At 26.7% G+C, this 57,671-nt stretch carries 55 protein-coding genes, 3 tRNA genes and 1 rRNA gene (1 of these 59 running past the window's edge); 12 read left to right on the top strand and 47 right to left on the bottom strand.

The window, feature by feature from the left end:
• From ACYUET_RS16785 to ACYUET_RS16660, 26 genes are all read right to left on the bottom strand, one after another.
• Positions 1–45 carry the start of a S41 family peptidase gene (locus ACYUET_RS16785; RefSeq protein WP_460281598.1) on the bottom strand. It extends 1,188 nt beyond the left edge of the window, so the window shows 45 of its 1,233 coding nt (coding positions 1–45); it begins with the start codon at positions 43–45; its stop codon lies beyond the left edge, outside the window.
• Between the two features lie 231 nt (positions 46–276).
• Entirely contained in the window at positions 277–1,167 is an 891-nt protein-coding gene (gene ftsX, locus ACYUET_RS16780) for a permease-like cell division protein FtsX (protein WP_460281533.1), read from the bottom strand.
• Positions 1,157–1,843 carry a cell division ATP-binding protein FtsE gene (ftsE, locus tag ACYUET_RS16775; protein WP_460281531.1) on the bottom strand — a complete coding sequence of 229 codons (687 nt, stop codon included), beginning with the start codon at positions 1,841–1,843 and terminating at the stop codon, positions 1,157–1,159. Before ftsE ends, ftsX begins: the two co-directional genes overlap by 11 nt.
• Positions 1,844–1,960: 117 nt before the next feature.
• Positions 1,961–2,809, bottom strand: a complete 849-nt coding sequence (locus ACYUET_RS16770) for a YitT family protein (RefSeq protein ID WP_460281529.1) — start codon at positions 2,807–2,809, stop codon at positions 1,961–1,963.
• 317 nt (positions 2,810–3,126) lie between these two features.
• On the bottom strand, positions 3,127–4,071 hold the full coding sequence (locus ACYUET_RS16765) for a transketolase family protein (RefSeq protein WP_460281527.1): 945 nt from the start codon (positions 4,069–4,071) through the stop codon (positions 3,127–3,129).
• Positions 4,071–4,895 (bottom strand): transketolase, encoded by an 825-nt coding sequence (locus ACYUET_RS16760; RefSeq protein WP_460281526.1) that lies wholly within the window; start codon positions 4,893–4,895, stop codon positions 4,071–4,073. The genes ACYUET_RS16765 and ACYUET_RS16760 overlap by 1 nt, the downstream gene beginning before the upstream one ends.
• 632 nt (positions 4,896–5,527) lie before the next feature.
• The gene (locus ACYUET_RS16755) at positions 5,528–6,385 is read right to left on the bottom strand and encodes a PTS system mannose/fructose/sorbose family transporter subunit IID (RefSeq protein WP_460281524.1); all 858 of its coding nucleotides are present in this window, start codon (positions 6,383–6,385) and stop codon (positions 5,528–5,530) included.
• A gap of 26 nt (positions 6,386–6,411) precedes the next feature.
• Positions 6,412–7,170 (bottom strand): PTS mannose/fructose/sorbose/N-acetylgalactosamine transporter subunit IIC, encoded by a 759-nt coding sequence (locus ACYUET_RS16750; protein ID WP_460281522.1) that lies wholly within the window; start codon positions 7,168–7,170, stop codon positions 6,412–6,414.
• Between the two features lie 105 nt (positions 7,171–7,275).
• Entirely contained in the window at positions 7,276–7,746 is a 471-nt protein-coding gene (locus tag ACYUET_RS16745) for a PTS system mannose/fructose/N-acetylgalactosamine-transporter subunit IIB (RefSeq protein WP_460281521.1), read from the bottom strand.
• A gap of 16 nt (positions 7,747–7,762) precedes the next feature.
• The gene (locus ACYUET_RS16740) at positions 7,763–8,188 is read right to left on the bottom strand and encodes a PTS sugar transporter subunit IIA (protein WP_460281519.1); all 426 of its coding nucleotides are present in this window, start codon (positions 8,186–8,188) and stop codon (positions 7,763–7,765) included.
• A gap of 437 nt (positions 8,189–8,625) precedes the next feature.
• Positions 8,626–11,298 carry a sigma-54-dependent transcriptional regulator gene (locus ACYUET_RS16735; protein WP_460281517.1) on the bottom strand — a complete coding sequence of 891 codons (2,673 nt, stop codon included), beginning with the start codon at positions 11,296–11,298 and terminating at the stop codon, positions 8,626–8,628.
• Positions 11,299–11,513: 215 nt separating this feature from the next.
• Entirely contained in the window at positions 11,514–11,867 is a 354-nt protein-coding gene (locus tag ACYUET_RS16730; protein WP_308462465.1) for a type II toxin-antitoxin system PemK/MazF family toxin, read from the bottom strand.
• 8 nt (positions 11,868–11,875) lie between these two features.
• Positions 11,876–12,118 carry a hypothetical protein gene (locus tag ACYUET_RS16725; protein ID WP_460281515.1) on the bottom strand — a complete coding sequence of 81 codons (243 nt, stop codon included), beginning with the start codon at positions 12,116–12,118 and terminating at the stop codon, positions 11,876–11,878.
• Positions 12,119–12,797: 679 nt separating this feature from the next.
• A complete protein-coding gene (locus ACYUET_RS16720; RefSeq protein WP_460281514.1) occupies positions 12,798–13,427 on the bottom strand; it encodes a germination lipoprotein GerS-related protein in 630 nt (209 codons plus the stop codon).
• 62 nt (positions 13,428–13,489) lie between these two features.
• Entirely contained in the window at positions 13,490–14,986 is a 1,497-nt protein-coding gene (locus ACYUET_RS16715; RefSeq protein WP_460281512.1) for an NAD(P)H-hydrate dehydratase, read from the bottom strand.
• Position 14,987: 1 nt separating this feature from the next.
• Entirely contained in the window at positions 14,988–15,359 is a 372-nt protein-coding gene (gene acpS, locus ACYUET_RS16710) for a holo-ACP synthase (protein WP_460281510.1), read from the bottom strand.
• A 276-nt stretch (positions 15,360–15,635) separates the two neighbouring features.
• Positions 15,636–15,959: a DUF6514 family protein gene (locus tag ACYUET_RS16705; protein ID WP_460281508.1), complete on the bottom strand. Its 324-nt coding sequence runs from the start codon at positions 15,957–15,959 to the stop codon at positions 15,636–15,638.
• 938 nt (positions 15,960–16,897) lie between these two features.
• Positions 16,898–17,254 (bottom strand): single-stranded DNA-binding protein, encoded by a 357-nt coding sequence (locus ACYUET_RS16700; RefSeq protein ID WP_460281506.1) that lies wholly within the window; start codon positions 17,252–17,254, stop codon positions 16,898–16,900.
• 72 nt (positions 17,255–17,326) lie between these two features.
• On the bottom strand, positions 17,327–18,178 hold the full coding sequence (locus ACYUET_RS16695; RefSeq protein WP_460281504.1) for a YihY/virulence factor BrkB family protein: 852 nt from the start codon (positions 18,176–18,178) through the stop codon (positions 17,327–17,329).
• A gap of 459 nt (positions 18,179–18,637) precedes the next feature.
• Entirely contained in the window at positions 18,638–19,786 is a 1,149-nt protein-coding gene (gene dltB / locus ACYUET_RS16690) for a D-alanyl-lipoteichoic acid biosynthesis protein DltB (protein ID WP_460281502.1), read from the bottom strand.
• 75 nt (positions 19,787–19,861) lie between these two features.
• The gene (dltD, locus tag ACYUET_RS16685; RefSeq protein ID WP_460281500.1) at positions 19,862–21,049 is read right to left on the bottom strand and encodes a D-alanyl-lipoteichoic acid biosynthesis protein DltD; all 1,188 of its coding nucleotides are present in this window, start codon (positions 21,047–21,049) and stop codon (positions 19,862–19,864) included.
• A 579-nt stretch (positions 21,050–21,628) separates the two neighbouring features.
• Positions 21,629–21,769, bottom strand: a complete 141-nt coding sequence (locus tag ACYUET_RS16680; RefSeq protein ID WP_460281498.1) for a hypothetical protein — start codon at positions 21,767–21,769, stop codon at positions 21,629–21,631.
• Positions 21,770–21,883: 114 nt separating this feature from the next.
• Positions 21,884–23,200, bottom strand: coding sequence for a nucleotide sugar dehydrogenase (locus tag ACYUET_RS16675; RefSeq protein WP_460281496.1), 1,317 nt, complete (start codon positions 23,198–23,200; stop codon positions 21,884–21,886).
• Entirely contained in the window at positions 23,188–23,787 is a 600-nt protein-coding gene (locus ACYUET_RS16670; RefSeq protein ID WP_460281495.1) for an acyltransferase, read from the bottom strand. The genes ACYUET_RS16675 and ACYUET_RS16670 overlap by 13 nt, the downstream gene beginning before the upstream one ends.
• 18 nt (positions 23,788–23,805) lie before the next feature.
• A complete protein-coding gene (locus ACYUET_RS16665) occupies positions 23,806–24,990 on the bottom strand; it encodes a DegT/DnrJ/EryC1/StrS family aminotransferase (RefSeq protein WP_460281493.1) in 1,185 nt (394 codons plus the stop codon).
• Positions 24,991–25,312: 322 nt separating this feature from the next.
• The gene (locus ACYUET_RS16660; RefSeq protein ID WP_460281491.1) at positions 25,313–25,903 is read right to left on the bottom strand and encodes a DUF1836 domain-containing protein; all 591 of its coding nucleotides are present in this window, start codon (positions 25,901–25,903) and stop codon (positions 25,313–25,315) included.
• A gap of 616 nt (positions 25,904–26,519) precedes the next feature.
• On the opposite strand from ACYUET_RS16660, the gene ACYUET_RS16655 reads away from it, so the two are divergent.
• Entirely contained in the window at positions 26,520–26,765 is a 246-nt protein-coding gene (locus ACYUET_RS16655; RefSeq protein WP_003369321.1) for an AbrB/MazE/SpoVT family DNA-binding domain-containing protein, read from the top strand.
• 57 nt (positions 26,766–26,822) lie between these two features.
• Here the strand turns inward: ACYUET_RS16655 and rsmI are convergent, their stop codons facing one another.
• The 3 genes from rsmI to ACYUET_RS16640 form a co-directional block, all read right to left on the bottom strand.
• Entirely contained in the window at positions 26,823–27,668 is an 846-nt protein-coding gene (rsmI, locus tag ACYUET_RS16650; protein WP_460281488.1) for a 16S rRNA (cytidine(1402)-2'-O)-methyltransferase, read from the bottom strand.
• Position 27,669: 1 nt separating this feature from the next.
• Positions 27,670–28,422 (bottom strand): tRNA1(Val) (adenine(37)-N6)-methyltransferase, encoded by a 753-nt coding sequence (locus ACYUET_RS16645; protein ID WP_460281486.1) that lies wholly within the window; start codon positions 28,420–28,422, stop codon positions 27,670–27,672.
• Between the two features lie 463 nt (positions 28,423–28,885).
• The gene (locus tag ACYUET_RS16640) at positions 28,886–30,154 is read right to left on the bottom strand and encodes a C40 family peptidase (protein ID WP_460281484.1); all 1,269 of its coding nucleotides are present in this window, start codon (positions 30,152–30,154) and stop codon (positions 28,886–28,888) included.
• A 553-nt stretch (positions 30,155–30,707) separates the two neighbouring features.
• On the opposite strand from ACYUET_RS16640, the gene ACYUET_RS16635 reads away from it, so the two are divergent.
• A tRNA-Pro gene (locus ACYUET_RS16635) sits at positions 30,708–30,783 on the top strand.
• A gap of 156 nt (positions 30,784–30,939) precedes the next feature.
• Positions 30,940–31,584: an HAD family hydrolase gene (locus ACYUET_RS16630; RefSeq protein ID WP_460281482.1), complete on the top strand. Its 645-nt coding sequence runs from the start codon at positions 30,940–30,942 to the stop codon at positions 31,582–31,584.
• 80 nt (positions 31,585–31,664) lie between these two features.
• Here ACYUET_RS16630 and ACYUET_RS16625 read toward each other — a convergent pair whose 3' ends face one another.
• A complete protein-coding gene (locus tag ACYUET_RS16625; RefSeq protein WP_460281481.1) occupies positions 31,665–32,408 on the bottom strand; it encodes a peptidylprolyl isomerase in 744 nt (247 codons plus the stop codon).
• Between the two features lie 375 nt (positions 32,409–32,783).
• Between ACYUET_RS16625 and ACYUET_RS16620 the strand changes: the two genes are divergently transcribed.
• Positions 32,784–33,461 (top strand): uracil-DNA glycosylase, encoded by a 678-nt coding sequence (locus tag ACYUET_RS16620; protein ID WP_460281479.1) that lies wholly within the window; start codon positions 32,784–32,786, stop codon positions 33,459–33,461.
• Positions 33,462–33,626: 165 nt separating this feature from the next.
• Here ACYUET_RS16620 and ACYUET_RS16615 read toward each other — a convergent pair whose 3' ends face one another.
• Positions 33,627–33,842 carry a hypothetical protein gene (locus ACYUET_RS16615; RefSeq protein WP_460281477.1) on the bottom strand — a complete coding sequence of 72 codons (216 nt, stop codon included), beginning with the start codon at positions 33,840–33,842 and terminating at the stop codon, positions 33,627–33,629.
• Positions 33,843–34,318: 476 nt separating this feature from the next.
• On the opposite strand from ACYUET_RS16615, the gene ACYUET_RS16610 reads away from it, so the two are divergent.
• On the top strand, positions 34,319–34,738 hold the full coding sequence (locus ACYUET_RS16610) for a DUF3785 family protein (RefSeq protein ID WP_219780934.1): 420 nt from the start codon (positions 34,319–34,321) through the stop codon (positions 34,736–34,738).
• Positions 34,739–34,928: 190 nt separating this feature from the next.
• Here the strand turns inward: ACYUET_RS16610 and ACYUET_RS16605 are convergent.
• Positions 34,929–35,004, bottom strand: a tRNA-Phe gene (locus ACYUET_RS16605).
• A 5-nt stretch (positions 35,005–35,009) separates the two neighbouring features.
• Positions 35,010–35,126, bottom strand: a 5S ribosomal RNA gene (rrf, locus tag ACYUET_RS16600).
• 395 nt (positions 35,127–35,521) lie between these two features.
• Here rrf and ACYUET_RS16595 point away from each other — a divergent pair.
• Complete coding sequence (locus tag ACYUET_RS16595; protein WP_460281475.1) at positions 35,522–36,229, top strand: DUF554 domain-containing protein; 708 nt, start codon at positions 35,522–35,524, stop codon at positions 36,227–36,229.
• A gap of 267 nt (positions 36,230–36,496) precedes the next feature.
• On the opposite strand, the gene ACYUET_RS16590 is transcribed toward ACYUET_RS16595, so the two are convergent.
• From ACYUET_RS16590 to ACYUET_RS16575, 4 genes are all read right to left on the bottom strand, one after another.
• Positions 36,497–36,883: a VOC family protein gene (locus ACYUET_RS16590; protein WP_460281474.1), complete on the bottom strand. Its 387-nt coding sequence runs from the start codon at positions 36,881–36,883 to the stop codon at positions 36,497–36,499.
• Between the two features lie 15 nt (positions 36,884–36,898).
• Positions 36,899–37,858 carry a carbohydrate kinase family protein gene (locus ACYUET_RS16585; RefSeq protein ID WP_460281472.1) on the bottom strand — a complete coding sequence of 320 codons (960 nt, stop codon included), beginning with the start codon at positions 37,856–37,858 and terminating at the stop codon, positions 36,899–36,901.
• Positions 37,859–37,969: 111 nt separating this feature from the next.
• Positions 37,970–39,328: a GntP family permease gene (locus tag ACYUET_RS16580; RefSeq protein WP_460281470.1), complete on the bottom strand. Its 1,359-nt coding sequence runs from the start codon at positions 39,326–39,328 to the stop codon at positions 37,970–37,972.
• 17 nt (positions 39,329–39,345) lie between these two features.
• Positions 39,346–40,371 carry a zinc-dependent alcohol dehydrogenase family protein gene (locus ACYUET_RS16575; RefSeq protein WP_460281468.1) on the bottom strand — a complete coding sequence of 342 codons (1,026 nt, stop codon included), beginning with the start codon at positions 40,369–40,371 and terminating at the stop codon, positions 39,346–39,348.
• 298 nt (positions 40,372–40,669) lie between these two features.
• On the opposite strand from ACYUET_RS16575, the gene ACYUET_RS16570 reads away from it, so the two are divergent.
• Positions 40,670–41,776, top strand: coding sequence for an ROK family transcriptional regulator (locus tag ACYUET_RS16570; protein ID WP_460281467.1), 1,107 nt, complete (start codon positions 40,670–40,672; stop codon positions 41,774–41,776).
• A 74-nt stretch (positions 41,777–41,850) separates the two neighbouring features.
• The gene (locus tag ACYUET_RS16565; RefSeq protein ID WP_460281465.1) at positions 41,851–42,579 is read left to right on the top strand and encodes an NAD-dependent protein deacylase; all 729 of its coding nucleotides are present in this window, start codon (positions 41,851–41,853) and stop codon (positions 42,577–42,579) included.
• A gap of 93 nt (positions 42,580–42,672) precedes the next feature.
• Here ACYUET_RS16565 and ACYUET_RS16560 read toward each other — a convergent pair whose 3' ends face one another.
• Complete coding sequence (locus tag ACYUET_RS16560) at positions 42,673–42,843, bottom strand: (2Fe-2S)-binding protein (protein WP_460281464.1); 171 nt, start codon at positions 42,841–42,843, stop codon at positions 42,673–42,675.
• A gap of 309 nt (positions 42,844–43,152) precedes the next feature.
• On the opposite strand from ACYUET_RS16560, the gene ACYUET_RS16555 reads away from it, so the two are divergent.
• Complete coding sequence (locus ACYUET_RS16555; protein WP_460281463.1) at positions 43,153–43,596, top strand: hypothetical protein; 444 nt, start codon at positions 43,153–43,155, stop codon at positions 43,594–43,596.
• A 144-nt stretch (positions 43,597–43,740) separates the two neighbouring features.
• Here ACYUET_RS16555 and ACYUET_RS16550 read toward each other — a convergent pair whose 3' ends face one another.
• The 6 genes from ACYUET_RS16550 to fusA form a co-directional block, all read right to left on the bottom strand.
• Entirely contained in the window at positions 43,741–44,766 is a 1,026-nt protein-coding gene (locus ACYUET_RS16550; RefSeq protein ID WP_460281461.1) for a lysostaphin resistance A-like protein, read from the bottom strand.
• 366 nt (positions 44,767–45,132) lie between these two features.
• Entirely contained in the window at positions 45,133–46,368 is a 1,236-nt protein-coding gene (locus tag ACYUET_RS16545) for a competence/damage-inducible protein A (protein WP_460281459.1), read from the bottom strand.
• Positions 46,369–46,458: 90 nt separating this feature from the next.
• Positions 46,459–47,067 (bottom strand): histidine phosphatase family protein, encoded by a 609-nt coding sequence (locus ACYUET_RS16540; protein WP_460281457.1) that lies wholly within the window; start codon positions 47,065–47,067, stop codon positions 46,459–46,461.
• Between the two features lie 361 nt (positions 47,068–47,428).
• Positions 47,429–48,382 (bottom strand): ROK family protein, encoded by a 954-nt coding sequence (locus ACYUET_RS16535; protein ID WP_460281456.1) that lies wholly within the window; start codon positions 48,380–48,382, stop codon positions 47,429–47,431.
• 113 nt (positions 48,383–48,495) lie between these two features.
• Positions 48,496–48,732 carry a hypothetical protein gene (locus ACYUET_RS16530; protein ID WP_219780943.1) on the bottom strand — a complete coding sequence of 79 codons (237 nt, stop codon included), beginning with the start codon at positions 48,730–48,732 and terminating at the stop codon, positions 48,496–48,498.
• A gap of 429 nt (positions 48,733–49,161) precedes the next feature.
• On the bottom strand, positions 49,162–51,243 hold the full coding sequence (gene fusA, locus ACYUET_RS16525) for an elongation factor G (RefSeq protein ID WP_460281455.1): 2,082 nt from the start codon (positions 51,241–51,243) through the stop codon (positions 49,162–49,164).
• A gap of 503 nt (positions 51,244–51,746) precedes the next feature.
• Between fusA and wsfD the strand changes: the two genes are divergently transcribed.
• Entirely contained in the window at positions 51,747–53,258 is a 1,512-nt protein-coding gene (wsfD, locus tag ACYUET_RS16520; RefSeq protein ID WP_460281453.1) for a glycan biosynthesis hexose transferase WsfD, read from the top strand.
• Positions 53,259–53,520: 262 nt separating this feature from the next.
• Positions 53,521–55,380, top strand: coding sequence for an LTA synthase family protein (locus ACYUET_RS16515; RefSeq protein WP_460281452.1), 1,860 nt, complete (start codon positions 53,521–53,523; stop codon positions 55,378–55,380).
• Positions 55,381–55,599: 219 nt separating this feature from the next.
• Here ACYUET_RS16515 and ACYUET_RS16510 read toward each other — a convergent pair whose 3' ends face one another.
• On the bottom strand, positions 55,600–56,043 hold the full coding sequence (locus ACYUET_RS16510) for a VanZ family protein (protein ID WP_460281450.1): 444 nt from the start codon (positions 56,041–56,043) through the stop codon (positions 55,600–55,602).
• A 244-nt stretch (positions 56,044–56,287) separates the two neighbouring features.
• On the bottom strand, positions 56,288–56,725 hold the full coding sequence (locus ACYUET_RS16505; protein WP_460281448.1) for a hypothetical protein: 438 nt from the start codon (positions 56,723–56,725) through the stop codon (positions 56,288–56,290).
• 374 nt (positions 56,726–57,099) lie between these two features.
• On the opposite strand from ACYUET_RS16505, the gene ACYUET_RS16500 reads away from it, so the two are divergent.
• On the top strand, positions 57,100–57,495 hold the full coding sequence (locus ACYUET_RS16500) for a hypothetical protein (RefSeq protein WP_460281446.1): 396 nt from the start codon (positions 57,100–57,102) through the stop codon (positions 57,493–57,495).
• A 29-nt stretch (positions 57,496–57,524) separates the two neighbouring features.
• Here the strand turns inward: ACYUET_RS16500 and ACYUET_RS16495 are convergent.
• Positions 57,525–57,600, bottom strand: a tRNA-Ala gene (locus ACYUET_RS16495).
• Positions 57,601–57,671 lie beyond the last annotated feature (71 nt).

Raw genomic sequence — 57,671 nt, 5'->3', positions numbered from 1 at the left:
AAAAAATATAGCTATTATAATTATAATAAAAAAGGATTTACTCATTTTGAAATTATTACTTCTTTTAAAATTTTTCACATTTAAAGACTCCCTTGCATATATTCTGTTAAAAAAAATAATAAACCATTATTCATATATATTTTGTTGAATGTGCCTTATTAGAATAAACTAATAATATTATTAGTTTATCCTAACTTACACTCAAATACAAAATATATTAAGAACTTTTGGTCCATTATTATATATATAACTTAATTTTATTCTTATTAACAGAAATTATACTACTAAGAATTTTCTTAATGCAGATATACTAGCAATTCCCCCTACTAAAATTCCTCCTAATGCAAACTCTAATAACATCGCTTTTAATATGTATGTTGGAGGTACAAGTGTCATAAACATTAGCATAGAAGCAACCCATCCAAATATCCCTTTGTATGCAAAAAATAATGCAACGCATGCTAACGATGAACCTAATACTCCTATTACCATTCCTTCTATAATAAATGGCCATCTTATAAACCAGTCAGTAGCACCAACGAATTTCATTATACCTACTTCTCTTCTTCTTGAATAAACTGTTAATTTAGTTGTATTCATTATTAAGAAAATTGAAACACCAACTAAGATTATAAATAAAGCTCCACCAACGATATTTACGCCCTTAACAAACTTTACAAATCCATCAACCACTTGTTGTTGATCATCTATTTTTTCAACTCCTGTAAAGCCTTCTAAAGCTTCACTTATGTTTTTTGCATATTCTGCCTTTTCTAATTTAACAACAAATGCTGCTGGAAATGGATTATGTTCTAATGTATATCCTTTTAATAATCCCTCATTTTCATTTGTTGTTTGTTGTACAGCTTTATATGCTTCTTCTTTTGATTGATATGTTACCTCTTTAACGCCTTCAACTTCTCTTAATTTTATTTCAATTTCTCTTTGATCAATAAGTTTTATGTCATCTTTAAGAAACACTTTAATATCTACCTTATTTTCTACAGTGCTGATAGCTTGGTTAACATTATTTGCAAGCAATATAAATATTCCTAAAACGAAAAAGGTTATAAGTACTGTAAGTATTGAAGCAAAGCTAATAGTTCTATTTCTTTTTAAACTCTTAAATGCATCTTTTATAAAATATGTAATTGTATTAATTTTCATCTTTATACTTACCTCTCTTTTCGTCTCTTACTATTTCTCCTCTTTCTATAGCTATAACTCTCTTTTTCATATAATCAACAATTTCTTTTGCGTGAGTAGCCATTAAAACAGTAGTTCCTGATTTATTTATGTCATCTAACAGTTCCATTATTTCTCTTGCTGTCTCTGGATCTAAGTTACCAGTAGGTTCATCAGCAATTAATACTGAAGGATTATTTACTAATGCTCTAGCTAAAGATACCCTCTGTTGTTCCCCTCCTGATAATTCATTAGGAAACATTTTATATTTATGAGATAAACCAACTAGTGAAAGTACCATTGGAACTCTTCTTCTTATATCTCTTTGAGAAGATTCCACAACTCTCATAGCAAATGCAACATTTTCATAAACGTTTAAACTTGGTATTAATCTAAAATCTTGAAATACCATACCTATTTTTCTTCTATAATAAGGAGTTTGTTTTCTATTAATTGAGGATAATTCTTTTCCACCAACAATTATTTTACCATTTGTAGGTTCAACTTCTTTTAAAAGCATTTTTATAAAAGTAGATTTACCTGAACCACTTGGTCCTACTAAGAATACAAACTCTCCATTTTCTATTTCAACATTAATATCACTCAAGGCTTTTACATTATTATCATAAATTTTCGATATATTTTTAAATTCAATCATGTTAACTCTCCTTTTTAGGTAAAATTATACAATTCATCTGTAAAACTTACAAAATTATTATATCATAGAAGAGTTTTGAATGTCATACAAATTTCTTAATTGTAAGAAACTTATAATTTATTCTTGTTGAATGTCTTTAAATCCTTCGCCTAAAACTTCATGTACCTCTCCAACCGCTATAAATGCCCTAGAATCTATAGATTTTATAAATTTTTTTAACTTTATAAATTGGTTTCTACTTAAGACAGCATAAAGTACAGTGGTATCATTTCCACTAAACCCACCAATTCCCTTTAAAAATGTACATCCTCTTTCTAAAGAATCCATTATATATTTACTTATTTCCTCATTCTTTTCACTTATAATTACAACTTGCTTACAAATATTAAATCCTTCTATAAATTTATCTATAACTATTCCAAGAATTAAAACACTTAACATAGAATAGAAACCTATATCTATTGTAAATACTAAAGCTGCTACAAAAGTAATTATAAAATCAACTATTAATAAAGATTTACCTATATCTATATGAAAAAACTTATTTAATATTTTAGCTAATATATCTGTTCCACCAGTAGAAGAATTTTCATTAAAAACTAAAGCCATACCAAAAGCTGAAATTAAAGTTCCAAAAATAGTTGCTATTATTAAATCAGTTGTTATTGCCACTGGATTAAAAAACTTTTCCATAAACCACATAATTATTGATAACCCCAAACTGGCATAAATGGTTTTAAGTCCAAAATCCCCACTTATAAACATAAATGCTAAAACGAGCAAGATAGCATTTAATACAAAAGTCACTCCACCTACAGATAAATTAGGAAAGAATTCTTTTATAATAATTCCTATGCCTGTTATTCCCCCGCCTGCAAGATTATTCGGTATAAAAAAATATTCTGTTCCTAATGCAACTAAAATTATACCTATTGTTATTATTCCATATTCCCTTAAATTTTTCACTTTAAATATCCCCCTTTTTATTAATAATTGTAGCAAATTAGCCAATACGATTATGGAACTAAGAATAAAATACATCTTTATATTTCCACTTTTATTTATTATTATTCCTTATATTTACTAACCCTCTTATATTTTGCCATTATTTTCTTAAAAGTGTCAATGATTCAAGATAGCAATTTATTATTTTTGATAAACCACTAAATTTTCTAAATAAAAGGGGGATAATTTTATCTATTTACAATTTTATAGCTTTAACTTTTGGTCAAAAAAAGATAGCAGTATGTACATACTACTATCTTATAAAAAATATTATTAAACTATTTTTTTAATTCTAAAGCTTTCTTTGCCTTTTCTACTATATGTTTAGTTGTTAATCCGTAAGCTTCTAATAATTCATTTGGTTTACCACTTTCTCCAAATGTATCATTAATACCAACTTTTAATACTGGTACTGGAAGTTCTTCTGTTATTACTTCTGAAACTGCTGATCCTAATCCGCCAATAACATTATGTTCTTCAGCTGTAACTATTGCTCCAGTTTCTTTAGCTGCTTTAACAATTAATTCTCTATCAATAGGCTTGATTGTATGAATGTTTATTATTCTAGCATTAATTCCTTCTTTAGCTAATTCTTCTTTAGCTTCTAAAGCTAATTCAACCATCATTCCTGTAGCTATTATAGTAACATCATTACCTTCAGATAATGTAATACCTTTACCAATTTCAAATTTATAATCCTTATTATCATTTATAACTTTTACGCCTAATCTTCCTAATCTTACATAACAAGGACCATTATATTCAGCAACTGCTAAAATTGCTGCTTCTGTTTCAACAGCATCTGATGGATTTATAACTGTCATCTTAGGAATACTTCTCATTAATGACATATCTTCAACAGATTGATGAGATGCTCCATCTTCTCCTACAGTTAATCCAGCATGAGTTGCACATACTTTAACATTTAAATGTGGATAGCAAATTGAGTTTCTTATTTGTTCAAAAGCTCTACCTGCTGCAAACATTGCAAATGTGCTAACAAAAGGAATCTTTCCACAAGTTGAAAGTCCTGCTGCAACCCCCATCATGTTTGATTCTGCTATTCCCATATTGATAAATCTTTCTGGTGCAACAGCTTTAAAATCTGCTGTTTTAGTTGATTTTGATAAATCTGCATCTAGTACTACAACATCCTTATTTATGTTTGAAAGTTTTACTAATGCCTTACCATAAGCTTCTCTAGTTGCTATTTTATTACCCATTAGTTTTCCCCTCCAATTTCTTTTAATGCTTGATCACGTTGTTCTACGCTAGGAGCAGTTCCATGCCATCCTGCTTGATTTTCCATGAATGAAACGCCTTTTCCTTTTACTGTATTACATATAATAGCAGTTGGTTTTCCTTTTGTATTCTTAGCTTTTTCAATTGCTTCTAAAATTTCGTCATAATTATGTCCATCTATAATTAATGTATTCCATCCAAAAGCTTCAAACTTTTTATCGATTGGTGATGGATTCATAACATCTGTTATATTCCCATCTATTTGTAAACCATTATAATCTACAAACGCTGTTAAATTATCTAATTTATAGTGTGCAGCTGACATTGATGCTTCCCAAACTTGACCCTCTTCAAGTTCTCCATCTCCTAATACTGTATACACTCTATATTGTTTATTATCTAGTTTTCCTGCTAATGCCATTCCTACAGCTGCAGAAATTCCTTGTCCTAATGACCCTGTTGACATATCAATTCCTGGTAAATCATTCATATTTGGATGTCCTTGTAATCTCGAACCAATCTTTCTTAATGTGTTTAGTTCTTCTACATCAAAATATCCTCTTCTTGCTAAAGCGCTGTATAATGCTGGTGCAGCATGCCCCTTTGATAATACAAATCTATCTCTGTTAGGATCCTTTGGATTCTTAGGATCTATATTCATTTCATTAAAAAATAATGTTGTCATTATATCTGTTACTGATAACGAACCACCTGGATGACCTGATGCTGATTCAGTAAGCATACATACTATATCTTTTCTTATAAGCTTTGATATTTCTTGAAGCTTTTCTTTATTATTATTCATAATACAATCCTCCTATGATTAAATTACTTACCTAGAACATATTTTTTCCTTTTTCAACAATTTTATTCTATCACGATTTTTTATGTTTGTATATATCAATAATTATATTGTATACCTTATTAGTTTATTCTGTATACGTTTTTTGCTTTTATTGTATACATTATTTATTAATATGCTATACTTTTTTTGTTTTAGAAAATTATAAAAATAATTAATATATGCCATGAATAAATGGTTCATGGCATATACAGCTTAGAGACTGTCTCAAAAATATATTTTACATTTAAGGATTTTCTATTCACTAAGTTTTAAATAAATATTGGTGTTAGAGTAAACTCCTCTGTCAATGAGATTTATACTACACTATCAAGATTATTTTAAAATATAGTTTATGTATTGTTGACAGCCTCTTTATTATATATAGGTTAAATAGTTATTAGTTTAAATAGGATTTAAAGTTAAGGTTTTATTAAGGCATATTCAAAAAATAATAGACCAGTATGTTCATCTATTTTGCATCATACTGCGTCAACAAATTTACTTAATAGCTCACTATTAGCTGAATTTGCTTTCTTGTCTGACACAGAATATACAACTCCTCTTTGGTTTATTATTTTATTTCATGTGCCTAGTTAGAATATACCTAATGCTCCTAAAATTGCGCCAGCTCCTATAAGTATACCCATTATTTTAATTGGAGAAACTCCTTTTTTTACCATTTGTAATACAATTAATGTCAAGGCAAAAGGAATTAATCCTGGCATTAATTTGTCTAAAAGATCTGTTTGTAAACTAAAGTCAACTTCTCCCATTTTAAAGCTTATATTAGTTTGTAAATTAACAAATCTACCAACAAGACCACCCATTACAAGAGTACCAAGTACAGATGCTGTTTCAATTACTCTATTTATTTTCCCACCTTGTAATATTTGTTCTACAGCTTTTTTACCAAGGTTGTACCCACTCATCCATAGAGTAAATGACATACCACCCATTACAGCAAATTGTGATATTAAAAATATTATTGGTCCAGCAATATTTTTGGTATTAGTAATACCTATACATATTGCAAGTAAAATAGGTGTAATAATCCCTTGTGTTAATGTATCACCAACACCTGCTAAAGGTCCCATTAATCCTGTTTTTATAGCATTAAATCCTTCATCACTTATTGGCTTACCATTAGCTTTTTCTTCTTCCATAGCTATAGTTATACCGTGAATTACAGATCCACAAATAGGTTCAGTATTAAAGAATGCTAAATGTCTTTGTACTGCTGATTTTCTACCCTCTTTATCTTTATATAACTTCTTTACTATAGGTAACATTGAATGTGCAAAGGATGTAGCTTGCATTCTTTCATAATTATAATTTGATTGTGCAAACATAAACCATCTAATCCAAGATTTTATTACATCTTTTTTACTTAAAGTTTTAACTTCATTATCTTCAACCGGCTTATTTGTAGGCATAACATTTAATTCTGACATATATAGTTCCTCCTCTCAAATTCCTTTTATGCATTAGAAGCAGAATTACTATTCTTTATAGCAGTTACAGTTAATGCGATTACCATTCCTACTATTGATATAATAACTATATCTAGTTTAAAGCAAACTGACATTATAATTCCTAATACAAAGAATGGCATTGTAAATGAGTTTCCTATTAATTTTAAGTTCATTGCAATACCTAATGCTGGTAACATTGCACCTATTACATTAAATACATGTAATACATTAGGACTTAAAACTTCTAGCATTCCTGATACAGCATTGGGTCCATAATATACAACTAATGCTGCTGGTATAAAGCTTAGTAAGAAAAGTGCTATTTGTGGTGGTATTACATTTATAAATCCGACGGCATCAATATTTCCTTTTTCAACTTCTTTATCTGCCCAGTGAACAAAGAATGAATTAATTGTCATCTTTCCTATCCATAGAATTGTTGCAATAGTACCAAGTGGGACTGCTATTGCCATTGCAGTTTCAATATCTAAATTTGAAATTAACGCAAGTGCAGTACCAACATATCCTGCAAAAGCAGGGTCTCCCATTTGAGCACCTCCTGCTGATATAAATCCTAAATAAATAACATTTATACCTGCTCCTATTAGTGCACCTTCTAGAGGTTGTCCCAATATTATCCCTGTTATAAATCCAGCTACTAAAGGTCTATTAAATGTGAAAAATCCTGCATAAGTAAACCATGGACTCCATGAAATATAATAGAAAAATCCTATTAATACAGCTTGTAAAATTGTAACATTCATACCTATTCCTCCTATTTATAGTTAAAGTTTATTATTAATACGTTTACATGAGATTGAAATTATTTAACTACGTAATCTAGGATAAATTCAATCTAAGTATTTGTATTATAGTTTATCTAGTGAAATTTGCTTTGCATCAGGAACAATTTGCACGTAAACATTTACACCAAGTGCCATAAGTTCTTTAAATGCATCTTTTTCTTCTTCTGAAACTGAAATATTTTTATAGAATTGTTTTCTTCCTTGTTTTGCGCCCATTCCTCCAAGATTTAATTCTTTTATTCCTACTCCAGCTTTTACAAGAGTAAGAATAGGCATTGGAGTCTTAACTAAAACGATTACTCTTTCTCCATCATCATCTTTATTTAAAGCATTAATCGCATCATTTACTCCATATATTTCAACTTTAATTGAAGATGGAGCTGCTGATTTTAAAACCATTTCCATAAATGAATCTTGTGCTACTGCATCATCTATTACTATTATTTTAGTTGCCTTTGTTATTTTAGACCAAGCTGTTGCTACTTGACCATGTATTAATCTATCATCTATTCTTGTTAAAACTATATTTAACATATTTACCCTCTCCTTTTTACCTACTTGATTGTTGTAATAATTCCATTTCCTTAAATAATTCTTTAATTCCTGTTAATCCTGTTTCAATACAATGATTAGCTAAATCATCTAATTCATAAATTTCTCTCATTGTAATTGCTTCAAGTAACATTGGTAAATTAACACCTGTTATACATCTAAAATTAATATCTGATAACTTACTCGAATTTAGAGCAACTACATTGTAAGGACTTCCTCCCATAAGGTCTACTAGTACTAAAACTCCATCGCCATCTTCTAAAGTTTCGATTGATTCTTTAACCTTATCGCCTAATATCTCAACACTATCTCCATGTTGAAGTCCTAAGGTTAAAATTTTCTCTTGTTTTCCTACAATAAGTTCTGCACTCTTTAATATTTCTTCTGAAAATTTTCCATGAGTTACTAATAAAATTCCTACCATTATGCCTTCACCTCCTTGGCCTTTCTTATACTTATTTATTAAGCAAGTTCCTTGCCAAATAATTAATATAATGTGTCTCATAAATGATATTTTATAACAAATATATCCCTAAACCCAGTAGTTTTAATGTTTAAAAGAAAAAATATAAATTACTTTTTTAATAAAAAAATTTTAAAAGATTAAAATATAATCAATTATATATATTTTTTGTTTATCACTATCATATGTGTATTAAATGTGTATTTAACGTGTATTTAAAAAAAACTAAATGTAAATACACATTTAGTTTTTTATATGTCTAAGGTATTCAATTCTTCTAATATAAATTAAACAATTATTAATATTGTAGTATAATATCAAACTGTTATTGAGATTTGTTTTTTATAATACTAATAATTAATCCCACCTTAAAATATAAAATAAGATTAATATAACCTTTATATTTCTGTTATGTTAAAGCTAATATCAAGCATTTCTACTATATAAGCTAATTCTGAATCTGGAATTAAAATTCCAAATATCTCCTCAACTAATTCAAAATTATTTTTTACAATATTAAAAAGCTTACCTTTGCTAGTTTTTATTGTTAAAAACTTCTTATAAGGTAATGATTCATTTCTTATAACTCTTTCTATCATACATGAACAGTGAAATAAAAATTTTATATACAAACTATCATCAATTTTATTATTACACTCCCGAGCTATCTTTTCTAAAACTTGATTTAATGTTTCTGATGCCTTTTGGACATTTAAAAATGTAAGTGCTTCTTCTAGTATTTTTATAATGTGTTTTTTCCAATTTATATTTTCATAGTTAGCTCCAACTCTTAAATTGTCTGAATTTATTTTTTCTGTATTTACTTTTACTCTTCCTCCAATTAAAGAACTAACACTTTCTATATTATTTACTAACATATCCATACTTATGTTAGAAGTCATAGCTTTTCTTGCAGCTTCAATAACCATTGGTGTACTAACCATTTTTATTGTTCTTGTTTCTATTCCTGTTTTTTCTGTAATTACATCTCCAAATGTACCTAAAGAGCCCATGTCAACTAATAATAAAATTCCACTTCCCTTATCTATTTTACGAGCTATATCAATAGATCTTTCTAAAGTAACCTCAACCTTTTCTTCTAGAGGCATATCTAATGCATGTAAACAATCATATCCTAAAAGTGTTTTTGCTACATCAACCATATTAGTCGCAGTTCCATATCCATGTGCAATAACTAAAACTTGAATATTTCCATGGTCTTTTTTAGTATTTACAGAGTGTAATAACATAGTTATGAATGCTAATTCATCATTAGGTATTTTTACAAAAAATTTATCTTCAATTTTAGATTTTATTAATGATGCAACATAGTATTCTTGAGCATAATTTTTATAATTGTCTTCAGATTTTGGATATATAACTAAATTTCCTGTTCTTAATCTTTCCAAAAGTGTTTCTACATGTAACGCTAAACTATATATTAATTTTGTATCTATATTATTAATACAAAAATCTTTATTTTCTATAAACGACTCCTTAATAATATCAACAATTTCAGGCGTTACTATTTTTGATAATACTTCTTTATCCAGTCTTAAATCTTCAGATTTTTCTATAGATGATGAATTATTAAATCTATATTGAATCTGATTAACTATATTTTCCCTAATTTGTTTTATAGATAATCCATCTGCATAGAATTTTTGAGCTTTTTGTAACATTAAATCATAAAAATCTTCTTCTGTATTATTATTTTCATAAACTAATAAACTATTTAAATTATCTTCTAATTCTTCACTTAAACCATTAAATGTTATTGACTCGAAATCGTTTAAATTGAAATATTTACTTAATTCTTGTCTTTTATCTTCAATTGCAAATAGCCCTTCTTTAAATTTCTGAGAAAGTTGAGATAACTTTACATAAACACATTCATGTTCTTCTGTAATATATTCGACAAATGCATTTGCACAAATAAGTTGAATATCATTCTTTAACTGTCCTATATTACCTGGACATTTGTAAAGTAATAATACTTTTAATACTTCTTTTGATACCTTTAATGGAGCCTTAATTTTTATAGACTCGTTTTTAAAAAATTGACAAATAAGTTCCATACGCTCTTTTAAAGAACGATCACCTAAACTTGGAAGACTAATTGTTACTGGAATTCTTCTTAAAAATGTCCCTAAAATAGATGATTTTGGGTCTTCTGTTGTAGCTGCTATAAATAGTATGTTAGCTTTTCGTGTATTTTCGGATTCCCCTAATCTTCTATAGCTTCCTCTGTCCATTAATGAAAATAGCATTTCCTGTCCTTCTGGCGATAAACGATGTACTTCATCTAAGAATAATATTCCTCCATCAGCCTGATCTACTAATCCTTTTTTTTCAGAGCTTGCCCCAGTAAATGCACCTTTTACATGTCCAAATAAATGTGACAGTAAAAGCTGAGAATTTTCTGCATAATCAGCACAATTGAATATGATATATGGAGAATTCTTTGTAAGTTTTCCTGCTTCTATTGCATATATGTACATAGCTTCAGCAAAAGTAGTTTTTCCAACACCCGTTGGACCTATTAATAGTGTATGTAATCCATTAGGTGGGTATAGTATGGTTGCTTTTGCTTGTTTAATTTGCGATTTTAATGAATCTTCGCTACCAATTATACTTTTAAATATAGTTTTTTTATAATTAGAAATTTTCTCCTTGTTTTTTTCCAATTCTTCATTACTTTTTATATCTTTATTTTCTTTGTTTTCCTTTATGTTCACTTCTTTTATTAACATTTTGTGCAAATCACTATATTGAGTTATTACTGCTTCTCTTATAGTTATACCAAACTTTAATTCCAAACAAATCTTATCCATATATAATACAGGCTTACCCTGAATTTTAACTGCCATTCCTTCAGTTACAAGACAATTTAACTCCTTACTTACATTATTTCTAGATATGCTTAACTCTTTAGCAATATAACTAGCTTCAAATCCTATCTTTTCTTCTAAAACTTTATCAAAATCTATTGTTCTGGTAAGGTTTTGTAATTTTTCATATACACGTTCTTTTCTATTTAATTTATTCTTTGGTCCATAATTATCAAACACTGCTACATCTCCTTTTTACTATAATTTATATCTAAATAATATAAATTATTAGATAACGTTTTCTCAGTTTTGAATAAAAGGAATCCCCCCCATCTATAGCAGATTTATTCTATAATAAAAGACACTTCCCCTAGTTTATCCCATTTTACTATAGAAAGTGTCTCAGTTTATACTATTTGAATATTATTAAAAGGATAGATTGTCTCTATCCTTTTTTAAGTTAAATTCAGACTTAAAGCTAATGATTTATCAACCTTTTTCATATCAACATCTGTCATATGTCCTATTTTCTCTTTTAGTCTTCTTTTATCTAAAGTTCTTATTTGTTCTAATAATACAACTGAATCTCTATTTAACCCATACTCTTCTGACGAAATTTCAACATGAGTTGGTAATTTCGCTTTATTAATTTGAGATGTTATTGCTGCCACAATAACTGTAGGACTATATCTATTTCCTATATCATTTTGTATTATAATGACGGGACGTATCCCCCCTTGTTCTGACCCTATAACAGGACTTAAATCTGCATAAAATATATCTCCTCTTTTTACTACCATAGTTGCCATTTAAATAATCACACTCCGCAAAGCCATGCCTCATACTCATTAAAATCATTTAATAGCTTTTCAAACCCAACCATAGAAAGTTCTAAATTAATTTCAGCCATTTCTTTATAACCATTTATCATCCAGTTTTCAAAATCCGCTGAATTTTCCTTATCAATATATACTATTACTGAATCGTCTATAAATTCACTACTTTTTTCATTTTTAATTTCTTTTTTATTATTTATTTTTTTACTTTCAAAACACGACATAATTTCGCCTCCATAGTAATAAACGTCCTATGTATATACTTATTATATTGCAAATTATGTCAATATGTCAAAGCTTTTGTCCTTTTTCGGTAATATTATATATATTTTTTTGTATTATGGCTTTTTAAAGCTTAATCTAATTCAGTATTAGCTCATTTTATAGTCTATTATTTTAACAAATAATAATCATAAGATTTTATTTTTAATGGATTTTCATCCATGATTGTTATATGTATCTTTAGGTGTTCTCTGGTTGTTCTATACTATTTTTTAATGTTAATCATGGCCTAATAATTTATTTTTTACTTATAATTAAAGATTTAAATATAGTAGGTGCAATATAATTTGCATCTTGAGCATAAGCTTGTCTATTTGCATCACTTGATTTAAACGTTATCTTAAATAAAACTATAGATAAAATTTTAAATCATTGCTCAAACTATTTTAGTCTTTTTCATCATATGTAAATATATAAGTTCCAATAAAGTTTGTTCATTAATACACATCTTAGAATATTTATAAATAATCTTACTTACCAGTATAGTGAGGAACTTATATAGAAAATTTATGATATATATGATTCTAAGTTGATATTGTTAATCAAAGATATAACTTTCTATAAAAATTATATAAAAGATTATAAATGTATTAACTTAATTAGAATATATATAAATAACATTTAAAATAGTTCATCGCTTAGATTCTTCTCTATTTTAAAATCCTTATATATTATTGTAATTCTTTCCTTTCCTTTATCATCAAATATCTTTAATAATATTGGAGATTTTGTCTTTTTATCAATGTAAAACTTTCCTTTATTAAAATGTTTATTATTAAGGTTATATTCTAAATTAACCTCTAAATAGTTTCCATCACCCCATTCCTTAGTGCCCTCTTTTATATCTTCTGATAGCTTATTTGATAATATATTATCTATTAATGCTAACGGATAAACAACATCTATATCATTATCAAGGATAAATTCATCCCCTTCTTGTGATTTAACATGTATTTCTCCTGCATTATAAACTTTTATATGATTTTTTTCTTGTCCAAATTCTATTCTTAACCCTTTATCCTTTTTATAATATTGAGTAGTTTCTTCTTTAAATTCTCCTCTAGAATTCTTAAAAATATATTCAACCCCAGTACTATATGACTTTGTTTCTTTTAAATTATTTATTATTTCTTGATTAGTTGGGCATAAAATATATCTGACTAAAACAATTGAAGAAATAGTGATAACTGGAATAGATAATAAAATTAGAACAATTAAATTTTTCTTTATTGAAAATTTCTTTATTTTCATATAGTCCTCCAAAGATTTATTAGTACATTAATACTATTATGACAATCTTTAGAGTTTTATTCTTAAATTAAACTATTAATTTTTAACGGTAAATTTTCTATAATATCACGAGCATTAATTATATATGAAGTTTTAGATAAGTCTTCTGCTATAGCTCCATGTATATATGCACCTAATAAACTAGCCTTATCTAATTGCATTCCTTGAGAAACTAATGCTGTTATTATTCCAGTAAGTGCGTCTCCCATTCCACCTGAAGCCATTTTGCTGTTTCCAGTTGGATTTATATAAGTATCTGCTCCATTGGAAATTACTGTATTATAACCCTTTAATAGTATAATACTATTATACTCTTTTGAAAGCTTTTTAGCTATTTTTATTCTATTATTTTCAACCTCACTAATTGTTATATTCATAAATCTTGCTAATTCTCCTGGATGTGGAGTCATAATTAATCTTCCACTTAAATATTTCATAAGAGATTTATTTTTTCCTAATAATGTTATGGCATCAGCATCAAATACTATAGGACACGTAGTATTAGTTATTATCTTCTCTATTAATTTTTCTTGTCTTTCACCTATACCTAAACCTGGCCCCATTGCAATAACATCTGCATTTTTTAATAATTCATCTAATTTATCACTCTCTATACTCAAGGTCATAGCTTCTATTAATTTTTCAGATAATATTGGTTGAATTTCCTCTGGACATACTAATGTTGTTAAACCACATCCTGCTCTAACAGCACATTCAGTTGTTATAAAAGCTGCTCCTGTAAATCCAACACTCCCTGCAATAATTACAGCTCTGCCATAATTCCCTTTATGACCATATATTTTTCTTTTAGGTACTAAATCCCTATATTCCTTTTTATTTAATATGTAAAGATTATTGCTATTTTCTTTCTTTACAATATCAGGAATTCCTATTTTTAAAACTTTAACTTCACCTAAGTATTTTATAGCATTATAATTAAGAAAACCTTCTTTTAAAACTTCAAATGTATAGGTAAAATCTGCATTTATAGCAATACCTTCTTCTAATCCCGAATCACAATTTAACCCTGAAGGTACATCTACAGATACAATTAATTTGGAATTTTCATTAATCTTCTTTATTAATAGTTCAAAAACCCCTGTTAATTTTCTATTTAAACCTACTCCAAATATACAATCAACTATTACATTATAATGTTTTATTTTATCAATTAATTCTTTGCCTATATCTTCTTCTTTATTAATTTTTATAATATCCACATTACCTATATTGTTTAATATATTTAAATTAATCATAAAGTCATCTGTATATTTCTCACTTACTCCGATTATCCCAACTTTCACATCTTTTCCTGTACTTATTAGATGCCTTGCAATAGCTAGTCCATCTCCTCCATTATTTCCATGACCACAAAAAATAAAGAAACTTTCCCCTTTATCTCTTATTTCTTCGCACACTGATCTAGCAGCATTTTCCATCAGAACAATACTTGGGATCCCTATATTTTCAATCGTAATTCTATCAATTTCTTTACATTGTTTTGATAGAAAAATCTCCATGTTATAGCACCTCCAATACTACATATGCAATAGCATCTTTATCACTATGAGATATACTTATAAAAATATTAGAATTTTTAACTTTAAATAACTCATATATTTTTTCACTTAGCTTTACAACAGGTTTTCCTAAATCATCTCTTAAAATTTCTATATCTTTTAACCCAAACCCCCTAAAACCAGTCCCTAATGCTTTACTTACTGCTTCTTTACCAGCAAAATTACCTGCAATACTATTTGCATTTAATCCTTTTGTTTCAAAATATTTAATCTCATTTAATGTAAAGAAACGTTTAAGAAAGTTAGGATTACTTTCAACAATCTTTTTTATTCTATGAATTTCTACTATATCAGTGCCAATTCCAATAATCATAATATTACCCCTTTCTGTAATATTATTTTACTATATAATAAATTAAATATATAAGCTCCATTAAAATTTGTTCATTAATATAAATTTTAGAACACTTATAAATATTATGATTTAATTACTATAGTGAGGATCTTATATAGAAAATTTATGATATATATGATTCTAAGTAGATATTGTTAATTAAAGATATAATTTTCTATAAAAATTAAATAAAAGATTATAAATGTATTAACTTAATTAGAACATATATATTCAATTGACACTTAATAATTTCTGTCAATTTATTAATTCACTTTGTTTTCCTATATCAAATTCATACACATGCTCATCAACATATTCTCCTATTATATCTATTAGATGAATTGGTGAAACTTCATTATTGTATAGTTTCATAAGTATTTTTTTAACCTTATGTCTATGAATAGAAACTAATTCAACTCCATCACTTTGGTAATCGGTATCATCATCTTTAATAGGATTTTGACTTTGTATTTCTATTCCATATCCTATTATTCCTCTATAAATTGATTTAGTAAGCCTATATTTATATTTATAGTTACTATTTTCATTTATAGATGTATACTCTTCTACTATTTCCATAAATAATCACCACACCTTTCCTGATTTATGCCATAAATAAATATTACCACAATAAACTTTTATAAAATGTCAAAGCATGTCCTTCAACTGACTAATTTAAAATTTTTTTATTGACAATAAATTTTGTAAGTTGATATTTACTTTACATATTTAAGTCATATTAAGTTTATATATGTACTATTTGTCGAAAATTTTTTTCCTAAAAATAAAAAAAAGAGCCTTAGCTCCTTTTCTTTTTCCCATTTAAACCCTATAAATCTTTTTTATAACCATAATTGAAAAACGTTTTGATTATCGTTTACATATATTATAACACATATAGCTAATATTTCAATAACTGTAATATTTTAAATCGAACTATTTATAAAAAAATTGCTATTTAATCTCTAAAAATTACAATAAAATTTATTAAAATCAATAATGTTTTATAAAACCCTTATAAATTCTTTAAATATATATTTAGAATTATATCCCAATTTTTTTAGAATTATTTCTTTTAACAATTATACTTAAATTTTCTTTAATATATATCTTCTAATTAAGTTAATACATTTATAATCTTTTATATAATTTTTATAGAAAATTATGTCTTCAATTAACAATATCTAGTTACAAGCTTATATCATAAATTTTCTATATAAGTTTCTCACTATACTGGTGAGTTATATTCTAAAATTTATATTAATAAACAAACTTTATTAGAATTTATATATAATTTTTTATCTTAATATATTACTAACTTAATATAAACATAGTATATTAAAATAAATATACTATGTTTTAAAAAGCATTTATATTTAAGTATAATTTTGATATTTAAGATAAATTTACTTTAAATAATCAAAATATTAATATTAACTTAAAACATAGCATAAATATAAGACTATATAAAAATATTTTTATATACTTACCTTAACTCATAATATATCAAAGAAAATTTAAGAATTTAAATTTTCTTTATCAGAATGTTCTGATCTTCTATCTCCTAAGAATTTCAAATCTTCTCCTATAACTTCTGCTATATATTTCTTCTTTCCATCTTTATCTTCATAACTTCCTGTTCTTAATCTTCCACTTATACTTATACTACTTCCTTTTTTCATGTACTTGCATATAACTTCAGCTTTCTTACCCCAGACTATTACAGGTATCAAATCAGCTTTTCTAGTTCCATCTAAACTTTTAAAAGTTCTATCGACTGCAATTATAAACTTAGTATATGCTTTATTATCTCTTTCAGTATACATAAGTTCAGGGTCTTTAATAAATCTTCCTACTAATATTATTTTATTCATTATCTTGCACCTCCTGAATATTTCCTTTAGGAGTATATCCAATTAGTGACTTTCTATTCATTGTTTATATTATTACATTAATATTTCTCTATTCCTTCTTTCATCTAATACGCAATTTATCTCTACCCCTAAAATAAAAATCATAGATATTAAAAATAACCATGTCATTAGTACAAATACAGCACCTAAACTACCATAAAACCTAGAATAATTACTAAAATTATCTATATAAAATGAAAAGCCATATGATGTTATAATCCAACCTATAGTACTAAAGATAGCCCCTGGCATTGCTGTTTTCCACCTCAACTTTTTTGCTGGTGCAAATACATATATAGTAGCAAATATAAATACCATTATTATAATAATGACAGCATATCTAAATAAATTCCAAATTACTATTACAACTTTTTCAAATGGTATAATAGTAGAAAGATAATTTTCAATTACATTACCAAATACTAACATAGCTAATGCTAATATAATTGTTATTGCTAAAGATACTATACTTGTCATGGAAATTATAGCTCTTTTAATATATGATCGGCTTTCCTTAAAGTTGTATGCCTTATTTACACCTTTAATTACTGCTCTAAATCCTGATGATGCACTCCATATAGCCAATAAAATAGAAACTTGTAATAAGCCTGCATGTTGCTGATCAAAAATCTCTATTATTATTGAAGATGTTAAATCATAAATTGCACTAGGAACTACAGCACTTATTCCATCTAATACTTGAACTGAATTTATATTACTAAATCCCATTAATGTTATTAAGAAAATTATAAATGGGAAAAATGATAATAATAAATAATATGCCAATTGTGATGCTAAAGCAAATATATCATCATTATTAATCTTTACAATTAAGTGTATTAATAAATTTAGTTTTCTTCTTATGTTAAATTTTTTATTAGCCATTTAATCACCATTCCCTGTTGTTTAATTCATATTTATAGAATTATGATTTATACATAATATTTATACATTATATATTAAAAAATTTTTCAAAGCTAATATAACATTCTAAATTCTATTTTACAAACTTACTTTTTCATGTGAATTATTTACATATTTAATTTTATATAGAAAAAAATTGGACATCATATTAATGTTTCTGGGTATTTTCATATTGAAAAAACTTTATAAATTAAATATTATTATAAAATACGCATAATAAAAATGAAGTGCAAAAGCACTTCATTTTACTATTTTAGGCACATGAAACAAAATAATAGATCAAAGATGCGTTGTATATTTTGTGTTAGACAAGGAAATAAATTTAGTTAATAGCGATCTATTAGCTAAATTTGCTGACGCAGTATCACACAAAATAGACGAGCATACTGGTTTATTATTTTTTGAATGTGCCTTATATTATTAAGATTTCCCAAATAAATATCCTGAAAATATTAATAATCCAAAACATGCTATATGGAAAGTTATTAATATTTGAGTATATTGGAACCACTTTTCTTTTTTATGAGATTTATAAAATTTAGATTTACGTTGATATATATCAGTAAGAACTAATGCAATTCCTTGATAAAGTCCATATATAATATAGTACCATGTTATCCCATGCCAAAATCCCATTACAAGCATTGTTAATATTTGTCCAAAATGAGAAGCTATTATTCTATTTTTAAATCTTTTCTTTCTCATACTGTTTAGAACAAATCTTGAATATATGTAATCTCCGAACCACTTTGATAATGATATATGCCATCTATTCCAAAATTCTTTCATATCCTTACTAATAAAAGGCTTATTAAAGTTTATTGGTACCTTTATTCCTAAAATATAACCTGTTCCAATTGCAAAATTACTGTATCCTGCAAAATCAAAAAATAGATATAAACTATAAGCATACATATAATTTAAAGAATTTAAAAAAGTTATATCAGTAGAAATTTTATTCATCCATAATGAACTAATAATAGATGCAATAATAAATTTATATAATATTCCTTGTATTATATATTTAATTCCTGGTAATAAATAAGAATTTAAATATTCTTCTCTACTTATTTTAGTTTGTAAATCTTTTTCAAATCTTCTTGATCTATCTACAGGACCTGAACTTAAAGTTGGAAAGAATAAAAAGAAATATAATATTTTAAAAAGGTTAATCTCTTCTATAGCTCCATCATATATTTCTATGATCATTTGTATTGCTTTAAAGTTAAGATATGATAGTCCTAAAAAACCTAGATTAATACCATTAGTTAATCCACTTAACTTACAAATAATCAAAGGTAACATTGAACAAAATAAAGCTATAAAGTATATATATCTATTATCTGTTTTTTTTCTTATTATTGAATATGCCTTAATTAAAACAATTTCCCCTAATAAAAATAAAGGAAATAATTTACCTATTCCCATTATAGCAATTACCATTAATACTGATAATATAAAACCATAATATTTTATAGGCTTTTCAAATATACCTAACAAAATAGCAGGTATTAACGAAATAATTAATACATATAAATAAAAATAATCTCCATATTGAACTAATACCATTTGTTTTTCTCCACTTTTCTATTAAATTATAATTTAATTGTTTAGCTATGTTTTAAAATAATATTAATATATAACTTATTGTTTTTTATTAAAGTAATTAAAAATATTTTCACTTACTTTTAACCAACCTGTTTTTCCCAAATGTTTTGGATCTATTAAAAATCCTTTTTCATATTCATGTTCTCTTAAATCAAGAACTTCTAAATTATAACTTTCAGCCAATTCTTTAACTTTATCATAAAATTGATATCTTTTATCTTTTGTAAGACCTGTATAATCATAAAACCATCCATTAACTGGCATAATTATTACATATGGTTTTATATTAAGTTCTTTACACACACTTAAGAAAAATTTATAATCATCTATTTCTTTTGAATTTACAGGATCCTCATCCTTTGATTGAAGCTTAAGATTGTCTAACTCTTTTTTTAAATTCTTATTATACCACTTATCACTTATATGAAATTCGTTGGTACTCACAGTTTTATTAATCTCATCTTGAGCTTTAGCAGATTCAGCTGCCCAATCTATTGTATACCCATTTGGGGGCGTTCCATCCGGTAAACTTTTAAGCTTTTTATATATTAATGCCTTATCTTTTATATTTAATAAATACTGTTTAGTTTTGTAATAGGGTTCAAATATTAACTTTAATACTTTCTTTGTCGGAGTTGGATTATAGTATAATTTAGCATAAAATGCTTCTGCAGGATTTTTCTTAGCTTTTGTTAATAAAGTTGAAATTCTTCCCGCATAATATTGTTTATTTTCATCACTTATTTTTGGATTTTTCAAAAATTTATAAAACTGAATATCTGAAAAATTCACTGCAAAATTACAAGGTGCTATAGCATTTTCATCTTCAAACCATTGAATTGATGATATAAATGCTACTTTTTGATTTGCTTGTAAATTACCTGATCCTAAATATGTAGCTTGTTGTAAATCCTGTGTATATGGTCTTCCAAAACAACTTACGTCGTATCCGCCTCCTTTAATAGGAAACAAATTCATAGGATTTTGCGCTACATCTATTCCTAGTTCTGATGATCCAATTAAAAACAAATCTCCTTTAGCTGACAATAAGTCTTTAATAATAGCACTTTTATCTTTAACCGCATCACCATAAGCTTTACCAACTAATGAAATATCTTTTGTTTTGCATAGCGTGTCTATCTTTTTATCTAATGATTTATCAATTACTATTGTAAATACAATTGCAAATACTATAGGAATTAAAATACTGAATATTTTCTTCATTCTATAACGACCTCTTGTTATTAAATTTATATATTTGTTCATTAATATATAGGCATCTTATAAATAGCTATTGCTATAATATTCCTGATTTTTAATAATGTCAATATATTAAAGTTACATACTTATACATTTTAATATAATTTTAAAAAATTCCTAAGAATATAATAATAATTATATAAAAAATTTATTATATATATGCTTCTAACTTGATATTATTAATTAAAGATAATATTTTATATAATTTTTATAGAAAATATTATAAATGTAATAACTTAATTAGAACCTCTATATATATTTATCGACTAAAATTTATTTAAACTTATATACCATGTTTAATTTATAGTTATAACTTATGATATACAATATAGTTTTCATTATTTAAGTTTAATCTATATTCTAAATAAATGTTAATGTTTTTAAATATAGCTATATTTTTAATAAATAACTTATTTATATAAGTTCCAGTAACAAAAATAAACTTAAACAAATGGATTTTTAGTTGCATTTATTTAAGTTCATTTTTACTTTGAAATATATACCCAATTAAGGTATCTTAATTAGTTATTTATTTTACGATGCCTAAAACTGACTATATACAAATGGTAAATCTGATTCAGAATAAAAGAAGAAAGCTGTTAATGCAAGTACTAGTACCAATGTAAGTACAGCCCCTCTTCTTAAATCTTTATTTATTAATACACTATTAATTATATTTTTCATCTACCTGCACCCCATAAATTTATAACTATATTTTAAAACATAATCTAATTCATAAATATCAAAGGCAAAAAATAATTTAATATTATCTTTTGCCTATTTAAGACTTAATGCATTCTATAATTTATATATCTTTTCTCTATTATTAACTACATTCTTAGTAGCATTTCTTGTATCATATACAACTTTAGCTCTACTTACTATTTCTTCATAATCATAACAGCTATGATTTGTTGTTACAACAACAATATCACTATCATCTATAACTTCAGACCAATCTACAGAATTGTATACTTTATCTTTGTACTTAGATACTTCACAATATGGATCATTAACTATGATATCAGCACCATTCTTTTCTAATAATTCTATTACTTTAAATGCTGGTGATTCTCTGTAATCATCAATATCATTTTTGTATGCCACTCCTAAAATAAGGACTTTAGCTCCATTAAGTGCTTTTTTATGCTTATTTAAGATCTTCATTACATTGTCTAATACAAATTCAGGCATTGAATCATTTATTTCACCTGAAGTTTCTATTAATCTAGTATGGTAGTCATACTCTTTAGCTTTCCATTCTAAGTAAAATGGGTCTAGTGGTATACAGTGACCACCAAGTCCTGGTCCTGGGTAAAATGGCATAAATCCATATGGTTTAGTTTTAGCTGCATCTATAACTTCCCAAACATCAATTCCCATTCTGTTACATAATATAGCCATTTCATTAGCTAATCCTATATTTATATTTCTGAAGGTATTTTCTAGTATCTTTTCCATTTCAGCTACAGCTGGTGATGATACTGTATGAATTTCACCTTCTAAAATATTTCTATATAATGCAGCTGCAACTTCAGTACAATCTTCGCTACATCCTCCAACAACTTTTGGAGTATTCTTTGTATTAAAGTCCTTATTACCTGGGTCAACTCTTTCTGGTGAAAATGCTAAGAAAAAGTCTTCTCCACATTTTAATCCACTTTCTTCTAAAATAGGTCTTAAAACCTCTTCTGTAGTACCTGGATAAGTAGTACTTTCAAGAACTATCAACATACCTCTATGCATATATTTTGCTACGCTTTTAGTTGATTCTACAACATATGATAAATCTGGTTGTTTGTATAAATCAAGAGGAGTAGGTACACAAATACAAATAGTATCTACATCTTTTACAAAGCTAAAATCAGTAGTAGCTCTTAAAACTTTTTGATCTACTAACATCTTTAACTTTTCATCTACTACATCACCTATGTAATTATTTCCTTCATTAACCATTTGAACTTTTTGATCTTGAACGTCAAATCCGATAGTCTCATATCCAGCACTTGCTTTTTCTACTGCTAATGGTAATCCAACATATCCAAGTCCAACTACACCAACTTTAGCAGTCTTATTATTTATTTTTTCTAATAATTGTTGCTTTAACATTGACATTTTGTACCTCCTAAGTTTACACACTCTACTTTTTCATCAGATTTAATATATTCACTCTGACAACTAGTGCATACTGCTTTATTATCATTAAAATTTAACTTTTCTCCACATTTACAAACATACCCTGTAACTCTTCCTGGATTTCCAACTACTAATGCGTAATCAGGTATATGTTTAGTAACTACTGCTCCAGCTCCAATTAAAGCATATTTTCCTATATTATGACCACATACAATTGTTACATTTGCGCCAATTGATGCACCCTTACCTATTATAGTTTCTCTATATTCGCTTTTTCTTTCAATAAAACTTCTTGGGTTTACTACATTAGTAAAAACACAAGATGGTCCTAAAAATACATCATCTTCGCAAATAACACCTGTATAAACAGATACATTATTTTGTATTTTTACTCCTTTTCCTAATTTTACCCCTGGTGATATTACTACATTCTGTCCTATATTACACTTTTCCCCTATGAAACAATTACTCATAACATGGGAAAAATGCCATATCTTTGTACCTTCTCCTATTTGAACATTATCATCTACATAACTAGATTCATGTACAAAATATTTATTTTCCATAACTTATCCCTCACCTAATTATTCTTTTATAGATTTAACTATATGATTTATTTGTTCTTCAGTTAATTCTGGATAAACAGGAATTGCAAATGTTCTATGTGAAAGGTATTCTGCAACTGGCATATCTCCTTCTTTGTATCCAAGTCCCTTATATACCTTTTGTAAATGTAAAGGTACTGGATAGTATACCCCTGTTGCTACTCCTTTTTCTTTTAGTTTATTTAATAAAGATTCTCTATCTTCTGATTGTAAAATATACATATGATATACAGGAGAACAATCACCTAATACAGTTGGTATAACCAATTCTGTATCTTTTAAACTTTCATTGTATATTCCAGCAATCTCTCTTCTTCTTTCATTCCATTTATCTATATGTTTTAACTTAACCCTTAAAATTGCTGCTTGAATAGCATCAAGTCTTGTATTAAATCCAATTAAGTAATTATAATACTTTAAAGGATTATATACAGTGTCATTAGCATCACTTGAAGTCTTTTCCACTTCTTCAGTTATGTTATTAAGTAAGTTATAAGCCTTTTGACCATTTTCCCCACTTCCATGAGTTCTTAATGCTCTAGCTATTGTAGCTACATCATCATTATCGGTTACTATAATTCCGCCATCTCCAGCACATCCCAAGTTTTTAGTTGGGAAAAATGAAAAACAAGCAACATCTGATAATGTTCCTATACTTTTTCCTTTATACTTACCTCCAATTGCTTGACAAGCATCTTCTATTACTTTTAAGTTATGTTTTTTTGCTATCTCATTTATTTGATCCATCTTAGCACTTTGCCCAAATATATGAACTGGCATAATAGCCTTTGTGTTTTTAGTAATTTTACTTTCTATTTGTGATGGATCTATATTAAATGTATCTTTTTCTACATCTACAAATACAGGCTTTGCTCCTACAGCTGAAATACTTTCTGCCGTAGCAAAAAAAGTAAATGTTGTAGTTATTACTTCATCACCTTTTCCTATGCCTAAAGATTTTAGTGCTATAACTAATGCATCGGTTCCATTACCTACCGAAATTGCATGCTTAACTCCTACATATTCTGCAAATTCTTTTTCAAATTCTGTTACATTTTTACCCATGATATAATTTGCAGAGGAAAGTACTTCCTTAGTTACCCTATCTAAATCCTCAGCAATAGAATTATATTGAGCTTTTAAATCAATTAATGGAATATTCATTTCCCTCGCTCCTTCAAAACTCAGCTTTTTATATATATTTTTTACAAATATCTATGTAATAAACTAACATGAATATTTTAACATACTTAAATAGATAAATAAACTTTTTTGTTATTGAATATCTTGCTCTGAAATCTTAGCCACATAAAATAAAATAATAGACCAAAGATGTGTTGTATATTTTGTGAATGTGTCTTAATATTATTTAAACATATTGCTTTAAAATTTATTAAAATATTTTATTTACTATTAAATAAAAAAACACTTACTTGAATAAGTATTTTAACTATTTAATACTCATTCAAATAAGTGTTTGTATATATCACTCTGTATGATATTCATTTACTATTTTTTGTACTAATTTTTTAATTGCACTAGCTTCTGCTATTAAGGCTAAAACTAATAAAAATATAGTTATTCTTTCTTCTTCGTTACTTTTTAAATTTAAACCTTTTACTATATCCTGTAATTTTTCCTTATTATCTAATGTTGTAAGTAAATATTCACTTAAACTTTCATGTTGAATTTGTGCAAAAACTTTATATGCATCTTGCCATGAGATTATATCATCATTTCTATCATTTATTTCATTAAATGCTAGACTAAAAACTTTTTTTATTTCTTCTGTTGTTAATACTGGTCTCATATAACTAAGTAATACAAGTTGTGCTAAATGCATTTTCGTGTAACCACGTTTTTTACCATCTTCTGGTTTAGTTATAACTTCACTTTTTATATAATTCTGAACTATATTATTAGTAAATTTTTCATCATCAAATTTATCATTTAAATAATCTATAACTTGAGATAAAAATAAATCATACTTTGGTAGATCTTCATATGAAACTGAATTGTTTTCAGAGATTTTTTTTGCAAGTTCTCTTATATAATTTGAATCAAAATTATTATCCATATTACCCACCTACACTTTCCTTCTATATATTCCTATTAAAGTATATAGTAAGAATAAACTTATTACAAGTTATTTTTAGCATTATATTATCAACTTTATTTTTATTAATCATATACTACTTTAAGGTTTTAGTAAATATTTTTATTCAAAAATTACAGATATTTTTATTTTTTATTTTTCTTTTTTTATTATAAATTTCAAAAAAATAATGTAATTTTAATATTTTTTGGTTAATTGCGACACTAAATATGATTTTATTTGTTATTTTATCCTATTTTTGAAATTCCAATAAATTTATACATTATGGTAATTATTCATATTTGCTAATTATTCCTAATTATTTCGTTTTTTTTTTATTTTATATATGATTGTCCCTCTTAAGCATAGTAATAATGCTATTTACTATAAATTTTATTCCCATATCCTTATTCTTATAAATTATCAAAACTCTATTGACTTTTCTAAAATATGGTAGTATATTTTATTTATAATGTTTTTTAAAGTTGAAATTTGTAACTTATTATACAAAAAATCGAAATATGTATTGACTTTTTATTACATACTTGGTAATATGACAATGTAGAATGTCGAACATTGTAATTAGGAGGAGTTTTTTATGAAATCAACAGGTGTTGTTAGAAGAGTAGACGAATTAGGTAGAATAGTTATTCCAATAGAATTAAGAAGAACTTTAGATATTGCTGAAAAAGATGCATTAGAAATCTATGTAGACGGTGAGCAAATCATCTTAAAGAAATATGAACCAGCTTGTATTTTCTGTGGAGATGCAAGAGACGTTATAAACTATAAAGGTAAAAATGTTTGTACTAACTGTTTAGACGAAATCAAAAATAACAGATAGTATATTGGTTATACTTAGAAATTTAAAGCACCTTTAAAATTTTAAAGGTGCTTTTACTTATATATCAGTTGAAAATTTATACACTTCACTTTTAGGTAACCCTCTATCTTTAGCTACCATCTTAATAGCGTCTTTTTTAGTTATTCCATCATCTATATATTTAACTATATGATCTTTAATAGATAAATCTATCCACTCTTGTTCTTTTTCTTGTTTTATTTCTTCTAGTCTTTTTCCCTCTAAGACTAACACAAACTCTCCACGTGGCCTGTTAACCATAAAATAATTTATAGATTCTTCAATGGTACCCCTATATATTTGTTCATATAACTTAGTTAGCTCTCTGCAAACTGCAATATTTCTATTTCCAAAAGAATCAAGTAAAAAATTTAAAGTATCTAATAGCCTATGAGGTGCTTCATAAAATATTAATGTTTCTTGACTTTGCATAAGTTCATCTTTTATTATATTACGTTCTTTATTTTCTCTTGGTAAAAAACCTCTAAATATAAATTTAGTAGTATCTAGCCCAGAATAAACTAATGCTGTTGTTATTGCAGTTGCTCCAGGTAAAACATGAAATTCAAGTCCTTGTTCAATACATTTTTTTACAATAACACTTCCTGGGTCTGATATTCCTGGTGTTCCTGCATCTGATACTAAAGCTATATTTTTTCCATTTAATAGTCTATCAATAACTTCCTTACTTTTATCTTGTTCATTAAATTTATGATAACTTATTAATGATTTTTTTATATTAAAATGATTTAATAATTTTAATGTTTGCCTTGTATCTTCAGCTGCTATAATATCAACTTCTTCTAATATTTCTAATGCTCTTAATGTTATATCCTTTAAATTACCTATAGGTGTTGGTATTAAATATAATTTTCCATTTTCCATCTTACAGCCTCCCATATATCTCATCTATTTGCTTTGTATAAGATCCATCTTCATTATGCACATATAATGATGGATCCCATTTTAAATAAGCTCCCCCATCTCTTTGCCCCTCTATCAAAACTATATTTGGTGCTTTTCCTGGTTTTGGATAAACCATCTTTACTCTTTTAGGTTCTATTTTATATTTTCTCATTAATGTAAATATATCTGCTAATCTTTCAGGTCTATGAACCATAAAAAGTCTTCCATTATCCTTTAAGAGCGTTTTGGATGCACAAATTACATCTTCTAAATCACATAAGATCTCATGCCTTGCAATAGCAAGCTTATCAGATGGATTAATAATTCCTGCATTATTTAATTTATATGGTGGATTTACAGTAACTATATCAAATTTATTTAATGTTTTTAAAAACTCTATGTTTTTTAAATCCTCATTTACAAAGTTTATTTTATGTTCTAATGAATTTAATATAGTACTTCTTTTAGCCATATCTACCATATCTTCTTGAATTTCTAAACCATATATCTCTGTTGGTTTATATTTACCGTATAATAAAAATGGAATTATACCTGTACCTGTACAAAGATCTATTACTCTATGCTTATTTTTAACATTTGCAAAATCTGATAATATTACAGCATCTACTCCAAATTTAAAACCATCTATTTTTTGTATTAATTTTAATCCTTCTAATTGCAAATCATCTATAAGTTCGTTTTTTTCTATATTGGTTAATGTAGTTTTATTCATCTGTTATCTTCCTTTATATGAATTTTCTAACTTATTATATCTTATTGCATTAGTGTAAACAACTTATTAGTATTCTAACCCAATATTAAATTTAAAATTGATAATTCACAATAATGTCTAATTTCTTCTTTAAGATTTCTATCTACATTTTTAACTTAGGTTCACTATAAGTTATCTACAAATCTAATTTTTTACTAATTTAAAAATTACGCTATGTTTTAAGTGAATGTTGATATTTTAGTATAAGAGCAAACTGGCATTAGAATTTGCTTTTTAGAACTCTTAAGTGAAAGTCAAAATTTTATATTTTGTTACTTAAACTTACTCAGCGAATGCACATGAGTCGAGTTTCCTATTTAAGTTCTGTCCATGAGCTTTATACTACAATATCAACACTGTTTTTAAAATATAGCTAAAGATTAAAAAGGCTAGATATTAAATATCTAGCCTAAAAATTTAAATATTATAATATTCTTCTTGCTGCATAGAATTTATATACTGAAGAAACCTTAACTACATCTCCTGTTTGAGGTGCATGAATCATATTTCCTCCACCAACATATATTCCAACATGACCTGCATGAGTAAATATTAAATCACCAGGTTGAAGTTGATCTTGAGATACCGGCGTACCAACATTTATTTGTGAATATGTTGTTCTTGATATATCTGCTCCTGTTGCTTTTGCATATACATATTGAGTAAATCCTGAACAGTCAAAATGATCTGGACCTGTTGCACCATATACATATGATTTTCCTAAATGTTTATATGCTTCATTTAAAACAGCTTGTGCATTTCCTGCAGAAGGAACTGTTACATTTCCAGAAGATGAACCTGAATTACCTCTATTTGGAGCATTATTAGCTGCTGCCGCTGCTGCTTTCTTTGCTTCTTCTTCTTCCTTTTGTGATACTTTAGTCTTTGCAGATTCAATTTTTGAATTAACTTCATCTATAATTGTTGGACTCTTAAGTTGTCCGTCTCTTATACTTCTTAATTGAGAGATTGCTCCTTTTAAATCACCAAGTGAACTACTAGAGCTATCAATAATATTAAATTGTGCTTGAACAACTTGTCTTTCCATTTCTGATAAGTATTCTTGGTCAAACTTTTGCTTTTCTGCCTTTGTTTGTTCAACTAAAGTTTCTTGATCTTTCTTTTTACCATCTAATTCTGATAAACTTTTTTGGACTTCTGCATTAAGCTTATCTATTTCTTTTCTCTTTTCTTCTAAAGAATTTATTTTTTGATTTAATGCATCTTTCTTTCCAATGATATCATTTATTGCTTTTTTATCTTTTCCTAATATTCTACCTAGAGATTCCGCTCTTGTAAAAAATTCACTAGTAGAATTTGATTCAAATAAGAAATTTAAATAACTAAATTCCATATCACCTTGCATGTATACGGCTTTAAGTCTTTCCCCTAGAGCTAAATCTAATTTTTCGATTTCTCCCTTACATCTTTCTATATCTTTAGTAGTGTTATCGATTTGATTATTTATATTACCAATATCTTTCTTATTTTTAGTAACTGTTTGTTCTAATGGTTCTATTTGAGTATTTAAATCATAAATTTTATCTTCAATATTTGCTATATTACGTTCTATCTCTGCATATTTTTGTCTAGTTTCGTTTAATTCTTCATTTCCTGGTGTAGCAAAAGCTGGCATTGAAGTTCCTGCAACAAGCATCGCAGCTAACATCACGGCTAAAACTTTTTTCTTCATCAAATGCCGGTTCTTATGAACCTTCCCTCCTTTATTATCCTTAAATATGTTTACATATTCTTAATTATATCACTTCATATAAGCATGGACAACTTTTCTGCATAAGTAATAGCAAGTATTATTCTAATTTTTTTCCTATATAGTCCTAAATTCCTCACTTTTCTAAATTATGCTATATATTTTTTAATATGTAACCATTTTATATTGATATAATTTTACATCATTAAATAATAAATAATCTATTATATAAACATTAAAAATGAATCGTGCTCATAGCTGGCCTATTAGTCCAATTTGACAATGAGCAGATAACCAAAAGCAATTCTCCAAATTTTATATTTGATTAGCAGAACTTTCACACAGTATAATCTATAATTTTGTGTAAATCACTTACTCAGAAAGCTTATGCGAGCCGAACTTCCTATGATGGAAAATATGCTAGCAAATAGACTTGTTATTTTTTATTGGAACTTATATATGAATAAAATCATAATACTATGATTTTTAATTGCTTGACATAGAATTTAGTAGATATTATAATAAATTGTAGTAGCGGGGTGTGGCGCAGATGGGAGCGCGCGTGGTTTGGGACCATGAGGCCGCAGGTTCAATCCCTGTCACCCCGACCAAATATATATATGAATATACAAATTCATTTTTTATACATTAAATTTAACTTTAATAACATATGTAAAGTTGTAAAGTTTATTTTTTATTAAAATGAATCTTTTTTACTTAAGGGATTACCCTTAAGTTTTTTTATTATCTAAAAATGGAGGGGTTAAATGTTAAATAATATTAAAGCGGCAATATTTGATTTAGATGGGACTTTAGTAGATTCTATGTGGGTTTGGGAGCAAATAGACAAAGATTATCTTAAAGAAAATGGATATCAATTACCTAAAGACTTAAAAAATGAAATTACTCATTTGAGTTTTTATCAAACTGCTGTTTATTTTAAAAATAGATTTAATATTAAAGATTCAACAGAAGATATCATGAACACTTGGCATGATATGGCTTTTAAATATTATGCTAATCACGTTAAATTAAAAGAAGGAGCAAGAGATTTTTTAGACAAGCTTAAAAAATCCGGTATAAAAATTGCACTAGCTACTAGTAATTCCATCCCTTTACTTAAAGCTTGTTTAGAAAACAATGAAGTATTTGATTATTTCGATTCAATTACTACTACAGATGAAACATCCGTAGGAAAAGACAAGCCTGATGTATATTTATTAGCTGCTAAAAAATTAAATATAAGACCTGATAACTGTATTGTATTTGAAGATATTCTTCCTGCAATACATGGTGCAAAAGCTGCTGGCATGAAAGTAATTGCTGTAGAGGACTCTTTGAGTATACATTCAAAAGAAGAGCTTAGTACTCATGCTGATAAATACATAAAATCTTTTTTAGAATTGATATAAGGCACATGAAATATATTGCAACTAATTTATTTAAGCTATAAAATTAAGGCTATGTTTTTAACATAGCCTTAATTAATTTACTATTTTCTTTCAACGCCATACTTAGCAGATAACTCTGTTACCATATCTAAATATTTCTTTTGTTGATTTTGTTCTAAAACTTGTTTTACAACTGCATCTTTAATTTGCTCAAATGGAACAGTAACTTCTTCATTTTTTTGTTCTACTAATATTAAATGATATCCAAATTGAGTCTTAACTGGTTCACTAACAGTTCCTATTTCTAGTGCAAAAGCTGCTTCTTCAAATTCTGGAACCATCATACCTCTACCAAATGAACCTAAATCTCCACCTTGTTCTTTTGATGGACAAGTTGAATATTTCTTTGCTGCTTCTTCAAATGATAATCCATTTTTTATTTCTTCTTTTATATTTTTAGCTTCTTCTTCTGTTTTAACTAATACATGTTTAGCTGATACTGTTGCAGGCTTTACAAATATGTTCTTATTTTCTTCATAATACTTTTTAGCATCTTCATCTGTAACTGTAACATCTGCTAATACTTTATTAATTGATAATTGAGTTAAAGCTTCTTTAGCTAATCCTTCAACCATTTTTTTATATTCATCTGATTTATCTAATCCTATTTCTTGACCAAATTTATGCATTAATTCAAATGCAATTACTTGTTCTACTAATTGCTTTTTACCTTCTTCTCCTTGAAACATAGCTCTTCTTTCAGGAGGATATCTCATTATTATTGAGTCTAAATCCTTATCTGTTATTTCATTTCCAGCAGCTACTGCCCATACCTTATTTTCCATTTAACTTCTCCTTTTATAAAAAAATTTTATATACCTCTATATTTTAACAGTATATATGTTAGCTAACAACCACAAAATCACAATATAACTGTGAGAGCATTTATTTTTTCACATATATTAGTTGTAATACTTTTAAGAAAAATATTACAGCTGATATATTTTCTTTTTTTATAATTAAGGCACATGAAATAAAATAATAGATCAAAGAGGCGTTGTATATTTTGTGTCAGACAAGGAAGTAAATTTAGTTAATAGTAAGCTATTAGCTAAATTTGCTGACGCAGTATCACACAAAATAGCCGAGCATACTGGTCTATTATTTTTTGAATGTGCCTAAATATCCTAAAACATGGTATACTAATTATGGGTGATATTATGTCAGAAATATTAAAAAATGATTGGAAAGATTACATATCAGATGAATTTGAAAAAGAATATTATCTTAAACTAAGAAAAATACTTGCTCATGAGTATAATACTAGAACTATTTATCCAAATATGTATAATATATTTAATGCTTTGCATTATACTCAATTTAAAGATGTAAAAGTTGTTATTTTAGGTCAAGACCCTTATCATGGTCCAAATCAAGCACATGGATTAAGCTTTTCTGTTAATCCTGGTGTAAAAACGCCACCTTCATTACTTAATATATATAAAGAATTAAATAATGATTTAGGGTGCTACATACCTAACAATGGTTACTTAAAAAAATGGGCTGATCAAGGTATACTATTATTAAATGCAGTATTAACAGTTCGAGCAGGTGAAGCTAACTCACATAAAGGGCTAGGCTGGGAAATATTTACTGATAATATTATAAAGTTATTAAATACTAGTGAAAAACCTATTGTTTTTATTCTTTGGGGAAATAATGCTATAAAAAAACAAGAGCTTATAACTAATCCAAAGCATTTCATTATAAAATCAGTTCATCCTAGTCCATTATCTGCCTCTAGAGGTTTCTTTGGTAGTAAACCTTTTTCAAAAACGAATGAATTTTTAATAGATACTAATCAAACTCCAATAGATTGGCAGATTGAAAATATCTAAAAAATGATATGACTTTCTACTCATAAGTAATAAAGTTCTTAAAATCAGTTTTCCTTAAAGTTAAATTGATTCTAAGAACTTTTATTTATATATATTTTAATACTATTTATATTTATCTATAATCCACATAAATACAAATATTGTATATAACTTTAGATCATAATATTATATTTTAAAAAAATCTATGTTCTTTTTCTTTTTATTTTCTTCTACTTTAGAGTAAATTAATGAGCTTACTATTCCTACTACTCCACCAAAAGCAAAATAAAATACTGTATTATCTAAAAGTGCACCTACTACCGTTCCAAGTCCAACACCAATTGCAATTCCTTTAGCTAAGTTTTCACATTCCTTATCACTTAACATTAATTTTTCTAACATAAACTCATCCCCAATCTATTTAAATTTCTATCTATGTATATCATAACCCTTTTACCTTAAGACTTTCTTAACTCAAACTTAATCATTTCTTATTATGGTATTATTATACATTATTTATAAAGCTTCTTTGTTACATATTTGTGTCCTATTTATTACAAAATAGTTTCATTTTTAAATTATAAACTTTATTAGTATATATTTTCTAATTAAGTCAATCCATTTATAAGTTTTTTTAATTCTTATAGAAAGTGAATATCTATATTAGTATTATTATCTTAGAATAATATATAGTAAATTTTCTAAATATGTTCCTTATATAAATGAGTAAAGTTTAATAGAACATATATATTTTCATTCTATATATGTTAATATATATGTGTTATTAACTTTAGGCACATGAAATAAAATAATAGACCAAATATACGAGTATACTGGTATATTATTTTTTGAATGTACCTTATTTTAAGGAGGATTTTATGAACTATAAATTTGTATATAATGATAAAGAATACATATTATCTGAAGAAAATTGTGATGGTATATTTTTTGAGACAACTGAAGATGATAAAGAAATTGATGGTATATCATTAGATATTATATTATCTGCTTTATCTCAAGGAGAGAATGTAGAATTTACAAAAGAATATTATTCTGGTAAATGTGAATGTAATAATCAAGAGAATTTAAACAAATCTTATGGATATTTAGAATATCATTTTTATATCTATACAAAGAATTTAAATTATGTAATAAATACACTATGTGAAGAATATAAAAATACTTCTTATAATAAGCTTTCTAGAGAAGGTAAAATAGATGATAGTTATATAGTTAGTGTAATTGTATGCCCATGTTGCTCTAATTACTTAATTGATATAGAACAATGTACTGTTTAATATAATTCTATTTAACTATTATATTAAAGATATAAAATCTCTATTAGTAATATTTAAATTTGTTTAATAAACTAACAAAGAACTGTTAGCCTCTATATTAATACTTATATTAATATAGAGCTTATCTTTAACTTTTAGTAAAATTTATAATTAAGTAAAATAAAAAGCACTAACTAAGTTAGTGCTTTTTTGGTGGCTCGAACTGGAATCGAACCAGTGACACGAGGATTTTCAGTCCTCTGCTCTACCGACTGAGCTATCGAGCCATATTACCTGGCAATGTCCTAATCTCCCACACAGTCTCCCATGCAGTACCTTCGGCGCTATAGACCTTAACTGTCCTGTTCGGAATGGTAAGGAGTGTTACCTCTATGCCGTTACCACCAGATCACAAATAGTATTATATCGGGATATTATACTTATGTCAACAGTTTTTAGAAACTTTTTTTATATTTTATTTATTTTCTTGTTTTTATTACTATTTAATATACTTATAAATCAGACTATATCTAGTATAAAGTTACAATTAACATTAAATAAACTTTTATAAAAAATTCATGATATTGCTTATCTTAATGACATTTATTAATTGTTAATCTTATTTAAGATACAAAAAATAATAGACTAAAATAATTGTTTATTTGATAAATTCTATATTAAAAATAATAGACAACTTGCATTTTTTATTATTTTATGTTAAATTACCTTATCTTTTGCAAAAGTATATATATTATATCTGTGTACAAGCAAGTACACAAGATATTTAAGAAAGAAGGTGTTAATATGCCATTAGGTGTATTTATAGATTGCTTATGTATTCTAGTAGGAGGTACTATTGGAGCTTACTTAAAAAATAAAGTACCAACAAGGATTATTGAACCTTTAAATGTAATTTTCGGTATTTCTGCTATAGCAATTGGGATTGTAGCTTTTATTAAATTAAACTCTCTTCCAACTGTTATCTTATCTATTATTTTAGGCACATTAATAGGAGAATATTTAAACTTAGAAGATAAAATTAAATCACTATTCCAAAACGTATTAAATAAATTAAACTTTAAAATTCCAAATAACATCAACAGTGATGATTACATGAAATTTTATTTAATTGTAGCTGTCACTTTTTGTGCAAGTGGTACTAACATATTTGGTGCAATCAATGAAGGTTTAACTGGTGATATGACTATTTTGATTTCTAAAGCTACTATGGATATTTTTGCATCTTTTATTTTTGCAACAACACTTGGTTATGCGATGAATATAATTGTAATCCCTCAACTTATTTTTTTATCACTATGTTTTTATTCATCTCATATAATTATGCCCTTTATAACTCAATCTATGTTGGCTGATTTTGTTTCAGTAGGTGGTCTTATGACGTTCATTTTAGGGCTAAGCATAGCTAAAATAAAGAGTGTTAGTGCTGTAAATCTTTTACCCTCTTTATTAATTGTTCTACCAGTATCATATTTATTTAGTATACTTCTTTAAATTTTAAGAATACAAAACCTACTCCACTTAAAATTATATAAAAAGTTATTAAATAAAATTTAAAATGTATTTTTTATTATTTTGAATCTAGTCCATTGTTCTAATAATTTTGAAATATTATAATACTAACTATAAATATAAAAAGCTGTAACTTATAAATTACAACTTTTTATATTTTATAGTATGCATCTCATTATCTATACAGAATTTTTAGGTTTTTTTCTTAATATAAATCATTGATACTATTTTTAGCTTAATATATTAATTTTATAATATTTGACTAAATTCTATTCTTTCTTTGTTTGGCCCTTCTATTGTGAAAAAACGCACTCCATTATTCCAAAATGGAAGAAAATTAATTGTATCATTTGTTGTATTTAATCCTTGTTTATTTATATATTCATATGCCTTTTCAATATCTATAATATTAATTGCCACGTGATTTATTGCACCCGATTCCATTTTTGCAGCATTATTTTCATAAGTTTCAATCATTAAATTGCCCAATTTTAAAAAAGCTACTTTTTCGTTTGCTTCTTTATTTACTGTCTTATAAGTAATTTCAAATCCTAACTTTGTGTAAAATTTAATTGTTTTTTCTATATTATTTGTAGGAATGCCAATATGTGCAATTCCATCTGATAATCCCTTCATTAATATATCCTCCTTCTACATTATCTCATTTACCTTTTCTATAGTTGGCATAGATGCAATTGCACCATATCCCTGTACACAAATACTTGCAACAGCATTAGCAAATCTCGTAAAATCCTCTAACTCTTCCAATGTTAACTCTTCTAAATTTTTTCCACTTCTACTTATTTTAAATAGAAAACCTCCCAAGAAAGCATCTCCTGCACCTGTTGTATCTACTACATTGCTTACAAATCCAGGAACTAAATTGCATCCATCTTTTGTTGCCACAAGGGCCCCTTTTGCACCTAGTGTAATTACTACAACCTTTACACCCTGCTTAATTAATTTTTCTGCTGCTGCTTTTGCTTCTCTTTCATCTGTAAGAAGTTTAATCTCTTCATCAGAGATTTTTATAATGTCTACATAATTAATAACTGAACGCATTTCTTTCACAGCTTTTTCTTCACTTTCCCATAATGAATCTCTATAATTAGGATCATAAGAAATAATACTTCCAAAATCTTTTGCTTTCTTTAATGCATATAATGTAGTTTCCTTACTTGGATTATCTGTAAGTGATAAAGATCCTATGTGAAATATATGACTATTCTTTAAAATTGGTAAAGAAATTTCTTCTTTTTCCATCATAGTATCTGCTCCTGGCTTTCTTGCAAATGAAAATGTCCTTTCTCCTTGTTTATTTAAATCAACAAAAGCAAGTGTTGTAAATACATCATCACTTAATACAAATCCTGTATTATCAACATTTTCTTTCTCTAATGTTTCCTTTAGAAATTTTCCATGAATATCATTTCCTGCTTTTCCAAGAAAAGCTGTAGATGCACCTAACTTACTTGCCGCTACAAGTACGTTTGCAGGAGCTCCACCTGCATTCTGTGAAAATAACTTTTGTTCCTTTTCATTAAAACCCTGAAACGTAAAATCAATTAACATTTCCCCAAAAGCTGTAATATCAAATGTTGTTTTATTCATAATTCCTTCTGTATCCTTTCTATCAATTTGAATTCTTATATATTTAATGCTTTCTTTACATTCTGTATTATCTTTAATATATTATTAAAATTATTTTTATATCCTTACCTACTATGCGAAGCAAGAAATAATTAATGCACATAATAAACCTGTGATACCGATTAATGTTTCCATTATAGTCCATGATTTTAGTGTATTTTTTTCATTCATCTCTAAAAGAGAAGATACTAACCAGAATCCAGAATCATTTACATGACTAAATGCTGTTGCTCCACCATTAATAGCACATACCATTGCGGCTCTATATATTGGAGATAATTCAGCTACTGCAGGCATTGTAGCCATAATCCCAGCTGCCATAGTCATTGCTACTACTGCTGCCCCCACTGATGTACGAATTAATGCTGCAATTAAAAAAGCTATAATGATTAATGGTAATCCACTCTTTTCCAAATCTGGTCCAATAATTTCTCCTATCCCTGCATTTTGTAGTACCCATCTAATTATACCGCCTCCAGTAATTACAAGTAGAATCATACCTGTAGGTCTTAAAGATTTATCTAAAATTTGCTTTAATTCTTCACTATTATATCCATGTTTTATACCAAGTAAATACATAGCAGCCAAAGTAGCAATAATAAGTGCTACAAAAGGAGTTCCTAAGAATTCAAATATAGCCTGTACTGGTTTTAAAAACTGAATATATGTAGAAACTGTACTAAGTAAAATAAGTAGCAATGGAATCATAATAATAGTTAGGACAACCCTAAAACTAGGTAATTTTTCTTCTTCACACTCTATAACGTCTATAATATTACTAGGAAGTTTTAAATAAATTTTATTTCCAATATATTTCCCCCATAGTATTCCACTAACTAACATAGCTAAGATTCCTACTGGCACACCAACTGAAATCATAACCCCTAAGTCAACATTTAACATGTTGGCCACCAATACAGAACCTGCTGATGGTGGTATAAATGCAAATGACGTTGCTAATCCTGCCAATAAAGGAATTACATAATATAAAGTAGATTTCTTTGTCTTCTTGGCAAGTCCAAATGCAAGTGGAATTAAAATTACGACCCCAGCTTCAAAAAATACAGTAATTCCTACTACAAGCCCAGTTACTCCTAATGCCCATCCTGCTTTCTTTTCTCCAAATTTATTAATAAGTGTTTTAGCAACTGATTGCGCTCCTCCTGATACTTCTAGAATTCCTCCAAACATAGATCCAAGACCAATTAAAAGAACTATTCCCTGTAATGTATCACCAGCACCATATTCAACCGTTTTAATCAAGTCAGGCACTGGCATACCAGCACCTAACCCAATAAATAAAGCAGATATCAATAATGATAGAATTGGATGGAACTTAAATTTTATAATTAATAATAATAAAACTATAATTCCTGCAACTGATGCTATCATCAATCTTGTTGGATCTGTTACAAATGCTTCATTTACCATAATAACTTTTCTCCTTCTTATTTGTATGGAGCTATAATATATTTACCATTTGTACGAAGTTCTGGCTTACTTAGAATATCTTCTAATTTTTCAAGGCCACATACTTCATATATCATACTACTTACATCTAATCTTCCTGAATCAATTAATTCTATTGCACGTTTATGTGTATATGGATTAATATAAGATGCTTTCAACTCTATTTCCTTTTGGAATATTTCAAAAGGTTTCACTGATATTGTTTCATCTGGTTTTGTTAATCCAAACATCATAACAACTGCTTTATTACCTGCAATATCAATTGCTTGTTCAATTGTAGATGGACGTCCAACACATTCAATAACTACATTTACCCATGTCATTCCATTTTCTTTTAATTTAGCCTTTACATCTTCTTTTATTGGGTCTATACAGAAATCTGCACCTAATTGCATAGCAGTTTCTCTTTTCTTCTCTACAGGCTCTAATAAAGCTACTTTTGTTGCTCCTGACAGTTTAGAAAGTTGCATCATTAATAATCCAATCATTCCACCACCAATAATTACAACATTACTTCCTGGGTGAATATTACACATATCAATTCCATGAAGACAACAAGCTACTGGTTCTGCCATAGCACCTTTTTCAAATGTTGTATTGTCTCCAATTGGATAAATTTGTTTTTGATTCACACTACAATATTCAGCAAAACCACCATTCATTGTTGTTCCATAACCAATCATATCTGTGCAATAATGAGCAATACCACTTCTACAATAATCGCAATTACCACAGTAACAGTTAGGATCTACGCATACTCTGTCTCCTTCTTTATACTTTGTTACGTTTTTTCCCACTTTCGCTACTATCCCTGCAAATTCATGACCAAGAATTGTTGGAGGTGTTACTTCTGCTGCACCTTTATCTCCTTCATAAATATGTACATCTGTACCACATACTCCACAAGCCTTTACCTGAACTAAAACATCCTCTGATCCCACTACTGGTAATTCTTTTTCTTCAATTTTCATATTATGTTTTCCATAAAATACTGCACTTTTCATTTTTGTTCCTCCTAATTTTTCTTTTAAATCACACCTTATAGTTCCAACTTATGTTTAAGAGGTGATCATAAGTTAATATTAAACGGTTACTGTAAACGAATCAATTGTGATAAATTACAATTGATTCATTTATTTTTTGTATGATTTTACAGTTTTCTTTTTAATTATCTTTAATTTTAATTTGTGATAATATAAGATATATATTAGTATCTGTACTCATGATATAAACTAAAAAATTTAAATATAAATAAATATAAAAGAAAAGGTGATTATTATGACGACCACCGGAATGACAACAATGGAAGTCAAAAAAATTAATAAAAGCAATGTATATTCTTTGATTTATTCTGAGAAATCAATTTCTAAACAGATGATTGCACAAAAATTAAATATGGGATTAACTACTGTTACACAAAATTTAAAAATATTAGAAGAAGAAAAGCTTATTGAAAGAAATGGCTATTATGAATCAACAGGTGGGCGAAAAGCACAGGCTATTCAGATTAATTGTACTGCACGTATTTCTATTGGTGTAGATATTTTAAAAGAATGTGTTCATATTGTTGCTATTAACTTGTATGGAGATATTTTAAATAGTATTACACTCTATATCGACTTTGAATCTTCTGATCAATACTTTTACAAACTTGGTAATTCAATTAATAATTTTGTAGAAATGAATTTATGGAATAAAAACATAATACTTGGAGTAGGTATTGCAATTCAAGGTATAATTTCAAATGATGGTAAAACTATTACTTATGGAAAGATATTAAATGATACAAAATTAAACTTAGATGATATTTCAAAACATATTCCTTATAATTGTATTCTAGAACATGATTCTAAAGCTGCAGCCTATGTAGAGTTATGGAATCATAAAGATTTAAAAGATGCTGTTGTATTCTTATTAAATAGAAATTTTGGTAGTGCTGTTATCATAAATCGTGAAGTTCATCATGGTCTAAACATGCATAGTGGTGTAATAGAACATATGTGTATAAATCATAATGGCCCTTTATGTTATTGTGGAAGAAAAGGATGTCTGGAAACATATTGTTCTGCAAATAGTCTCGAAAATTTAGCAGGAGAAAATTTAAATTCTTTCTTTAAAAAACTTAGAAAAAAAGATTCCTTCTGTAATAAAATATGGACTGAATATTTAAATAATCTTGCAATAGCTACTAGAAATTTAAATGTTATTTTAGATTGCAATATTATAGTTAGTGGATTTCTAGCACCTTATTTAATACAAGAAGATATAGACTACCTTCATGAACGTGTGGCTGCATCACTACCGTTTCCACTGACTGATAATTTTATCACACTCAGCAATTATGGAGAATTGGCTCCTGCAATAGGTAGTGCTCTTATATTTGTGGATAAATTTTTAAAAACAATATAAAATATAAATACTATTAATTAATTAATTTTTTTATGTCATAATATAATTATAAATATATTTTTAGAGGTGTTGTTATGAGCATTCAAAAATTAGCACAAATTTTAAAGGAAAGTAATAATATAGTTTTCTTTGGAGGTGCAGGTATGAGCACTGAATCGGGTATTCCTGATTTTAGAAGTGCTAATGGTTTATTTAATAAAAGACTTAATATGACTTTTTCTCCTGAACAGTTAGTATCTCATACATTCTTTATTAGATATCCTGAAGAATTTTTTAACTTCTATAAAGATAAGCTTATATATGAAGATGCTAAACCTAATGCTGGGCATTTAGCATTAGCAAAATTAGAAGAAATGGGAAAACTAAAAGCTATAGTTACTCAAAATATAGATGGATTACATCAAGCAGCTGGAAATAAAAATGTATTTGAGCTACATGGATCTGTTCAGAGAAACTATTGTATTAAATGTAATGCCTTTTACGATACTAAATTTATTTTAGAATCTAAAGGTATTCCTACTTGTACAAAATGTGGTGGAACTGTGAAGCCAGATGTCGTTTTATATGAAGAAGGTTTAGATGAATCTACTATTCAAGGTGCAATTAAAGCTATATCACAAGCTGATACTTTAATCATAGGTGGAACTTCATTAGTTGTTTATCCTGCTGCTGGACTTATTGATTACTTCAATGGTAAAAATCTTGTACTTATAAATAAAAGTAGTACTTCTGCTGATTCTAAAGCAGATTTAGTTATCCATGATTCCATTGGAAAAGTTCTAAGTGAAGCTCTTAAGGCATAATCAAATGTTTTAAATGTAAATTCTACTTAAAACATAGCGAATAAAAAACTGTAGTAAATACATAAATATGTTTTTACTACAGTTTTTTTATATTTATTTAGATAATATTATTCCTTCAATCTTATCTGTACAACATCCACAACATGTACCTGCACTAGTTTGCTCTTGTACTTCCTCTAATGTTTTAGCACCATTGTCTACAGCATTCTTAATATCTTGTGCTGTTACATTTAAACATCCACATACAACTTCATTCATATCCATTTCATTCGTTCTCCTTTTAATCTTTCATTCTAATAAGATAATAAGTAATTTATCTTATAGATATATTTTAATACATTATCTTTTATTAATCAATAATAATTATTAAGTAATATAAAATATTTTTAATATCTTATTACAAAATACTTTAATTATAGAATTATACTTTCACTTCTATTCATGAACTCTATACTAAAATATCAATACTAGTATTAATTGAAGCATATACAATTATATAAATAAATTAGTATGGTATTTTTATTCAAAGTTATCAATATATTTTAAATGATAACTATTATAGGAGATTTTTTAATGAAATTTATATTATTTTTACTATTTATTTTACTAATGGGGGGAGGCGTATTTTTCTTAATTTCTTCTTATGAACAAAAACTTTCTAATTTACATCATCAATTAGTTATTAGTAAAAATCAATTATCTAAATTACAAAAAGAATATAAAAACTTAACTTCTTTTAAAAAAGATTTTTCGATTAAATTTCTTAATGTTGATAAACATTCAGGAATAGTAGCTAAAGACTCTTTACTTTATTTATCCCCAACAAATCTATCACCTACTTTGCAAAAATTAAATATAGCAATGGAAGTTTGTATTTTAGATAAAGTAGTCTATGACAATGATGTGTGGTATTATGTTGCACTTCCTATAGATAGTAATATTAATTCAAGAGGTTGGGTTCTTGAAAATTGTTTTTCTGGTTTTTCGAATGAAACTACAGGGATTATTAAGTGTTAAAAACTTTAAAGTCCATCAAATAAAAACTTATTTGATGGACTTTAATTTTAATATGTGATTCAATTAAATACTGTTATTAATCATAAACTGTCATTAGTATTTTCCTTTTTTAAGGCACTTTCAAAAAAATAACATAAATATATATTATTTAACTAATATATATCTTGCATAAATCTCAATACTCATATATATAAGATATATAACTATTGTAGCTACAAGTGGCCAATTAATTATTCTATCATAAGCTTTGTCTTTAACTATAACATCTTCATCTATAGTATTTTTATTATCGTATGATATATATTCTTTATATGAAATACCATTGTAACTTAGTATATTATTACTAAATTCTTCTTTTCTTTGATCATTAATCTTTTTAATTTTCTTAAGTAACAATATTGTTAATATTCCTGATATTAGTCCTATAATAGAATATTCACCTAATAAAACTAGTTTTTCATTAATAGAAAGTGATTTAATAGCTATTTGTTCTGCTGATTCTTGAATTCCAAATTTAGCATTAACAAATGTTAAAACTTTTTGCATTACAACAGATGTACCATTAACCATAAAATGAAATGTCATAGAAGCAAATATACTATTTGTTATTCTAACTAGATAAGCTAAAATTCCACCTAATACAGCTGCATATAAAAATTGTTGACCATTTAAATGGAATATTCCAAAAAGTAAGCCTATTACTATACAAGTCTTAAAATCACCTTTATCATCATATCCAGCTTGAACTATTCCCCTTAATGTTATTTCTTCTGTTATAGCTGGCATAACAGCCATTAAAAGCAACATTACTATAAATGATGTTGATGATATCTCAGATACAAAATTTGCTATATCATTTTCAAAGAAGAAAGAAGTTATTAAAGAGAATAAAGTAACTAATGGTTGACATATTAATGATAAAACTACAATTAAAAAGAAATCTTTTAAGTGTAACTTATTTAACTTAAATGTTTGTTTTATATCTGGTTTAGCAATTAAAACATATAATATTGCTGGTAAAACAAATAAAATCATATGCTGTAAAAATAACTGAATTCTTACATCACTTATTCCTAATGCTAAATAAATACTAAATAAAAAAAATGGTAGTATTATTTCTCCTAATAAAATTACTAAAAAATATAAATTTGCTCTAAATGTTTTTTTCATATTGACCCCTTATTAATATAATAAATATTATAAAAACCACTAAAACCTATTAATTTTATCTATAAACTAATTTAAATGATTCTTATTTTTTCTTTGTAATATTAATTATATTTCTATTAATGTTTTTTAATGAGTAAATTTAAAATCTAATGTATAAATAAGTATTTGTTTGGAGAGAATTTATAATGAAGTAACTAACTTCAATATTTAATCGCCTCTCCCCCCATTTTATTTATATACCAAATTTTATTTCTCTTGCTATGTGCATATTAAAAGTACATAGCAGGAGGAATTGTTTTATATTAATATACTTAATAACTGTTGATTCTATCCAATAAACTTTATACTGAACTATTAACTTTATTTTTAAATAGACATAAGGCCTCTTCTAACCATATCTAATGCTCTTATTGTGGCTTGAGTTCTTACCTTATTTCTATCTCCCTTAAAAATATGCTTTTCAACACTTACTTTTCCTTTTATATAAAGCCCTATATATACTAAACCAACTGGCTTTTCATCTGTGCCACCACCTGGACCTGCGATTCCGGTTGTAACTATACTAACATCAGTATTAGATGTTTTAGCAACACCTTCTGCCATTTCTTTAGCTGTTTCATAACTTACTGCACCATACTTCTCTAAAGTGTCTGTACTAACATTAAGTCTACTATGCTTAGCTTCATTAGAGTATGTTACACATCCTTCTAAAAATACCTCAGATACTCCTGGATAAGAAACTAACTTAGCTGCTATCATTCCACCTGTACATGATTCTGCAGTTGATATTGTTAGCTTTCTATCTATTAACATCTTAGAAACTACATCTTCTATTGGCTCTTCTCCTATAGTATATATATTTTCACCTAATCTGTTTTGTATTTCTTTTATAACAGGCTCAATTAACTTCAATGCTTGATTCTCGTTATCAGCCTTTGCCGTTACTCTTAATGTTACTTCTCCCTCTTTTGCATATGGTGCGATCGTTGGATTTGTTTGTTTATCTATTAGATCTTGAATCTTTTCCGCTACTGAGCTTTCCCCAATTCCTATTATCTTTATTGTTCTTGAGACTAAAGTAGTATTACTCTTAGCTTTTAAATAAGGCATAACACTATTTTCAAACATAGGTTTCATCTCATTTGGTGGTCCTGGCATAATAATCATTATTTTATTATTTTCTTCAATAATAGTTCCAGGTGCAGTACCATTATTATTTTCGATTACAATTGAGTTTTCTGGATATAAACCTTGCTTTAAATTACTTTCTGGCATTTCCTTACCCATAGTTTTAAAGTATTCTTTTATTTTTTTAATAGATTCTTCATGTGAAATTAACTTTTTATTAAAATACTTTGCAGCAACTTCCTTGGTCATATCATCTTTAGTTGGTCCAAGACCTCCTGTGGTTATAACTATGTCACTTCTTTTAAAAGCATCATCAAAAGCCTTTAAAATTCTTTCTTCATTGTCACCAACAACTTGTTGATTATACATATCCAATCCTAATAAAGCTAACTGCTTTGCTAAATATTGAGCATTAGAATTAGTAATATCCCCTAATAAAATCTCTGTTCCTACAGCTATTATTTCAACTCTCATAAATTATCCCTCCTATTTTATGTAAAGCCATTTAATATTAGTTTATGTTTTAATTGAATACTGATATTGTTTTAAAACATAACTCTATATTTATATTATCTCTGTATGACTTCTATCATTTTTAAATAGTATGTTATATTTATTATCTTCTTTTACTATTTTAGTCAAAGAGGCTTGTCCGTATACACCCTTAATTTCAGATTCAAATTCTATAAAGTAGCTCATAATTACCTTTAATGCCATTCCATGCGAAACTATCATTATTGTTTTTCCCTTTTCTTTTTCTAAAATATCATCTAATACTTTAAACACTCTTTTTTCAACATCTAAAATAGTTTCTCCATTTATACCTTTTACTTCTCTATTACCAATGAACAATTCCTCTAAAAGATTTGATTCTCCTATTTTAGGTAATTCAGTTACTGCAGTTCCTTCAAAATCACCAAATGAAATTTCTTTTAGTTCATCACAAGTAACTATTGGTGTGTTATTAGGCTCTGCTATAATCTTTGCAGTATCTAATGCTCTCTTTATTGGACTTGAATATATAATATCAATTTTTTCATCTTTGACTCTATCCCTTAAGCATCTTGCTTGATTTAAACCTTTATCAGTTAATGGTGAATCCTTACTTCCTTGAAGCCTTTTTTCTGTATTCCATTTTGTTTCACCATGTCTTGTTAAAAATATTGTTGTCATATCTCCACACTCCCTCTAAGACATATCCAAAAATTTAATTACTATTTTTAATATGCCTTAGATATAATTCTACAATATTTATACTATATCTTCTAGTAATAATGTCTATAAAAAAATCGCTAAGCGACTTTGGAGCGTCGATTTTTTTTAGCTATGCACCCTTTCCAAACGTAGTACAGGAATAATGATGCGGCATATGATTATTTTTTATTCTTTAGGTTGTACTTATAATACCTCTAAAACAAAATATTCTAAAAGTTATCTACATATTTTAAAATATATAATTTTCTAAAGAATAAAAAAATAAAACCATTTATCATAATAACAACATGATAAATGGTTTTAGGAATATATATTTATATTATTTTCCTTCAGTTTCAAGTAAAGCTAATGCTACAGCACCTATAACTCCAGCATCTGTTCCTAATCCTGCTGGAACAATCTTAACAGATTCAGCCATTGACTTAAAGCATCTCTTATTAACTACTTTTCTTACTGTATCAAAAACTACTTCTCCTGCTTTTGATACTCCTCCACCAATAATAATTATTTCTGGATCAAAAATAGATACTGCATTTGCAACAGCTATTCCTAAATAATTTAAAGCATTATCTATAATATCTTTTGCTACTTCATCTCCTGCAGCTGCTTCTACAAATACTTCATATGAAGTAATATGATCATATTTTCTTAATGATGTTTCAACTTTAGTACTAACTGCTTCTTGACCTCTTTTTCCAATTGCAGTCCCTGATGAAGTTGCTTCTACACATCCGATATTACCACAATTACATCTTGGACCATCTGGAGCTACTGTCATATGTCCTATTTCTAAAGCATTAGATGTATGGCCTCTATATATCTTACCATCTAATATAGCTCCTCCACCTACTCCAGTACTTACAGTGAAAAATAATACATTTTTAGCGCCTTTTCCTGCACCAAACATATATTCCCCAATAGTAGCAACATTGGCATCATTATCTAAAAATACTGGTACTCCAAACTTATTTTTTAATGGTTCTACTAAATTAAAATTCTTAAATGGAAGATTTGGTGTATATATTATTATTCCTTTTTCCGCATCAAGAGGTCCTGGTGAACCTATACCAATTGCTTTTACATCTTGATAAGTTGCTCCACCATCTTTTATTACTTTATCTACTGATTCTATAATTCTATTTAATACAGGAATTTCTCCTTCATTGGCATTAGTTGGAACTGTAGTTTGACTAATTACTTCTCCATTCAATTTTGAAAGAGCTGTACTAATCTTAGTTCCTCCTAAGTCTACTCCTACAACAAACGTCTGCATAATCTTATCCTCCACACTATAAACTTAAACTTTTATGACCGGTAACGGTTCTAGCATTTATATATTATACTATATTATTTCGTGTAAAGGAAATCAAATTTGTAAATTTACTACTATTTCTGTTTATATGCGTTAATAGAGTAATCTCCTAACGAATCATACCCCTCATTAATGATTTCAAATTTATTATCTTTAAGCATAGAATTTATTACATTTATATTATTTCTATTCTCTTTATTTATTCTTATTATAAAATTATCTCCACTGTCTACAATATTAAGATAATCAAAAATATTGCTATAATCACTTAATTCAAGATTCCCTTTAATGTCCATACTGTAGTCTGACATATACACCCCTCCGCCTCTATAGGAAATTTTAGTGCAACAATTCATATAATTTATTATTCCTTATATAAACAGTTTTATTCTATAATATGTATATGTAAAAAAAGATATAAATACCAATATTATACTGATATTCATACCTTTTTTGTTGTTAAGGCATAATCAAAAAATGATAACTCCATCTACCAAGCCTATTTTCCATTATACTGCATTAGCAGATTTGCCTAATAGGCTAGCTATGAAACCAATCTACTTCCTTGCCTAATGAAAAATAATCATGGTATTTTGGACTTGTTATTTTTCTTCATATGCCTAAATGCTATATTTTTAATAGTTATGTGTTAATTCTTATAATTTATTCTTTAGTTGTATTTTAAATAGATGTTTCCACTACAATATTACTCTTATTTTAAAATATAGCCTATACTTTGACTATTTTTCATCTGAATTTAATTCCTCTATAACTTTAATTGCCTCAGATTCTGGAACCTCTTCATATCTTATAAATTCTTTCTTGAAACTTCCACTTCCATGTGTAATTGATCTTAAATCAGTAACATATCTAGTTATTTCAGAAAGTGGAATTTCTGCTGTTATCTCTTGCTTAGAATTCTTTGGTTCCATTCCAATTACTCTTCCTCTTTTTTTATTAATATCACCAATTACATCTCCCATATATTCATCAGGTACTTCTACTTGTAACTTCATAATAGGTTCTAATAATATAGGTTTAGCCTTCTCTAGTCCCTTTTTATATGCTAAAGAGGCTGCAACTTTAAATGCCATTTCTGAAGAATCTACTGGATGATATGATCCATCATGTAAAGTAGCTTTAAGTCCTATAACAGGGCACTTAGCTAATACTCCATGTTCTATACATTCTTTTAACCCCTTCTCTACAGCTGGTATAAAGTTTCTTGGGACTGCACCTCCAACAACTTTATCAACAAATTCTAAATCGTTTTCTCCATCTGTTCTTGGCTCAAATTTAATTACAACATCTCCATATTGTCCATGTCCGCCAGATTGTTTTTTATGTTTACCTTGAACATCTGCTGAAGATTTAATTGTTTCCCTATATGGTATTTTAGGCTCTCTTAAAAGTATATCTACTCCAAATTTATTTTTTATTTTACTTGCAATTATATCTATATGGGTTTCTCCAAGTCCAGAAACTATTATCTCTGCATTCTCACTATCTCTTTTTATTTCAAAAACAGGGTCTTCATCCTTTAATTTAGTTAATGCTTGAGAGATTTTATCTTCGTCACCTTTAGCCTTTGGCATTACTGCCATAGAAAATACTGCTACTGGGAAATTCATTTTATCATATATTACTTTAAAGTCGTTACTACATAGTGTATCTCCTGTCTCTGTATATTGCAATTTTGATATAGCACCTATGTCTCCTGCTATAATCTTTTTAGTTGGAATTTGGTTCTTACCTCTAATAAAACATATATGAGAAAGTTTTTCATTCTTATCTTTATTACTATTTAAAACAATCATATCTTCATTTGCTTCACCAGTTATAACTCTAAAAAATGATATTTTTCCTACAAATGGGTCTGCAATTGTCTTAAATACAACTGCTGAAAAAGGTTTATCTTGATCTAAATTTACAAAAACCTCTTCATTATTATTCATATCTAAAGCTTTCTGTGGAATTGCATATTCTGGAGATGGCAAGCATTCAATTATTTCTTTAATTAATGAATCTATTCCTATAACTTTTAAGGCACTTCCGCACATAACTGGTGCAATTTCTCCACTAGCACATCCCTTTATTAAACCCCTATATATTTCTTCATCACTTAACGTACCTTCACTAAAATACTTATCAAGTAAAATTTCATCAGTTTCAGCAACAGCTTCAATAATCATATCTTTACATTTTTCTATTTCATCATTTAATTCTTCAGGAATATCTATAATCTTTGTTTGCTTAGTTTTAATATCATATATTGTTGCTTCTTTTGAAATAATGTTAACTACGCCTCTAAAATCTTCTTCAGATCCTATTGGATATTGAATTGGCACAACACTTATCCCAAATTTTTCTTTAAGATCACCTAAAACATTGCTAAAATTAGAATTTTCTCTATCTAATTTATTTATAAAAAATGTTCTTGGCAATTTTATCTTATTGCAATATTCCCAAGCTTTTTCAGTACCCACTTTTATTCCTGATACTCCACTAACAACTATCATTGCTACATCTACGGCTCTCATTCCTTGAATACATTCACCTTCAAAATCATAATATCCAGGAATATCAACAAAATTTATTTTTACATTGTCTATTTCAACTGGTGCTACTGAAAGTGATATTGATATTTTCCTTTTCTTTTCTTCATTATCAAAGTCTAAAGCTGTTGTTCCATCCTCAATATTTCCTAATCTATCGATTATTTTAGAATGATATAAAATGCTTTCTACTAAAGAAGTTTTTCCTGTTCCACTGTGTCCCATTAGGCCTACATTTCTTAAGTTTTTAATACTATAATCTCTCATAAACTCCTAGCCAAAATTATAAACTCTGTTATAATCTGGCTTTCACCTGCCTTTCTCAAATAAACTGATTTAAAATAGTTTAGCAGTATTAAGCTTTTTTATATTCGCTCATATAATAACTGCATTAATTTAGATAAGCTGTTTATAAGTTTAAAATTAAAAGATATATTCTTTTAATCTAATCAAAAACAAACTATTATTTTGCTTTTAATATAAGTATATGAAGCATTTTTCTATATAATTATAATATTCTATATATATTTTCAAACTCCTTTCCATTTTCTAAATATTCAGAAGATTCTATCTGTTTTTCGTCCACATTTTTGTGAAATAAGAAATATTTTGAACACTCATTATTTAGTAAAAATTTTAAATTAGAATATATATATTAAATTTATTTCAGTATAATGATATAATTAAGTCTGTAACTTCAAAATTTAAACTATGATTTAAATTAATATGATCTTTAAAAAATTAATATTATTTATGGAGGGAAATTCTTAATGAAGCCTGAAAGAAAATTTAAAAATAATTATACATCATATCTTTTATTAGGTTTTATAATAATAGCTATATGTATAATATCATTTGTCCTTTTTAAATCGCCTCAATTAGGTGTTGCAGATCAAGGAGATTTTGACAGAGTAATGAATAGTTCTGGATTGTCATTACTAGATTCATATAGCTCAAATCCAAACTTTAATAGATTTTATGATTATATAATTACGGATTATAAAATTACCGATAATTTTAATTATCTCATAACTATTGTTAGTTCTAGTTTAGCTTGGTTAATAGCATTAATAAATTTTATATGTAAGGTGTTAAATCAAAATATATTTAAAACACAGTACTTAGCTGTAGCTTACAGTGTTCTTTATATATTCTCAATAACCATGATATTAAAATATTTAAATATTAAAAATAGATTTAAACTTACTTTAATAGCACTATTAACACTTTTTATTCTTTTTGATGGTAATTATATACTTTGGTTTAATAGTTTATACGGTGAACCTATGATGCTTACTACACTATTAATATTTATCACAACCTGTTTATATTACATAAATTATAAATACGTTAAAAAAAATACTGATAAATTAACATCAAAAATAGTACTTATCATATTAGCCGGATTTTTATTACTCGGTTCAAAAATGCAGTTACTCACAGCTTTACCATTTTTAATAATTTTAATCTCTAAAATTTTAATAGATAATCGTCATCTATTACCTAAACGTAACTTTAAGTTACTTATAGTACTATTTTTAATTATGATTATTTATCCTCTTCAAATTAATATAGTAAATAAAGGTATAGGTAAAGATACTCAATATAATTCTGTATTTTTTGGAGTTTTAAATGGATCTAAAACTCCAGAACAAGATTTAATAGATTTAGGTCTTAATCCAGATATGGCTACTGAAGCTGGAAAACATTCTTATTTAGATGAAAGCGAATATGTAAAGTATGTTCCTAGAACAGAAGTTACTGAACAAGAGTTTTATAGTAAAATGGGGAATGCCAAATTAGCTAAATTTTATTTAACACATCCTATAAGATTTATTAATGGTTTAGAATATACATCTAGTAAAGCATTTTATACTAGTACATCATTAGGTAAAACTTCAATGGAATATAGCAAAGAGCCTACAATAAAATTTAATAGATTTGCTAATTGGTCATATTTTAGAGAAAATTTTATGCCAAAAAATCTATTATTTATAATTGGAATATTTCTTATTGTATTTTTATTATCTATATATAAATATGTTAAGAATAAAAATAATCAAGAACTTAAAAATAAAATATTTCTACTTTGGACAATTATATTTATAGGAGCTGTTCAATTTCCTATGCCATTTGTAGGCAATGGTCAAGCTGACACTGCAAAACAGTTATATTTATTTAATTTTATTTTTGATATTTTACTTATAATAATAGTAACTTATTGCTTATCTAAGATAATTGATTTTATAGCTTCTATAGGAAAATCATCAAGTAATTCTTAATCTTTAATTTCTGTTCTAAAGTATAGTATGTTTAATTTAAACCTAGAACATTACTATATTTAAACTTAATAATATATGTTGCAATAAGAGTTATTAAATAACTATATAGTCTTTTGTTGCACATTTAAATTTGCAATGTATATAATATAAGTTTTAACAAGAATACAACTGATATAAATTAGGCTGTTTCAAATTAATTAATTTTTTAAGGCAGCCTTTATATAAAATAAATATAAAAATATAAGTAGAGGGATTTAAATGCATGAAAAAGAATGACTTAAAACTATATTTAAAAGAAATATATAAATTACTATTTAAATTAAAAGAAAAATTACTTCCCACAAAAATTAGTAAACTGAGGCTTATTATCGTACTCTCAATGTTAATTAAAACCATATTATTTGTAGCTATGCTTCAAATAGATAGTGCTGACAAAATTTTAATAGATAACATAAGTTTTAAATTTATATTTGTTTACCTTGCATTTATATTATTAGTTTATTCTTTTGGATACTTATTATCTAAAAATATACAAACTATATTTTACATAATTTTTGATTCTTTATACTCTGTATTATTAGTATTAGATTTATGCTACTTTAGAATTAATAGAGATTTATTAGGATTAAAGAATCTACTTTTTAAAGATACTTTTAATCCAATGGGAGGGCCACTTTTTAATATAAAACCTATAGATACAATATTTATTATAGATATTTTCATAATAGTATTATGTATCATTATAATGAAAATAAAAAATACACAAGAAAGAAATCTTAAAAACTTTTTATTTACTTTAAGATACTCCATTTTAATTATATTAATTTCAATAATATGTGTTGATATATTACCCTTAGGTGAATTTGGTGAAAGTATAATACATAACCAATGGACAACACTAATGGAGGTAAAAGCACCTGGCCCATTAGGACATAACATTATAGAAAGTTCAAAGAGTTTATTTAAATTTTTCACAAATGCTAGCAGAGAAGAAAAAGAGGAAATTAATGATTGGCTAGCCTATAATAAAGAAGAAATTCAACCTAATGAATATAGTGGAATATTTAAAGGGAAAAATGTTATATTTCTTCAAATAGAGTCTTTAGAGAACTTTGTTATTAATAAAACAACAAATGGAAAAGAAATAACACCTTTTCTAAATAAACTTACAAAAGAAGGGTTATATTTTAATAACATATATGAACAAAATAATGCTGGCAATAGTATTGATTGTGATTTTATGATTAACACTTCACTTTATCCATTAGGTGATAAGATAACAGCATTAAACTATGGAGAAAATATATATGCTAATTCTCTTCCAAGAATATTAGGAAAAGAAGGTTATACAACTATATCATCACATGCTGAATTACCATGTGAATTTAATTGGTCGGAATTACATAAAAATTCATTTGGTGCACAGAAACTTTGGAGCATAAGAGATTATAATTATGATGAAGTTGTAGGATATGGATTATCTGATAAAAGTTTTCTATCTCAAACATTTGAAAAATTAAAAAATGTGCAAGAACCATTTTTTCTTCAGCTTCCTACTTTATCTAGCCATGGACCATTTAATATAGATAAAAAATATAGACAGTTAGATTTACCTACAGAAGTTGATGAAAGTAACTTAGGTGGATATTTTGAAAGTGTTCTTTATACAGATAACCAATTAGAAATGTTTTATAATGAGCTTGATAAATCTGGCTTATTAGACAATACTGTATTAGTTATTTATGGAGATCACACGGGTGTACATAAATATTATAAAGACAACATAGAAAATCTTGATTATGAAAATAATTGGTGGAAAGATGAAGATCATAAAATTCCATTAATAATCTATTCAAAAGGAGTTACTCCTAATAATATAAAAGCAAGTGGTGGGCAAACAGATATATTACCTACTATTTGTTACCTTTTAGGTGTAAATGATGACTCCTATAGAAATACATCTATGGGACGAATACTTGTTAATACAAATAGAGATGCAATAACTATCAAAGGTAATACTATTGTTGGTAATGTTAAAAGCGATGAAGAAAAAGAACATATTCTAAAAGCTTATGAAATAGGATCTAAAATTATAAAAAATAACTACTTCTCTAGTAACTAATTACTCTTAATAAATTATAAAATAAAAGAACTACCTCGAAAATAATCTGATGACTATCTCAAAATATATTCATATATTTGAGATAGTCATCTATTTATTATTTATATAAATTTCTGAGTGAATAAGTTCCATTACAATAATAAAAATAATTAATATAAATTTTCTATATAATTATTTTTTGTTATATAAGCATATTCAAATGTTTAATAATTCTCCAATTTAAAATTTATCTTTTATTTTACATTTTAAATTTATCATAATAATTGATAAGCTTCCTCCAAGTGTATCAATTATTACATCTCTAAATGCCCCTTCTCTACCTGGAACAAATAGTTGATGAAATTCATCAGAACAAGCATAAAAAAATACTATACATAATGATATAACTTTAATTCTTTTGTTTATCTTATAATATAAACTTAATACATTTAAAGTTAAAATTCCTAGAATCATATATTCTAAAAAATGAGCCATTTTTCTTAGTATAAAATTAGCTAATTCTCCAAACATCCCATTAAGATTTATACCTAATTTAGATAATATTACTATAGCTGTAGTACTTTGTTTATCTGATATAACTGCTGGTTGATTAGACATCATAAAAATAAAAACCATCCAACATATCAGTAGACCCCAATAAAATATTTTTCGTTTATTTTTCATTAGTCTCTCCATATATAATATATTTTTAAATTAAAGCACATGAAAATAAATAACAAGCCCAAAATTGCAATAAATATTTTTAATCAGGCAAGGATATAAATTGTCTTATAGCATGCCTATTATGTGAATTTAACAATTCAGCATCGTTGAAAATATGCTGGCAAATAGACTTGTTATTTTTTGATTGTGCCTAATCTTCTTTAATTATATATTTTCCAACAAATTATTGCCACTAAAAATGTTATTATTCACACATATACTTATTTATATATGCTAATGATTCTTCTAATAATTCTTGTCCTCTTTCTAAGCCCTCAACCTTTATTTCTAGATTACATACCCTTTGATCTACTTGATGCATAAGATCCTTAATATCATGTAATAATTTAGCTTCATATGTTACTTGAATTCCATCACTATCAACAAATACCTTTTCTGGTGGGTTACCACATTTAGTACATTTTGCATATATATTATTATTATCTAATTCTTTAAATACTTTAAATACATCATTATTACAAGATGAACAACTTGATAACATTTTAAAATCATAATTATTTGCATCATAATAATATATACTTTCACAGTCCTTACATCTCAATTTTAATTTATCATCTTGACTATTTATATAAAACTCATTTCCGCTACAACCGTCTTTTTCACATACTACTGTTCTTATCATAAAAATTACCTCCTATATACTTTATAAAACTTAACCATATAAATTTAATATGTTATTAATTTAAAATTTATACCTAAAATATATATTATGAACAATTTATTCCTATATATAAAACCAACTATAAAATATACTTAAATACTTATAATATATTTGAATAAAAAGTACATTATTTTCACCTACTATATATGTTATAGCTATACTTTTTAGACAATTACAAATACTAACTATATTAATACTATCAGCTAAATAAAAATTATTTAAAAGTTATTATAAAAAAATAGTAACTATAATACTAACACTATTTAAAAATTATACTTATTAAACTTAATAGTATATAAAGTACATTATTAAAAACATCTAGGAGGATTTAATATATGAAAAAGTTATTTATATTACTTTTAAATTTACTAATAATAACTTCACTTCTATCATGTAAAAAAAACATTTATAACGATGGAATTTTTATAGGTAAAGGTGATAATTATTCATATGGATATGATGATGCCACCATTAGTATTGATGAAGGAAAAATGGTAGATTTAACATTACGTCATTTCGATCAAAGTGGAAAAGAAATTAATTATGAAGATTGGACTGGAAAAGAAGTTAATGGGATTACTAATCCTAACTTACAAAAATATAGAGGTGATATTATTCAAGAAGTACTAGAAAGGCAATCTGGAGAAGTAGATATAATTCAAGAAATTCCTGAAATATCTTCTAACTGGAAACTAGCAATTAATAGAGCATTAGAAAAGGCAAAAAAATAAAGCTATGAAAATTCATAGCTTTATTTAAATGGTGGAGATAAAGAGATTCGAACTCTTGACCCCCTGCGTGCAAGGCAGGTGCTCTCCCAACTGAGCTATACCCCCATAATGGTGGACCTTCAGGGACTCGAACCCCGGACCTACCGGTTATGAGCCGGTTGCTCTAACCAACTGAG

This window comes from Clostridium sp. CTA-5, assembly GCF_054768135.1.
The sequence above is the reverse complement of the archived record's forward strand: the minus strand, read 5'-3'. Positions and strand labels throughout refer to the sequence as shown.

What these genes read in the sequence shown, in the direction of transcription:
- ACYUET_RS16620 (WP_460281479.1), top strand. Translation starts at nt 32,784, where the DNA reads ATGTCAGAAATATTAAAAAATGATTGGAAAGATTACATATCAGATGAA.
- ACYUET_RS16610 (WP_219780934.1), top strand. Translation starts at nt 34,319, where the DNA reads ATGAACTATAAATTTGTATATAATGATAAAGAATACATATTATCTGAA.
- ACYUET_RS16570 (WP_460281467.1), top strand. Translation starts at nt 40,670, where the DNA reads ATGGAAGTCAAAAAAATTAATAAAAGCAATGTATATTCTTTGATTTAT.
- ACYUET_RS16515 (WP_460281452.1), top strand. Translation starts at nt 53,521, where the DNA reads ATGAAAAAGAATGACTTAAAACTATATTTAAAAGAAATATATAAATTA.
- ACYUET_RS16545 (WP_460281459.1), bottom strand. Translation starts at nt 46,368, where the DNA reads ATGAGAGTTGAAATAATAGCTGTAGGAACAGAGATTTTATTAGGGGAT.
- ACYUET_RS16500 (WP_460281446.1), top strand. Translation starts at nt 57,100, where the DNA reads ATGAAAAAGTTATTTATATTACTTTTAAATTTACTAATAATAACTTCA.
- ACYUET_RS16675 (WP_460281496.1), bottom strand. Translation starts at nt 23,200, where the DNA reads ATGTCAATGTTAAAGCAACAATTATTAGAAAAAATAAATAATAAGACT.
- ACYUET_RS16630 (WP_460281482.1), top strand. Translation starts at nt 30,940, where the DNA reads ATGTTAAATAATATTAAAGCGGCAATATTTGATTTAGATGGGACTTTA.
- ACYUET_RS16745 (WP_460281521.1), bottom strand. Translation starts at nt 7,746, where the DNA reads ATGTTAAATATAGTTTTAACAAGAATAGATGATAGATTAATACATGGT.
- ACYUET_RS16580 (WP_460281470.1), bottom strand. Translation starts at nt 39,328, where the DNA reads ATGGTAAATGAAGCATTTGTAACAGATCCAACAAGATTGATGATAGCA.
- ACYUET_RS16530 (WP_219780943.1), bottom strand. Translation starts at nt 48,732, where the DNA reads ATGTCAGACTACAGTATGGACATTAAAGGGAATCTTGAATTAAGTGAT.
- ACYUET_RS16715 (WP_460281512.1), bottom strand. Translation starts at nt 14,986, where the DNA reads ATGGAGATTTTTCTATCAAAACAATGTAAAGAAATTGATAGAATTACG.
- ACYUET_RS16505 (WP_460281448.1), bottom strand. Translation starts at nt 56,725, where the DNA reads ATGATAAGAACAGTAGTATGTGAAAAAGACGGTTGTAGCGGAAATGAG.
- ACYUET_RS16640 (WP_460281484.1), bottom strand. Translation starts at nt 30,154, where the DNA reads ATGAAGAAAAAAGTTTTAGCCGTGATGTTAGCTGCGATGCTTGTTGCA.
- ACYUET_RS16760 (WP_460281526.1), bottom strand. Translation starts at nt 4,895, where the DNA reads ATGAATAATAATAAAGAAAAGCTTCAAGAAATATCAAAGCTTATAAGA.
- ACYUET_RS16535 (WP_460281456.1), bottom strand. Translation starts at nt 48,382, where the DNA reads ATGCAGACGTTTGTTGTAGGAGTAGACTTAGGAGGAACTAAGATTAGT.
- ACYUET_RS16615 (WP_460281477.1), bottom strand. Translation starts at nt 33,842, where the DNA reads ATGTTAGAAAAATTAATGTTAAGTGATAAGGAATGTGAAAACTTAGCT.
- fusA (WP_460281455.1), bottom strand. Translation starts at nt 51,243, where the DNA reads ATGAGAGATTATAGTATTAAAAACTTAAGAAATGTAGGCCTAATGGGA.
- ACYUET_RS16740 (WP_460281519.1), bottom strand. Translation starts at nt 8,188, where the DNA reads ATGGTAGGAATTTTATTAGTAACTCATGGAAAATTTTCAGAAGAAATA.
- ACYUET_RS16645 (WP_460281486.1), bottom strand. Translation starts at nt 28,422, where the DNA reads ATGAATAAAACTACATTAACCAATATAGAAAAAAACGAACTTATAGAT.
- ACYUET_RS16695 (WP_460281504.1), bottom strand. Translation starts at nt 18,178, where the DNA reads ATGGCTAATAAAAAATTTAACATAAGAAGAAAACTAAATTTATTAATA.
- ACYUET_RS16730 (WP_308462465.1), bottom strand. Translation starts at nt 11,867, where the DNA reads ATGGCAACTATGGTAGTAAAAAGAGGAGATATATTTTATGCAGATTTA.
- ACYUET_RS16590 (WP_460281474.1), bottom strand. Translation starts at nt 36,883, where the DNA reads ATGAAGGGATTATCAGATGGAATTGCACATATTGGCATTCCTACAAAT.
- ACYUET_RS16555 (WP_460281463.1), top strand. Translation starts at nt 43,153, where the DNA reads ATGAAATTTATATTATTTTTACTATTTATTTTACTAATGGGGGGAGGC.
- ACYUET_RS16625 (WP_460281481.1), bottom strand. Translation starts at nt 32,408, where the DNA reads ATGGAAAATAAGGTATGGGCAGTAGCTGCTGGAAATGAAATAACAGAT.
- ACYUET_RS16765 (WP_460281527.1), bottom strand. Translation starts at nt 4,071, where the DNA reads ATGGGTAATAAAATAGCAACTAGAGAAGCTTATGGTAAGGCATTAGTA.
- ACYUET_RS16595 (WP_460281475.1), top strand. Translation starts at nt 35,522, where the DNA reads ATGCCATTAGGTGTATTTATAGATTGCTTATGTATTCTAGTAGGAGGT.
- ACYUET_RS16565 (WP_460281465.1), top strand. Translation starts at nt 41,851, where the DNA reads ATGAGCATTCAAAAATTAGCACAAATTTTAAAGGAAAGTAATAATATA.
- ACYUET_RS16700 (WP_460281506.1), bottom strand. Translation starts at nt 17,254, where the DNA reads ATGAATAAAATAATATTAGTAGGAAGATTTATTAAAGACCCTGAACTT.
- ACYUET_RS16655 (WP_003369321.1), top strand. Translation starts at nt 26,520, where the DNA reads ATGAAATCAACAGGTGTTGTTAGAAGAGTAGACGAATTAGGTAGAATA.
- ACYUET_RS16575 (WP_460281468.1), bottom strand. Translation starts at nt 40,371, where the DNA reads ATGAAAAGTGCAGTATTTTATGGAAAACATAATATGAAAATTGAAGAA.
- ACYUET_RS16705 (WP_460281508.1), bottom strand. Translation starts at nt 15,959, where the DNA reads ATGGAAATAGTAGAAGAGTATACATCTATAAATGAAAATAGTAACTAT.
- ACYUET_RS16670 (WP_460281495.1), bottom strand. Translation starts at nt 23,787, where the DNA reads ATGGAAAATAAATATTTTGTACATGAATCTAGTTATGTAGATGATAAT.
- ACYUET_RS16660 (WP_460281491.1), bottom strand. Translation starts at nt 25,903, where the DNA reads ATGGATAATAATTTTGATTCAAATTATATAAGAGAACTTGCAAAAAAA.
- ACYUET_RS16750 (WP_460281522.1), bottom strand. Translation starts at nt 7,170, where the DNA reads ATGAATGTTACAATTTTACAAGCTGTATTAATAGGATTTTTCTATTAT.
- rsmI (WP_460281488.1), bottom strand. Translation starts at nt 27,668, where the DNA reads ATGGAAAATGGAAAATTATATTTAATACCAACACCTATAGGTAATTTA.
- ACYUET_RS16680 (WP_460281498.1), bottom strand. Translation starts at nt 21,769, where the DNA reads ATGAAAAATATAATTAATAGTGTATTAATAAATAAAGATTTAAGAAGA.
- dltB (WP_460281502.1), bottom strand. Translation starts at nt 19,786, where the DNA reads ATGGTATTAGTTCAATATGGAGATTATTTTTATTTATATGTATTAATT.
- ftsE (WP_460281531.1), bottom strand. Translation starts at nt 1,843, where the DNA reads ATGATTGAATTTAAAAATATATCGAAAATTTATGATAATAATGTAAAA.
- ACYUET_RS16550 (WP_460281461.1), bottom strand. Translation starts at nt 44,766, where the DNA reads ATGAAAAAAACATTTAGAGCAAATTTATATTTTTTAGTAATTTTATTA.
- ACYUET_RS16540 (WP_460281457.1), bottom strand. Translation starts at nt 47,067, where the DNA reads ATGACAACAATATTTTTAACAAGACATGGTGAAACAAAATGGAATACA.
- ACYUET_RS16560 (WP_460281464.1), bottom strand. Translation starts at nt 42,843, where the DNA reads ATGGATATGAATGAAGTTGTATGTGGATGTTTAAATGTAACAGCACAA.
- ACYUET_RS16510 (WP_460281450.1), bottom strand. Translation starts at nt 56,043, where the DNA reads ATGAAAAATAAACGAAAAATATTTTATTGGGGTCTACTGATATGTTGG.
- ACYUET_RS16585 (WP_460281472.1), bottom strand. Translation starts at nt 37,858, where the DNA reads ATGAATAAAACAACATTTGATATTACAGCTTTTGGGGAAATGTTAATT.
- ACYUET_RS16725 (WP_460281515.1), bottom strand. Translation starts at nt 12,118, where the DNA reads ATGTCGTGTTTTGAAAGTAAAAAAATAAATAATAAAAAAGAAATTAAA.
- dltD (WP_460281500.1), bottom strand. Translation starts at nt 21,049, where the DNA reads ATGAAGAAAATATTCAGTATTTTAATTCCTATAGTATTTGCAATTGTA.
- acpS (WP_460281510.1), bottom strand. Translation starts at nt 15,359, where the DNA reads ATGATTATTGGAATTGGCACTGATATAGTAGAAATTCATAGAATAAAA.
- wsfD (WP_460281453.1), top strand. Translation starts at nt 51,747, where the DNA reads ATGAAGCCTGAAAGAAAATTTAAAAATAATTATACATCATATCTTTTA.
- ACYUET_RS16665 (WP_460281493.1), bottom strand. Translation starts at nt 24,990, where the DNA reads ATGAATATTCCATTAATTGATTTAAAAGCTCAATATAATTCTATTGCT.
- ftsX (WP_460281533.1), bottom strand. Translation starts at nt 1,167, where the DNA reads ATGAAAATTAATACAATTACATATTTTATAAAAGATGCATTTAAGAGT.
- ACYUET_RS16720 (WP_460281514.1), bottom strand. Translation starts at nt 13,427, where the DNA reads ATGAAAATAAAGAAATTTTCAATAAAGAAAAATTTAATTGTTCTAATT.
- ACYUET_RS16755 (WP_460281524.1), bottom strand. Translation starts at nt 6,385, where the DNA reads ATGTCAGAATTAAATGTTATGCCTACAAATAAGCCGGTTGAAGATAAT.